Raw genomic sequence first — 55,527 nt, 5'->3', positions numbered from 1 at the left:
CCGCTCTCCACGGCGCGCACCAGGCCGGTGAGCCCGCTGGTGCCGCTGAGCAGGATGTCGTAGGCGACCGGCTCGTCGTTGACGACGATCGTCGACGCCTGCGGCTGGAAACCGTCGGCGGAGGCGATCAGGACGTACGAGCCCGCGCCCGGCGCGTCCACGGCGTAGGAACCGTCGGCCTGGGCGACCGAGCGGCCCAGCTGCCGGCCGCCCAGCGAGATCAGCGTGACCGCGGCCTGCGGGACCGGCGCGGCCTCGGCGCCGCGGACGAAGCCGCGGACCGCGATGCCGCCCGGGACGGGTGCCGGGGTCTCGCCGGCGCCGGCCGCCGCGGTGGCGACGGCGGCGAGCCGCTGGGTGGCCGCGGACTGCGTGCCGGAGTCGGCGACGGACGTGTCCGAGGTGGCCGGGGCGGCGGCCGTGACACCGGCCGGAACCGGCTCGGCGGCGACCCGGGTGGCCTCGGCCGGGGCCGGAGCGGCCGGGGAGGCCGTCTCGGCCGAGGCCTCCGCGGCCTGGGCGAGGGCGCCCGACGTACGCAGCGGGACCTCCTTGATGAACAGGGTCACGAGGAAGCCGAGGGCGGCGACCGGCGCGACGTACAGGAAGATGTCGGCGATGCCGTGCCCGTAGGCGCTCTCCAGCCACTCGCGGATGCCGGGGGGCAGCAGGTCCATGTCGGGGATGCCCCCGCCGGTGGCCTTGGCGGCGCCCGCCTGCTCCTCGGGGCTGAGCTGCCCGATGGTGTCCTGGGCGTAGTGGCTGATCCGGGACGACATGATCGAGCCGAGCACCGAGACGCCCACCGCGCCGCCGAGGGACCGGAAGAAGGTCACGACGGAGGAGGCGGCGCCCAGGTCCTGCGGGGCCACCTGGTTCTGCGTGCAGAGCACCAGGTTCTGCATCATCATGCCGACGCCGAGACCCATCAGCGCCATGAAGATCGCGATGTGCCAGTACGGGGTGTCGTAGCGCATGCCGCTCAGCAGGCCCAGGCCCGCCGTCAGCAGCACGCCGCCGGCCAGCAGCCAGCCCTTCCACTTGCCGGTCTTGGTGATGACCTGACCGGAGACGGTCGACGACACGAACAGGCCGCCGATCATCGGGATGGTCATGACGCCCGACATGGTCGGGGACTCACCGCGGGCCAGCTGGAAGTACTGGCTGAAGTAGACGGTGCCCGCGAACATCGCGATACCGACGAACAGCGAGGCCAGCGAGGCCAGGGTGATGGTGCGGTTGCGGAACAGGCGCAGTGGGATGATCGGCTCGCTGGCCTTGGACTCGACGAGCAGGAAGATCAGCGTGAGCACGATCGAGCCGCCGACCATGACTCCGGTCTGCCAGGACATCCAGGAGTACTTGTCGTCGGCGAAGGTGACCCAGACGAGCAGCAGGCAGACCGCGGCGGTGATGAAGAAGGCGCCGGCCCAGTCGACCTTGACCTTCCGCTTGGTCACCGGCAGGTGCAGGGTCTTCTGCAGCACGATCAGCGCGATGACCGCGAACGGCACGCCGACGTAGAGGCACCAGCGCCAGCCGAGCCAGCTGGTGTCGGTGATGACGCCGCCGAGCAGCGGGCCGCCGACGGTGGCGACGGCGAAGGTGGCGCCGAGGTAGCCGGAGTACCGGCCGCGCTCGCGCGGGGAGATCATCGCGGCCATGATGATCTGGGCCAGGGCGGACAGACCGCCGGCGCCCAGGCCCTGGATGGCACGCGCGGTGATGAGCATGCCCGCGTTCTGCGACAGGCCGGCCACGACGGAGCCGAGGACGAAGACGCAGAGGGCTATCTGGACCAGGGCCTTCTTGCTGACCAGGTCGGCGAGCTTGCCCCACAGCGGGGTGGAGGCGGTCATCGTCAGCAGCGAGGCGGTGACGACCCAGGTGTAGGCGCTCTGGCCGCCACCGAGGTCGCCCACGATCTCGGGCAGGGCGTTGGTGACGATGGTCGAGGACAGGATGGCGCAGAACATGCCGAGCAGGAGCCCGGACAGCGCTTCCATGATCTGCCGGTGCGACATCGGAGCGTCTCCGGCGGAGCCTCCCCCGTGCTTGGCATGAGCCCGCACACCGGCCGGTGTGGTCGTTGCCATGGACTTCCTTTGCTTACTTCGTGGTGGTCGCGGGTGTACGGGTGGTCTGTTCGACCTCGGGTGGTGCGGGGGGCCGGGCCGGCGCGGACCGGCAGTCGTCGAAGCTCGCCCTGAGCCTGGTCATCAGCCGGGTGAGCTGGCCGACCTCGTCGTCGCTCCAGTCGCTCAGGCGGTGGGCCAGCAGCTGGGTCGTCCGCTCCGACAGCTCGTCGAGCTGGGCCTGGCCCGCGGACGTCAGGCGCAGGATGCGCGAGCGCTTGTCCGCGGGGTCGGGGGAGCGTTCGATCCAGCCCCGGTCGGCGATGTGCGCGACGTGGCGGCTGGTCACCGACATGTCCACGGCCAGCAGCTCGGCGAGCTTGCTGATGCGCATGTCCCCGTGGCGGCCCAGCAGGGTCAGTACGGCGGCGGAACCGCCGGGGCAGTCGGCCGGCAGGATGCGGCCCATCTCCCGTTTGACGGCGCCGAAGGCGCTGAACTGTCGGATCAGCTCCTCGTACTGCGCCCTCTCGGCCATGCGCACCTCCCGCATTCGTTGCTTAGGGCAACCATAGAAGCGGTTGGTTGCTACAGGCAAACAAAAACGGTCATGCGGCCACAAAAAGTTGGCAAAGGCAAGTATTGCGAAAGTAAACGTGCAGGTGGCGGGTGGTGAGGTGCCTCAAGAGGGTTCGGCGGCCCCGCACTTGGGGCCCCACCGAGGATTCGCTAGTGTCTCGGCCCATGGCTAACAACCAGGGCACCCAGGGCCCGCAGGGCAACCACGACCCCGCCGGCAGCACCCAGATGTTCCGCGCGTTCGTCGACGACGCCCCCCAGTCCCGGCAGGCGGCCCCCGCCGCCTCCTCCGGCCCGCGCATCGGCCTGATCGTCGGCATCGTGGTCGCCGTGGCGGTCGTCGCGGCCGTGGCCTGGCTGGCGCTGGCGTAGCGCCGGAACGCGACCGGCCTCCGGGCGCGGGCGCGCATATGTGACGGCGACCGCCGCGGACCCCGAGGGAGCCGCGGCGGCCGCCGGAATGCCGAGGACCGGGCGTCAGTCCGAGATGAGCCCCTCGCGCAGCTGCGCCAGGGTGCGGGTCAGCAGCCGTGAGACGTGCATCTGCGAGATGCCGACCTCCTCGCCGATCTGCGACTGGGTCATGTTGGCGAAGAAGCGCAGCATGATGATCCGCCGCTCGCGGGGCGGCAGCTTGGCCAGCAGCGGCTTGAGGGACTCGCGGTACTCCACGCCCTCCAGCGCCGTGTCCTCGTAGCCCAGCCGGTCCGCGAGCGAGCCCTCGCCGCCGTCGTCCTCCGGGGCCGGGGAGTCCAGCGAGGAGGCGGTGTAGGCGTTGCCCACCGCGAGGCCGTCGACGACGTCCTCCTCGGAGACGCCCAGCACGGCGGCCAGCTCGCCCACGGTCGGGGAGCGGTCCAGCTTCTGGGAGAGCTCGTCGCTGGCCTTGGTCAGCGCCAGGCGCAGCTCCTGGAGCCGGCGCGGGACGCGCACCGACCACGAGGTGTCCCGGAAGAACCGCTTGATCTCGCCGACGACGGTCGGCATCGCGAAGGTCGGGAACTCCACCCCCCGCTCGCAGTCGAAGCGGTCGATCGCCTTGATCAGGCCGATGGTGCCGACCTGGACGATGTCCTCCATCGGCTCGTTGCGCGAGCGGAAGCGGGCCGCCGCGTAGCGCACCAGGGGGAGGTTGAGCTCGATCAGGGTGTCCCGGACGTAGGCACGCTCGGGGCTGTCCGTGTCGAGGGCGGCGAGCCGCAGGAACAGGGAGCGGGACAGGGTGCGGGTGTCGATGGCCTCCGGGGCCGCGAGGGCCTGGGCCGGCACGGCGTCGAGGGTCGGTACGGCTTCGGCGGCCTGACCCTCGTCGATGGGACCGACGGAGTCGATGGAGCCGACGGGGCCGAGCGCCTCGAGCGTGTCGGGCGCGGTCTCGCTCTCCGCGAGCGCGAGCACCTTCGAGCTGCCCTGTTCTGCGGACATGCCACCCCCTTTGGGTCGCGGGACGGTCGCGGCACACGCTCCCGGGACGGGAACGCAGCCTTCACCTGAATACCGGAGCCGGAGCTCCGGCAAACGCGTCTCCGGCAGAATGTCACATGTCGGCAACGCGCTGTAGTGACATGTCGACATCCGAGACGCGAATTCCCCCTGGAAACAGGGGGTCTGACGGGCTTTCGGCCCGATTCCGCCCGCAACCGCCCTGGTGAGTGATTCGCTCGCCCCGGTGACCGTTCGCTCGCGCCTTCGAATGCTTCCCGCGCTGTGGTGAGACTACGCCTCGATGCGGTTGGCGGACCTCAGCCGCTGGAAACTGCGCGCCAGCAACCGCGAGACGTGCATCTGCGAGACACCGAGCTCCGCGCTGATCTGCGACTGCGTCAGATTGCTGTAGTAGCGCAGCAGCAGGATCCGCTGCTCCCGCTCCGGGAGCTGGACCAGCAGGTGCCGCACCAGGTCGCGGTGCTCGACCCCGTCGAGGGCGGGGTCCTCGTAGCCGAGCCGGTCGAGCAGGCCGGGCAGCCCGTCGCCCTCCTGCGCGGCCTCCAGCGAGGTGGCGTGGTACGACCGCCCCGCCTCGATGCAGGACAGCACCTCCTCCTCGGTGATACGCAGCCGTTCGGCGATCTCGGCGGTGGTCGGGGAGCGCCCGAAGGCGGTCGTCAGGTCCTCGGTGGCGCTGTTGACCTGCACCCACAGCTCGTGCAGCCGGCGCGGTACGTGCACCGTGCGGACGTTGTCGCGGAAATACCGCTTGATCTCGCCGACGACGGTCGGCATCGCGAACGTCGGGAACTGCACGCCCCGTTCGGGGTCGAAGCGGTCGATGGCGTTGATGAGCCCGATCGTGCCGACCTGGACCACGTCCTCCATCGGCTCGTTGCGGGAGCGGAAACGGGCGGCGGCGTAGCGCACCAGAGGCAGGTTCGCCTCGATGAGCGCCGCGCGCACCCGGTCGTGCTCCGGTGAGCCCGGTGTGAGCCCCTTCAGCTGCCCGAAGAGCACCTGGGTCAGGGCCCGGGTGTCGGCACCCCGGCTGCGCTGCCGCGTGGTCTGCCGCGCGGGCGCCTCGGTGGCCTGGGCGGGCGGCGCGGGCGGTGCTTGAGGCGCAGTACTGGCCGGCACGGTCAACTCCACCTCGTGATCGTCAACTCTTCCGTCACTCATCCGTCAAAAGCGGTCATAGCATCACAAGACATGTGCACTGTGTGCAAGCACCTCATAACGTCGTGTTGAGTGAACGAACGCAGATCGGCCCCGCACCGATCAGGTGCGGGGCCGATCTGCGCGGCGCGGGGCCGGTGGCCCGAATCTCCGGCTCGGGTCGCTAGAACTCGTAGTCGGCGATCACCCAGGTGGCGAACTCCCGCCACAGCGCCACGCAGGCCTGGTGTGCGGGGTGTTCGAGGTACCGCTTGAGGGCGTCGGCGTCCTCGACCGCGGAGTTGATGGCGAAGTCGTAGGCGATGGGCCGGTCGCTGATGTTCCAGGCGCATTCCCAGAAACGCAGTTCCTCGATCCGGTCGCCGAGCGCGCGGAACGCCTCGACGCCCTCCACGACGCGCGGGTCGTCGCGCTCCACGCCGTCGTTGAGCTTGAACAGCACCAGGTGGCGGATCATCAGTTTCCTCCCTTGGCGGCCCAGGTCATGAAGTCGCCCACGGCGCCCGCCGCGTCGGAGATGCCCTGGAAGCCTATGAGAACGTAGTCGGCGGCAGTCTCCGGGTCGGTGATGATCACATACAGCACGAAGACAACGACTGCGTAGACGGCGATCTTCTTCGCGTTCACCGCCACCGCGGCCTCCCCTGTCCCTTGTCGCACGCCTTTCGATCGCACATGATCGCACGAAGGGCCCCGTCTTTCGACGGGGCCCTTCAGAAGCGGTAGCGGAGGGATTTGAACCCTCGGTGACTTGCGCCACACTCGCTTTCGAGGCGAGCTCCTTCGGCCGCTCGGACACGCTACCGAGACAGACCTTACAGCACAGTGCCGCATGGATCGAAATCGGTATGCGGGGCCGGTCAGCGGTCGCGGAAGAACTCGGTCAGCAGCCGCGCGCAGTCGTCCGCGAGAACGCCCTCGATCACCTCGGGACGGTGGTTGAGGCGCCGGTCGCGCACGACGTCCCAAAGGGAGCCGGCCGCGCCCGCCTTGTCGTCGCGGGCGCCGTAGACGACGCGGTCCACCCGGGACTGGACCAGCGCGCCCGCGCACATCGTGCACGGCTCCAGGGTGACGACGAGGGTGCACCCGGCCAGCCGCCACTCGCCGAGCGTCCGAGCCGCCCGGCGGATGGCGAGCACCTCGGCGTGGGCCGTGGGATCGCCGTCGGCCTCGCGCTCGTTGTGCCCGGCGGCCAGCACCGTCTGCCCGTCCGGTGCCAGCACGACGGCACCGACGGGCACGTCACCGCCGAGCGCGGCCCGCCCGGCCTCGGCCAGGGCGAGCCGCATCGCCGCCCGCCACGGGTCGCGCACCGGGTCGGGCGGCGCGGAACGTTCCGCCGGTTGTTCTCCCACGTCCTGTCCGGTCAGCGCACGGTCTCCAGCACCTCGGAGGCGCCCAGCGCCTCGGCGATCTCGCCGACCGCGTCGCCGGCCATCGAGCGCAGCTCCTTCTCGCTCACGCCCAGGTCGTCCAGGACCTCGGCGTCACCGACCGGCCCGTGCGGCACGGCCTCTCCGGCACCGGCGGCCGCGTCACCGCCGTCGGTACCGTCCTCGTCGTCCTCGGACTCACCGTCCTCCGTGCCGTCGAGGTCGAGGGCGTCGAGGTCGTCGCCGTCGTCACCGGGCTCCCGGCCCAGCAGTTCGTCGGTGAGCAGGATCTCGCCGTAGCTGCTGCGGGCCGCGGCGGCGGCGTCCGACACGTAGATACGGGGGTCCTCCTCGCCGTCCACCCGGACGACTCCGAACCACGCGTCCTCCTGCTCGATCAGCACGAGCACCGTGTCCTCGTCGGGAGAGGCCTCCCGGGCCAGGTCGGCCAGATCCGACAGGGTCTCCACATCGTCGAGCTCAGTGTCGCTCGCTACCCATCCCTCTTCGGTGCGCGCGAGCAGTGCGGCGAAGTACACCGTGACTCTCCCACTGGTCATAGGCGTGCCGGTTGGGGGTCCCCCCGGCGGAGGCTGCGGGCGGGGGAGCGGTGCTCCGAGCCCCACCCACTCGGAATCGTGGCAGAAACAAGGCCGTCAGGGGACGCCTTCGGCGCCCTGTCTCCGGCAGTTTCGCCCGGAAACCAGACTCGTCGCCACCACGTGCGGATCGTACGCGGGTTTCCCCCGCCACCCGCGTACTCCCGTCGCGCCAACACCGGCGCGGCGCGCGATCTTCCCCCGCCGGGCGGTGGAACTACCAGCGGAAGGTACGCATGCGCATCGCGTGGCGCAGCCGGGCGGCCTTGGCGCGGCGCGGCTGCACGCGGTCCCGTAGCTCCCGGGCCTCCGCCAGGTCCCGCAGGAACTGGGCCCGCCGCCGTCGCCGGGCCGCCTCCCGGTCCGGTTCCGTGCTCCGCTCAGCCCCGCTCCCGGCCCCCGGCTGCTCGCCGGGGGACGGAGCGTCGTGGAAGTCCCGGTCAGGCACAGTCTCACCACCCAGCGTCAGTCCCTCCCACCTTCCCCCGACCGGGCGGTTTGACTCCAGCGAGCGAGTGAAGCGTCCGCCCGGGAGCCCGGTTACTGTGGTGTTCATGCGTCTCCACGTCGTCGACCACCCCCTGGTCGCCCACAAGCTCACCACGCTGCGCGACCAGCGCACCGACTCCGCGACCTTCCGCCGCCTCGCCGACGAGCTGGTCACCCTGCTCGCCTACGAGGCCACGCGCGACGTGCGCACCGAACAGGTCGACATCCACACGCCGGTCGCGCAGACCACCGGCGTCAAGCTCTCCCACCCGCGCCCGCTGGTGGTGCCGATCCTGCGGGCCGGTCTCGGCATGCTGGACGGCATGGTCCGGCTGCTGCCGACCGCCGAGGTCGGCTTCCTGGGCATGGTGCGCAACGAGGAGACGCTCCAGGCCTCCACCTACGCCACCCGCATGCCGGACGACCTCTCCGGACGCCAGGTGTACGTCCTGGACCCGATGCTGGCCACGGGCGGCACCCTGGTCGCGTCGATCCAGGAGCTGATCAAGCGCGGCGCGGACGACGTGACGGCCGTGGTGCTGCTCGCCGCTCCCGAGGGCGTCGAACTGATGGAGCGCGAGCTGGCGGGCACCCCGGTGACGGTCGTGACGGCCTCGGTCGACGAGCGCCTGAACGAACTGGGCTACATCGTGCCGGGCCTCGGCGACGCGGGCGACCGCATGTACGGCGCGGCCGAATAAGCCGTACGTCCGTCAGCAGCCCTTCTTCTCCGCGGTGGGCGTCGGCTGCGGCGCGGCCAGTGCGGTCAGTGCCGTGTCGGCGTCCGCGGGCTTCGCCAGCCCCTTGAAGCCGTCGCCGATCATCAGGTCGACCTCGGCGCCCTCGCGCGCCGCGTCGGTTTGGCGTTCGGCGCCGGGCAGCTGGGTGCCGAGCACGGCCAGTGAAGTCTTCAGGGAGGCGGGGGGCCCGAGCAGGATCCCCGCACCCTTGATCTTCTTGTCGTACTCCTTGGGCGCGTTGCTCACCTCGCCGACCCGGAAACCGCGCTTCTTCAGCTCGTCGGCGGTCTTCTGGGCGAGGCCGGTGAGGGTCGTGGCGTTGAGTACGTTGACGGTCACCTGAGCCGGCTTCGGCAGCTTCACCGCCGCGGGCGCGGCGCTCGCCTTCGTGCCCGTGGTCGGGCAGTCCGCGGCGGCACCGGCCGCGTTGGCCTTGTCTCCGCCGGTGAAGACGTCGATCAGCTGGAGCGTGCCCCAGCCGAGCACGCCGAGAACGGTGACGCAGGCGACCGCGACGACCGCGAGCCTGCCGCGTCGCCGGGCCGGTCGCATACGCGGGTACCGGTCCCCCGTGATCTTGTACTGGCCGCCCATGCCAGGGGGAGTGAGCATGCTCATGAACGCAGGGTAGTGCGCTCCGGCGGCGATGCCTATTAGATGATCAGTCGACGTTCCGGGACCCGGTGCGATGCAACCCGAACGGATCAAACCCGAACGTCACGGGGCCGGCCGGCCTCATCCGGGCTCAGTCGAGCTCGAGCACCCGCGCGTGCAGCACCTGGCGCTGTTGCAGAGCCGCGCGCACCGCGCGGTGCAGCCCGTCCTCCAGGTACAGGTCGCCCTGCCACTTCACGACGTGCGCGAAGAGGTCGCCGTAGAAGGTGGAGTCCTCGGCGAGGAGGGTCTCCAGGTCGAGCTGGCCCTTGGTCGTCACGAGCTGATCGAGGCGGACCGGGCGCGGCGCGACGTCCGCCCACTGCCGGGTGCTCTCCCGGCCGTGGTCGGGGTACGGCCGGCCGTTTCCGATGCGCTTGAAGATCACACGGAAAGCCTACCGGCCAAGTCGTCGCGGGCGCAGCCATGGCGGCGGAGTGCGGCGCTGGAAATGACGCCGTAAACATGGGCAAACGGGTCCGGGCGCCCCCGGGGCGGAGGTGGCCGGACCGCCTCCGCCCCGCTCGGCCGCCTCGGTCAGTCCCGCCTCCCCTCACGCGCGGACGGCCGGGGTTCGCTCGGGACCTGCGGCTTGCCGGTGCCGGGATGCGGAGTACGGCGGGCACCTTCGGCGCGCAGGAGGGCGCGCAGGACTGCGTAGGGGTCGTTGGGCATGGCTGTTTCCCTCGTTCCTCTTCCTGTTCCTGCCGTGGGACGGACGGACCGGACGAACGCCCGGCACCGGCCCTGTCAGCAGCGCAGGACCACGGAACGAGGGGTGGGCGGCGGCCCGGCAGCCACCGGGGGCGCGGAGGACCGCTGCCGCGGACCGGCCGTCGGCACCGGAGCCGCGCACGTGGGCGCCCCGCGCCGGACGCTCCGGGCCGGTGCGCGCGTGGCGGTGTCGAGATGGTCGTACTCGCCGACGCCCCCGCCGCTCGTGCCCGCCACCGGCGCGGGCGGCGCCGCCTGGCCCGTGACGTGGGCGCAGGGCAGGGCGAGGGCGAGCAGCAGAACGAGGACCCGCAGCCACGCACCACGACGCCCGGCGCGGAGGGTGGCGTACGGTGCGGGGCTCACGTCGGTTCGTGTCCCCGCCGGGCGACCCTCGCCCATCGCGCCGGTTCGAGAACCGCCCGCTCGGCGTAGCGGCGCGCCCCGTTCACAGCGTGCGCGGGACCTGACGGGCGCGCCGGCGCAGGCCCACGGCCGTGACGATCTCCACCACCCCGACGACGACCAGCCACCAGCCGCCGACCAGCATGAGCACCGCGGCCGACTCGACCGGCGAGTCGATCAGCACGATCCCGGCGACGACGGTGACGACGCCGAGGAAGACGTGCCAGCCGCGCGCCGGCATCGCGGGGTCGTGCACGGCGGCCACGATCTGTGTGACGCCGCGGAACAGCCAGCCGATGCCGATCCACAGCGCGAGCAGCAGCACCGACTGCAGGTGCCCGCGGAAGCAGAACAGGCCGAGCAGGATCGACACGGCACCGCTGATGAAGGCGAGGACCCGCAGCGAGGTCGTCCGGTGCGTGCCGAAGGCGGCGGCCAGCTGGAGGACGCCGCTGACGACGAGGTAGAGGCCGAAGAGCACTCCGGCGGCGAGCAGAGACGCGCCCGGCCAGACCAGGACGAGCACGCCCAGGACCAGGGAGGCGGCCCCGGTGAGCAGCACGGTCTGCCATGCGGTGCGGGACAGCAGGTGCAGTGGCCCCTCAAGGGCCGGCTCGGCTTCGTGCGCGCGCTCGCGCTCGCCCCGGCCGGCGGCCCGGGTGTGCACCCCGCGGTCGTCGTACGGCTGGCTACCGGGAGCGCCGCTCGGTGGCTCGGTCATGCTCCATGCTGGGAACGGCGCGCTGGGCCGCGCCACTTGGGCTGGGCCGTCAGGCTGACGGGCCTGGGGTGCGGGGCGGGTGCTTTCCGGGGAGCCGGGCGTGGGGATGGGCGTCGGGGGTGGGTCGCGCGGCCCGGCGCTGCGGGGTGCGGCGCTGCGGGGTGCGGCTGTGCCCGCCCGTGCCGCCCTGGGGGTACCGCCCGGCCGTTCAGGCACTGGGGGAGACACGACTGCCCGCAACTGGGGCAGCTGGGCGGGATGGCGCGGTGCCTGCCTGGCGGCTGCGCGTTCCGTGGGCGGCAGCCGCGCACGTTGGCGCGGTGCCCGCCTGGCGGCTGCGCGCGCCGCGTGGGCGGTTGGCCGCGTGCGGCGGGAAGGGGACGTGTCGGGGTGTCCGCCCGCAGCGGTTGGCGCGTCCGCGCCGTTCAGCCCCGTGGCCGACCGATTCCGCGCCGTTCCGAGGACGACACCCCCCGGCGCGGCCCCGACGCCCCGCCACCGAACCAGCCGGGCTACGCGCACCCCCACCGAACAGCCACAGGCCGCCGTAGGCACCCCACCCGCTACTTGCCGGAGGCCTTCGCCTTCGCCGCAGCCTTCGCCTCCTGCTTGTACGCCCGCACCTTCGTCAGCGACTCCGGCCCGGTGATGTCGGCCACCGACCGGAAGGAATCCGGCTCGCCGTAAGCCCCGGCCGCCTCCCGCCACCCCTCCGGCCGTACGCCGAGCTGCTTGCCCAGCAGGGCCAGGAAGATCTGGGCCTTCTGCTTGCCGAAGCCCGGCAGGTCCTGGAGCCGCTTCAGCAGCTCCTTCCCGCTGCCCACACCCCGCCACACCGCCTCGGCATCACCGTCGTACGTCTCGACGAGGTACCGGCACAGCTGCTGCACCCGGCCCGCCATCGACCCGGGGTACCGGTGCACCGCCGGCTTCTCGGAGAGCAGCGCCGCGAAGGCCTCCGGGTCGTACGCCGCGATGTCGTGCGCGTCCAGATCCTCCGCGCCCATCCGCCGCGCGATGGTCGACGGCCCCTTGAACGCCCACTCCATGGGCACTTGCTGGTCGAGCAGCATGCCCACCAGCGCGGCGAGCGGACTGCGGCCGAGCAGCTCGTCGGCCTCGGGGTCCTGGGCGAGGTGCAGTGTGACGTCCATACCCCCGATGATCGCAAGCCACGGCTCAGGTCGCGCGCCAGTACCCCAGCGCGTTCACCCGCTGCTTGGCCACCCCCAGCTCCTTGCGGACGTACGCCCCCAGCGCCCGCGTCGTCGCCGTGTCGCAGGCGATCCAGACGTACGGCTCGGGAGCGGTCCGCAGCAGCTCCGGCAGCTCCTCCTTCACCCGGGCCACCAGTTGCGCGCCCGCGTCCCGGCGCGGCACCGTACGGACCTCGTGCAGCTCCGGATCGGTACGGAACGGCAGGCCGTCCTCCGCGCCGCCGCCCTCGAACCAGATGGTCGCGGGCACCGCCCCCACCGCGTCGAGCAGCGAGTTCAGCGCGGGCAGCGACGCCGGGTCCGCGACCGCGAAGACCCGGGAGGGAAGGGGCTGCGGCACCTCGAACCCCGTCCCCTGGACCGTCGCCTCGATCGTGTCCCCCGCCTTCGCCGCCCGCGCCCAGTCGCTCGCGCACCCCTCGTGCAGGGCGAACTCCATGCTGAACGTGCCGGCCTCCGGATCGGGGTCGACCAGCGTGTACGCCCGCTGGTGGGGCCTGCCCGCGTTCTCGAACCACAGCCGCACCCACATCGTCGGGTGCACCCCGGTCGCCGCCAGCATGCCGCCGTCGGTCAGCCGCAGCCGCCGGAAGTCCGGCGTCACGTCCTCAGCGTCCGTCACGGTGAACTCGAAGTCCTTGCCCCGCATCAGCTTGAGGACCGCGCCCTCCCAACCCCGCCCCTGCCCCATCGTTTCTTCACCCTTCACGTACTATTCGGCCACGACCAAAGACTTAGGTGAGCCTAACCTAAAGGAAAGTAGAGGCACAGGGGTGAGCGCCGAGACATATCGCGACGCCTGGGGAATCCCCCATCTCCGCGCGCAGGACGCGGACGAACTCGCCCGCGCCCAGGGCCGGGTCACCGCCCGGGACCGCGCTTGGCAACTGGAGGTCGAGCGGCACCGCGCCCAGGGCACCTCCGCGTCCTTCCTCGGCCCCGAGGCCCTGTCCTGGGACCGCCTGGCCCGCCGCGCCCGCCTCGCGGACACCGCCCGCCGCTGCTTCACCGCCCTGGAGGAGAACGACCCGGAGACGGCCACCTGGGTGCGGGCGTACGCCGACGGCGTGAACGAGGGGCTCGCCGCCTGCGACGCCCCCGAGTTCGCCCGGGTGGACCTCACCCCGGGCCACTGGGAACCCTGGACCCCGCTCGTCGTCTGGCTCGCCACGCACATCCTCTTCGCCGGCTTCCCCGCCAAGCTCTGGCGCGAGCACGTCACCGCCCACCTCGGTCCGGACGCCGTGGCCCTCTTCGCCACCGACGGCCCCGGCACCGCCGGCAGCAACGGCTGGCTGGTCTCCGGCGACCGCACCGTCACCGGACACGCGATCGTCGCCGGCGACCCGCACCGCTTCATCGAGGACCCCGGTGTCTACCAGCAGATCCACCTGTCCTGCCCGGAGTTCGACGTCGTCGGCCTCGCCGTGCCCGGCGTCCCCGGCATCGCCCACTTCGGCCACACCGGCACGGTCGCCTGGGCCATCACCAACGCCATGGCCGACTACCAGGACCTCTACCGGGAACGGCTGCGCCGCACCGGCGCCGGCGTCGAGGCGCTCGGCCCCGACGGCACCTGGCACCGCGCCGCCCGGCACACGGAGACCATCCACGTCGCGGGTGAGGACTCCGTGGAGGTCGAGATCATCGAGACCGACCGCGGCCCGGTGATCGCCGGCGGTCCCGAGGGCCTCGACGACGGCACCCCGGCCGCCCTCAGCCTGCGCCACCCGCCCCGCGTCACCGCCGACCTCGGTTTCGGCGCCCTGTTGCCGCTGCTGCGGGCCCGCCGGGTCGGCGACGTGGACCGCGCGCTGGACGCGTGGGCGGAGCCGGTCAACGTCGTGCAGGCGGCGGACACCGAGGGCGGGCTGCTGCACCGGGTGGCGGGTCGCGTACCGGTGCGCCCGGCCGCGAACGGCCTGCGTCCGGTGCCCGCCTGGGAGCCCGGTCACGAGTGGACCGGCTGGCACACCCCGCCCCGCGCCGGCCTCACCGACGGGGTCGCCGTGATGGCCAACCAGCGCGGTCCGGCCACCCCGCTCGGCGTGGAGTTCGCCCCGCCGCACCGGGCCGACCGCATCGCCGCCCTGCTCGCGGGCAGGGAACGCTGGTCGGCGGCCGACATGCCCGCGATCCACACGGACACCCACCTCGCCTCGGCCGGCCCCCTCCTGGACCACATCGCCGCACTCGACGGCCCGCCCGGCGAGGCGACCGTCGTGTCCGGTGAGGCGACTGCTGTGTCCGCCGGGGTGACCGTCGTGTCCGGTGAGGCGACCGTCCTGCCCGCCGAAACGCCCGCTGTGTCCGGTGAGGCGACCGCCGTGTCCGCCGGGGCGACCGTCGTGTCCGGCGGGGGCCCCACCCTTCCCGGCGAGGCCCCCGCCCTTCCCGGCGAGGCCCCCACCTCGCCCACCGGCGCCCGCGCCCCCGCCCTGTCCCCCGAGGCCACCGCCCTGCGCGACCGCCTCCTCGCCTGGGACCGCCACATGGACGCGGACAGCGCCGGCGCGGCGGCGTACGCGGCCGTCCGCGCGGCCGTCGTACGGCGGCTCGCCGCGCACCCGGCGCTGGCCCCGGCCGCCGTCCCGCCCGCCTACCCCGAGGTGCTCCAGCCCTGGCTCGCCCTCGTCCCGCGCGTCGCCTACGCCCTCGAACACCTCCTGCGCGCGGACGACCTCTACGGCATCGACCGCGCCGAGGCCGTCCGCGCCGCGCTGGAGGAGGTGGCCGCCCGGCCCCCCGCCGGCACCTGGGGCGACACCCACCGCCTCGCCCCCTGGCGGGCCCTGCCGGACACCTCGGGCCGCCCGGAGCCCGCCCTGTCCGGCGACCACGACTGCGTGCTCTGCACCTCCGCCGTCCCCGGCCTCACCGACCGCGCCGCACGCGGCCCCGCCGCCCGCTACGTCTGGGACCTGGCCGACCGGCAGCACAGCCGTTGGGTGGTGCCCCTCGGCGCCTCGGGCGTCCCCGGCTCACCCCACCACCGTGATCAGCAGCCCCTGTGGCTCGACGGCGAACTCGCCCCGGTGATCACCGACTTCGACCGGCTCACGAAGGAAACCGATGACTGACCCCGACCCGCACCAGGCCGCTGCCACGCCGCCGTACGCCTCCCGCACCCCCGTCCACGAGCAGGAGCTCGGCGGCTTCGGCACCGTCCGCGTCCTCCCTCTCGACCCCGTCGCGGACGCCGACGCGATCCACCGCTGGGTGAGCGAGGAGCGCGCGGCCTTCTGGGGCATGACCGGCCTCACGCGTGATCAGGTCGCCGAGGTCTACGCCCACATGGACACGCTCGACTCCCATCACGCCTTCCTGGTCGTGAAGGACGGCGAGCCGGTCGCGCTGCTCCAGACCTACGACCCCGAGGCCGACCGGGTGAGCGAGTGCTACGAGCCCGAACCCGGTGATATCGGCGTCCACCTGCTGCTCGCGCCCGCGGGACCGGAGGGCGCGCGTCCCGGCTGGACGGCCGCGCTGGCGTCGGCCCTGATGGCGTACGTCCTCATCGGCCTGGACCGCAAGCGCATCGTGGTCGACCCGGACATCGGCAACGAGAAGGCGATCGCCCGCTTCCTCAAGCAGGGCTTCACCGCCGGACCGGCCGTCGTGCTGCCCGAGGTCGACCTGCCGGACGTGTACCTGCCGGAGAAGAAGGCGCAACTGGCCTTCCTCCGCCGGGAGGTAGCCTTCCCCGCGTGACGCGCACGCCGACCGCCGACGACCTGATCGCGCACTACGGGCTGGAACCCATCCCCCGAGAGGGCGGCCTGTTCCGCCGCACCTGGGCCGGTCCCGGGCGCCCCGACGGACGCCCCGCCGGGACCGCCATCGTGGCGCTGCTGACCGCCCGCCCGGACGACTTCTCGGCACTGCACCGCCTGCCCTCCGACGAGGTGTGGCACTTCTACCTCGGCGATCCCCTGGAGCTGCTGCTCCTCGGCCCGGACGGCGGCACGCGCACCGCCGTGCTGGGGCCGGACGTCCTGGGCGGGCAGCACGTGCAGTTCACCGTCCCCGCCGGGACCTGGATGGGCGGCCGGGTCAGGACCGGCGGCGCGTGGTCGCTCTTCGGCTGCACGATGGCGCCCGGCTTCACCTACGGGGACTACGAGCACGGCGACGCGGCCGAACTCACGGCGCGCTACCCGGACCGGGCGGCGCGGATCGTGGAACTGTGCCGTCCATGACTCTCCTCGACGGACAGGTCGCCCTGGTGACCGGCGCGGGCGGCGGCATCGGCCGGGGCATCGCGCTGCGGTTCGCCGAGGAGGGCGCGGCGGTCGCGGTGCACTGCCGTACGGCGGTGACGGCGGCTCGGGACGTGGCCGCACGGATCCGGGACCACGGCGGCCGGGCGACCGTGCTGCGCGCCGACCTCACCGACGAGGACGCCTGCCGCGCCCTGGCCGAGGACGCCGCCGACTGGGGCGGCGGACGGCTGACCGCGCTGGTCAACAACGCCGGCGTCCAGCCGCTGCGGGAACTGCCCGGCATGACGGCCGCCGAGTGGCGGGAGGTCGTGGACGCCAACCTCACCGGCGTCTTCGCGTGCACGCAGGCCGCCGCCGGGATCATGCGGGGCCAGGACGGCGGCGGCACCGTCACCCACATCGCGTCCATCGAGGCGGGCGCCCCGGCCCCCGCCCACGCGCACTACAGCGCCTCCAAGGCGGCGGTCGTGATGCACGCCCGTTCGGCGGCCCTGGAGTACGGTCCGTGGGGAGTGCGGGTCAACTCCGTCTCGCCCGGCCTCATCGACCGGGACGGGCTCGCCGAGGCCTGGCCGGACGGCGTACGGCGGTGGCGGCGGGCGGCGCCCACGGGGCGGCTGGGCCGGCCGGAGGACGTGGGCGACGCGTGCGTCTTCCTGGCCTCGCGGCTGGCCTCCTGGATCACCGGCCACGACCTCGTGGTGGACGGCGGGGTGACCGCCCGCCCGTCGTGGTGAGACACCCTCCGGACCCCGCCCCGAACCGTCCGGACATCCGCTGAGCGGCGCGGCCCCCGCATCCGTACGTATCCCCGAGGCAGTGGGTCCCGACGACGGAGATGCGACGTGAGGCGTGGTGGCGGTGCGCGTGCCGTGAACCGGCGGGCGCGGGGACCGCGGAGGCGGCGCTGGCCGGTGCTCCTGGGGACCGTGTTCGCCCTGCTGGTCCTCGGCGTCGGCGGTGCCGGACCGGTGTCCGCCCACGCCGCCCTCCGCTCCACCGACCCCGGGGACGGCAGCGTCCTCCGGTCGGCCCCGCGCCACGTCACCCTGACCTTCACCGAGTCCGTCGGCCTGCGCGACGACTCCTTCCGCGTCCTGGACCCCGGGGGCCATCGGGTGCGCACGGGGGAGGCCGGTCGTGCCGGGGGCCGTTCCGACACGGCCCGCGTCACGCTGTCGGGCGAGCTCGGCGAGGGCACGTACACCGTGGCCTGGCGGGTGGTGTCGGCCGACAGCCACCCCGTCTCCGGCGCCTTCACCTTCTCCGTCGGCAAGCCCTCCGCGGCGACGGCGGCGGTGGACCCCGGCCCCACCGAGGACCCCGCGACCGCGGTCCTCCACCACATCGCCCGCTACCTCGCCTACCTGGCCGCCGCCCTGCTCATCGGCGCGGCCGCCTTCGTCGCCCTGTGCCGCCCGCCGGACCCCGCCCCGCTGCGCCGCCTCCTGGTGGCCTCCTGGTGGACCCTGCTGGCGTCCACCGTCGCGCTGCTGCTGCTCAGGGCGCCGTACGAGGCGGGGACGGGACCGTCGGCGGTCCTCGACGTCTCGGCCCTCGGCGACACCGTGTCGACCCGGCCGGGCGCGCTGCTGCTGGCGAGGCTGGCGCTGCTGGTGCCGACGGCGTTCCTCCTCACCCGCGCCGCCCGGCGCCCCGTACCGACCCCTGCCCCCTCCACCGCGGCGGGCGCCGCGCTCGCCGTCGGCCTCGCCCTGACCTGGTCCGCCGCCGAGCACGCCTCCGCCGGCATCCAGGTGCCGGTCGCGATGACGTCGTCCGTGCTGCATCTGCTCGCCACCGCCGTCTGGCTCGGCGGCCTCGTCGCCCTGCTCCTCACCCTGCGCGGCACGACGGACGCCGCCACCGTCGCCCGCTTCTCCCGAGTCGCCTTCGCCTCCGTGACCGTCCTGGTCGTCACCGGCGTCTACCAGTCCTGGCGCGGCCTCGGGTCCTGGCAGGCGCTCACCGAGACGACGTACGGCAGGCTGCTGCTGGCCAAACTGGCGGCGGTCGCCGTGCTGCTGGCCGCGGCGGCGGTCTCGCGACGGTGGACGGCGGCACTGGCGGACTCCGCAACAGCCGTACGGGAACGGAAGCGCGCCCCCGAGAGGGTGCCGGAACGGGTGGGCGGGCCGCCCGGGGGCGGGGAGCCCACCCCGGAGCCGCCCGAACCGGCGCCACCGGCCGGGACCGCCGTGGACGCCCACCGCCGGGGACTGCGGAGGTCGGTCCTGGCCGAGGCCACCGTCGCGGCCGTCGTCCTCGGAGTGACGACCGTGCTCACCGGCACCGTCCCGGGCCGGGCGGCGGCCGAGGCGGCGCGGTCCGCCCCGGCGGGCGGGGTGCTGCCCGCGTCCGTCACCACGATCCCCTTCGAGATCGGCGACTCCGGCAGCGGCACCGTCCAGATCACCCTGGACCCCGGCCGCACCGGCGACAACGCGGTCCAGGCCGTCGTCTTCGGACCCGACGGCAGCCTGGCCGCCGTACCCGAACTGCGCCTCTCCTTCACCCTGCCCGACCGGGACGTGGGCCCGATCGACGCGGAACTCGTCGACCGGGGCGGCTACTGGAGCGCCAACTCCCTCACCCTCCCGCTCCCCGGCACCTGGACGATGAGGACGACGGTCCGGGTGTCGGAGATCGACCAGGTGAGCGAGTCGAGGCGGATCCGCATCGAGAGGTAGGCGACGTCCGGCAAGCCGATGAGTCTCCGTCAGTTCGAGTACGCCCTGGCCGTGGCCGAGCAGGGTTCGGTGACGGCGGCGGCGGCGCTGCTGCGTGTCGCCCAGCCGTCGGTGTCCCAGCAGATCCGGGGCCTGGAGCGGAAGCTGGGCGTGGAACTGTTCGCCCGCACGCCGACCGGACTACTGGTGCCCACCGCGGTCGGCTGCGCCTCCCTGCGCGACGCGGAGGCCGCGGTGAGCGCGGCCCGGCGGGCGCGGGCTACGGCGCGGGCCGGTGTCGAGGAGCTGGTGGGCGAGCTGGTGGTCTCCGCCCAGCTGGGATTGGGCACGCGGCAGCTGCCGGGCGCGCTGGGCGCACTGCGCCGCCGTTCCTATGCAGGACTGAGACCAGAACTGAGACCAGGGTGCTGCTGGGTCATACCTTCACGACAACGATGGTGTCCGGGAGGAGCTTCTCCAAGTCGTCTACGTCCGAGGTGAAGACTGTGACCTGCCCCTTCTGTTGGCGTGCGATGACAGCGAGCACGGCATCGATCGCGTACTTGTGTCCGTGCAGCTTGGCGCCGGCCAGGAGACGCCGGGCCTGGCGGGCCTCGTCTTTTCCGATATCGGCGACCTTGATCCGGGAGAGCACCCAGTCCCAGCGTTGCTCGGTGGTCCTGCCGTCGTACGCCTCGACCAGCGTCATGGGAGACGTCACCACGTCGGCCTCACCCCCGGCCGCGAGGTCCAGCCAGGCGATCATCCTGCGGTCGCCGCGCACGGCCAGGGACAGGGCTTCGCAGTCGAGTACGAAGACGCGCAGTGGCCGCTGCCTGTGCTCACCGGCGCGTTTCTTCACGCGGCCTCTCCGGCATCGTGTCCTCCGGCGGCGTGACGGCGCTCGTGCTCGGCGTCGAGATCGTCCAGTTCCGCGAGGGCTGCCGCGCGCTCGTCCTCGGTAACCGGCCCGTGTTCCGCCTGCAGCCAGTCGACCAGCTCCAGCAGCCGGTCCCGATCGCGCTTGAATCGCAGTGCTTCGGCTACATATGCCGAAAGTCCCCGCTCAGCCGCGTCAGCGCGGATCTCGTCGAGGAGATCTTCGGGGATCGTCACCGTGACTTTTTTCGTTGCCATACTAGGGACCATACTCTTGGTGTACGTATCCATACCAGGCTTGTGGACCAGCCAGGCCAGGATGCGAGTGGATGATCCCGGAGCCTTCCCGGATGCCGATCGCTGGGACACACCGTTTCACTCGGTCACCCCGAGCCGTTCACTCCCGCCAGCGCATACATCGGCTGGTGTGGATAGTCACGCTTCGACGCGGTGAGCCTCCTGCCGTTGGCGGAACCACAAGAGGAGGGGCCGTGTCCCTGCTGCCTTCGGCAGACGTCTTCAGATCGTTCGAGCTAAAGGTCTCGCAGTTGTTCGGTGGGCAGTTGGTGTGTCCACATGCGCCCGGGGAGAGGTGTTCGGTGGGTGAACACCTCACGCTCTCGGAGGCGAAGGATGCTGCGGCGCGAGATGCCACCGACGTTGCTCTTCGGGACGCGTTGTGGCGATGTGTAGGCCGCAATGCCCGTAGTGGTGCCGAGCCTGGCTCAGCGTAGTCAGTTGCTCGCCCTGTATTTCGTCATCCCTACCTACGGAAGTCGGCCGGGAGAGTGTCGAGGAGGCTCTGCGTCGACGTCGCCGAGGTGAGATCGGCCATGGTGTTCGGTGCGCTGTACGGTCTGGCGCTGGCCCTTGAAGGCGACGATGTCCGTGACGAGGTTGTTCGATCCGCCAACGCGGCCGGCTGGGCGGTGGATCGCGCTGATCCGGCCGAGCGCACGATGGATCCGCACAGCCTTGTCGACCGAACGAGCCGATGCGACGAGGGCTACTCGCCCATCCGCAACGAGTCGGACATCCAGGCGGTCGACGAGGCGGACCCCTTGTTGTGGGAGCGCATCAGCAGTGAACGCATGGGCGCTACCTTGCACCGCCTCGGGCTATTGGGCGAGTTCCTCGCCTTGGGTTCAGAGCAGGAGCCCGAGGGTGAGTCCGGCGAACCCGACGGACCGCAGAGGGAAGCCGAATGAGCCCAGGTGCAAGGCGACTGTCGCAGTGGCTGGCCGAGCCAATGCCCCTGCGCAAGGTGGCAGATCTCCTCGGGGTCGACCCGCAGATCTCCTCGGGGTCGACCCGTCGAAGGCATCCGGGCTGGTGAGGGCGAACCGCTTTCCATGTCGTGTCACGAAGCTGAAGGGCAGATACGTGGCCCTTCCCGCCGATGTGATGGTGGCTCTGGGGATCGACGATTTGATCGTGCGGACGGGCGACCTGCTGGCCGGTGCTGAGTTCGCGAGGCGATGGGACTGAGGAACGGTCGCCGGAGGCTGAGTGCAACGTCAGAGGGTCGGGCCGCGCAAACGGCTCGACCTTCTGGGGTGCCGAGCGACATGGAAGGCGCTGGTACGGCGGACTTGGATCCAGCGTGCAAGTCGGCGGACGAGCGCTTGGACCTAGCGAGGGGTTGCCCCCCCAACGTGCTGTCAGCTGTCCGCGCGGTCGTACGGCGGCGTTCATAGGGGTTCGCGGTGCAGGTCACACGGGGGGCGCGTGCGGCGGTGAACGGTGGCGGCCGCCGGTGCGCTGGACAAAGACCAGGACAACGACGAAGGGCCCCCTGTTTCCAGGGGGCCCTTCGACATCGTGCCCGGTGAGGCACTGGCGGAGGATACGAGATTCGAACTCGTGAGGGGTTGCCCCCAACACGCTTTCCAAGCGTGCGCCCTAGGCCTCTAGGCGAATCCTCCGCAGAGAACATTACATGACGCTGGAGAGTGCTCGCGAACTCGTTCCCGGGGCCCCGGATCGGGTAACGTGTGCCCCAGCCCCTCACGCGGCGCTATCTGACTGAACTCCCCCAGGGCCGGAAGGCAGCAAGGGTAGGTTGGCTCTGGCGGGTGCGTGGGGGGCGCCTGCGTTCCCGGGGCGGACCGGTTGTCGGTGGTCGCCTATAACCTCGTATGCGTGTCGTCTCTCGCGCTCTACCGCCGTTACCGCCCGGAGTCCTTCGCCGAGGTCATCGGTCAGGGGCATGTCACCGACCCGTTGCAGCAGGCGCTGCGGAACAACCGGGTCAATCACGCGTACCTGTTCAGCGGGCCGCGCGGCTGCGGCAAGACGACCAGCGCCCGCATCCTGGCGCGCTGTCTGAACTGCGAGCAGGGCCCCACGCCGACCCCGTGCGGCGAGTGTCAGTCCTGCCGCGACCTCGCCAGGAACGGCCCGGGCTCCATCGACGTCATCGAGATCGACGCCGCCTCCCACGGAGGCGTGGACGACGCGCGTGACCTGCGGGAGAAGGCGTTCTTCGGGCCCGCCTCCAGCCGGTACAAGATCTACATCATCGACGAGGCCCACATGGTCTCGCCGCAGGGCTTCAACGCCCTGCTGAAGGTCGTCGAGGAGCCCCCGGAGCACCTCAAGTTCATCTTCGCCACCACCGAGCCCGAGAAGGTCATCGGCACCATCCGGTCGCGGACCCACCACTACCCCTTCCGTCTCGTGCCGCCCGGCACCCTGCGCGACTACCTCGGCGAGGTCTGCGGCAGGGAGGAGATCCCGGTCGAGGACGGTGTGCTGCCCCTGGTGGTGCGGGCCGGCGCGGGGTCGGTCCGGGACTCCATGTCCGTCATGGACCAGCTGCTCGCGGGTGCCGGTGCCGACGGTGTGACGTACGACATGACGACCGCCCTGCTCGGCTACACGGACGGCTCGCTGCTCGACTCCGTCGTCGAGGCGTTCGTCACAGGGGACGGCTCGGCCGCCTTCGAGGTCGTCGACCGGGTGATCGAGAGCGGCAACGACCCGCGGCGCTTCGTCACCGACCTGCTGGAGCGCCTGCGTGACCTGGTGATCCTCGCCGCCGTGCCCGACGCCGCGGAGAAGGGGCTCATCGACGCCCCCGCCGACGTCCTGGAGCGGATGCAGGCCCAGGCGGGTTCCTTCGGCGCCGCCGAGTTGAGCCGCGCCGCCGACATCGTCAACGAGGGGCTCACCGAGATGCGGGGCGCCCACTCGCCCCGTCTCCAGCTGGAGCTGATCTGCGCGCGCGTGCTGCTGCCCGCCGCGTACGGCGACGAGCGTTCGGTGATGGCGCGGCTGGACCGCATCGAGCGTGGCGTGCAGTTCTCGGCGGGTGCGGGCGCGCCCGCCATGGGGTACGTACCCGGGCCCGAGGCGCACGGAGGCGCCGCGGCACCCACTGCTTCCGCTCCTTCCGCTCCCGTCGCTCCGGTTCCGCCGGGCGGCGGGCCCGCCGCCGCGCGGGCGGCGGTGCGTGGGGCCGGGGGCGGGCCGGCCCCAGAGCCGACCGCCGGTGGCGGCGGTGCCGGCCACTCCCTCGGGGGCGGCGGCTCGCCGCAGACCGCTCCCACTCCTGCTCCCGCTCCTGCTCCCGCTCCTGCCCCTGCCTCCCCTCCCGCGCCGGCTCCCGAGCCCGACGCCGCTCCGCCCGCCTCGTCGCCCGCGCCCGGTGCGTGGCCGACCGCGACGCCCGCGGGTGGCGGACGGCGGCCCGGAGGGTGGCCCACCGCGGCACCCGCGGGCGGCGGACAGCCCCGTACCTCGGACGCACCCGGCCCCGCCGCGCCTCCGGCCGCTGCTCCGGCACCCGCGCCGGCCGCCGCCGCACCCGCCGCCCCGCCCCCGGGCTCCGGCGTGGACCCCCGCCAGCTCTGGCCCAACATCCTGGAGGCGGTGAAGAACCGTCGCCGGTTCACCTGGATCCTGCTCAGCCAGAACGCCCAGGTGACCGGTTTCGACGGCACCACCCTCCAGGTCGGCTTCGTCAACGCGGGGGCCCGCGACAACTTCCTGAGCAGCGGCAGCGAGGACGTACTGCGGCAGGCTCTGGCCGAGCAGTTCAACGTGCAGTGGAAGATCGAGGCGGTCGTCGATCCGTCGGGCGGCTCGGCACCGGCGGCCCCGTCCGGACCCGCCGGTGGACACGGCGGTCCCGGCGGTGGATACGGCGGTCCCGGCGGTGGCACCGGCGGCTTCGGGAACACCGGCGGCGGAGGTGGTGGCGGCTTCGGTGGCGGTGCGTCCGCGCCGCGCCCGTCGGAGCCCTCGCCCGCCGCCCGGCCTCCGGGCCCCGCGCCGTCCGCCCAGGCCCCCTCGTCCACCCCGCCCGCCGCACCCGCTCCCGCGCCCAGACCCCCGGCGCCCGAGCCGCGACCGATCTCCCCCGAGGACGACATTCCCGAGGACGACGACCCCGACCTGGACGAGTCGGCCCTCTCCGGCAAGGAACTGCTGGTACGGGAGCTGGGGGCGACCGTGGTCGAGGAGATCGCGAACGAGTAGGGGCGGAGTGGCGCTGGAGGAAGGTACAACCCTCCGCGTCCCGCCCCTTCGGAAGCCCGCACAAAGCACATCGGCCCGTTCCCATTAGGCTGACCCCCGTGAAGGTCCTTGTCATCGGCGGCGGCGCCCGCGAACACGCCCTGTGCCGTTCCCTGTCCCTCGACCCCGACGTCACCGCGCTGCACTGCGCACCCGGCAACGCCGGTATCGCCGAGGTCGCCGAACTGCACCAGGTCGACGCCCTCGACGGTGCGGCCGTCACCGCGCTCGCCACCCGGCTCGGTGCCGAACTGGTTGTCGTCGGGCCCGAGGCGCCCCTCGTCGCCGGGGTCGCCGACGCCGTGCGCGAGGCGGGCATCCCGGTCTTCGGCCCCTCCGGACAGGCCGCGCGGCTCGAGGGCTCCAAGGCCTTCGCCAAGGACGTCATGGCCGCCGCCGGCGTGCCCACGGCCCGCTCGTACGTCTGCACGAACGCCGACGAGGTCGACGCGGCCCTGGACGCCTTCGGCGCCCCCTACGTGGTGAAGGACGACGGGCTCGCCGCCGGCAAGGGCGTCGTCGTCACCGACGACGTCGAGGCCGCCCGCGCGCACGCGCAGGCCTGCGACCGCGTCGTCATCGAGGAGTACCTGGACGGCCCCGAGGTCTCCCTCTTCGCCATCACCGACGGCGAGAACGTCCGCCCGCTCCAGCCCGCCCAGGACTTCAAGCGCGCCCTCGACGGCGACGAGGGCCCCAACACCGGCGGCATGGGCGCGTACTCGCCGCTGCCGTGGGCCGACCCCAAGCTGGTCGACGAGGTCGTCGAGAGCGTCCTCCAGCCGACCGTCGACGAGATGCGCCGACGCGGCACCCCGTTCTCCGGGCTGCTGTACGCCGGTCTGGCGATCACCTCGCGCGGCGTCCGCGTGATCGAGTTCAACGCCCGCTTCGGCGACCCCGAGACCCAGGTCGTGCTGGCCCGGCTGCGGACCCCGCTCGCCGGTCTGCTGATGGCCGCCGCCACCGGCAACCTCGCCGACCTGGAGCCGCTGCGCTGGAGCGACGACGCGGCCGTCACCGTTGTCGTCGCCTCCCACAACTACCCCGGCACCCCGCGCACCGGTGACCCCATCACCGGCCTCGACGAGGTCGCCGCCCAGGACGCCCCGCACGCCTACGTCCTGCACGCCGGCACCCGGCGCGAGGGCGACGCGGTCGTCAGCGCCGGCGGCCGCGTCCTGTCCGTCACCGCCACCGGGACCGACCTCACCGAGGCCCGCGACCGCGCGTACCGGGCCGTCGCCCGCATCGGCCTCGACGGCTCCCAGCACCGCACGGACATCGCGGCGAAGGCGGCGGGCGCGTAACCCGCACCGCGAACCGCGAACCGCGAACCGCGAACCGCGAACCGCGAACCCGACAGGCCCCGGCTCCGTCTCAGGAGCCGGGGCCTGACCCTTGCCGTCTGTCACCCACCTTTCCCCAAAGCCATTCCATCGAGTGACCGATGGGCTATACGGCTGACGGGTGCACGACCCCCAACTAGGGTGCCGCGCAAGCGTCCGGCACTTGGCCCACCGGCATTGCGATGTCAGTGGCGGGTGCCACAGTGGGGTGAGTGAGCAAGAGCGGGAGAGCAGCAGGACAGCCCTGGACGGACAGGACAGCGAGGAGGGGGTGAGGTCCGGTCGTGACCGGTATCGGTGGTGGAGTGGAGCTGGGAGCGCAGGCCGCGCGTTCCCGGGCGTTGGCCGTGCTGCGCATCCGCGGCCGGGCGCTCGCCGTCGCCCTGTTGCCCGCTGCCGCCGCCGTGATCCTGCTGGCGGGCGGCTGGACCGGGCACCTGGTGGGCGGGGGCTGGGACGCCGTCCGCTGGGCCGTGTCCGTGCTCGCGCTCCTCGTCCTGGCGGCCGCCGCCGCGGTCGCCCTGGTCGTCACTCGCTCCCGGCCCGCCGTCACGCCGACGGTCGCGGTCGCCGAGGAGTCGGCCCCCGACCTCTACCGGATGGTCCGCGACCTGGCCGACCGGCTCGACGTCCCCGCCCCCTCCGCGATAGCCCTCACCCCGGACTGCGACAGCTGGCTGGAGGACCGCAACCACCCGGCCCACGGTCCGCCGTCCGCCCAGGAGCACGACGACGTGCCCGGACCGGGCGGACCCGCCCGGCGCCGGAGTGCCTCCGCGCCCGTCCTCGTCATCGGCTCGCCCTTCCTGTGGTGGATGCGGGTGGGAGAGCTGCGCGCCGTCCTCGCCCCGGTCGTCGCCGGCACGGGGCCCTCCGCCCACCCCGACATAGCCGCGGCCCGCCGTTTCATACGGGGCCTGGACGCGGCGGTGGCGGCGGCGTCGGACGTCGGGCGGGGGCCGCTGTCCCGTGCGGTCGGCGCGGGCCTCGGCTGGGTGTCCCGGCTCCTGCTGCGCAGCTGCCGGGTGCACGTGGCCGAGATGGAGCGCGGGGTCGCCGCGGCCGCCGCGGAGCGTGCACAGGCTGTGGACTACGGTCTGCGGATCGTCGCGCAGGAGCAGGTCGGGCTCGCCTACGCGGGCTGGGACCGGCTGCTGACCCGGGTCGCGCTGCCCGCCTGGCGGATGGGCCGCTGGCCCTCCCGGCTGGACGTGGGCGTCGTCGCCGCGCTCACGGAGCTGTCCCGCCGGGACCGGCTGGCCGAGGGCTTCGCCTCCCGCCTCGGCGAGCGTCCCGCCTGCGATCTGCTGGAGGAGCCCGGGGCGGTGGACGAGGCGGTCTCGCTCCTGGCCGCGCGCCTCTTCCACGGTGGACCCGCCGAGACCGGCCCGGACTGGGCGCCGGTCGGGTGGGAGGAGTATTCCGAGGAGGTCGTCGACCGGACCTGGCGCACGGACGCCGCCCGCCTGCACCGCGTCCTCGACACCCTGGGTGTCCGCCGCGCCGCTGAGGGAGCCGCAGCACCGGGCACGGACGGCCCGACCCTGTCCCGCGTCCTGGACCACCTCACGACCACGTCCCCGGACGGCCCCGCCCGTACGGGAGACCCGGCGACCGAGTCCGGCACCGACATCGACACCGGCGACACCGGCATCACCCTCACCCCCGACGACGATGACGACCTCGCCGGCACCACCTCCCGCGGTGCCGCCCTCGCCGCCGGGCTCAGTGCCGAGCTGGCCCGCGAGGAGGCACGGGCACAGCCCTCCGGAGCCCAGGTACCGACCGCTTCCTCCGGGGCGGACGCCGGACCGGTGGCCCCGGACACCGCTCTCTGGGACGACCGCGCACTCCCCCTCCTCCCCTTGCAGCCCCCGCGAACCGGACGCGAGATCCTCACCGCCCACATCACCGCGATGGTGTGCTGTTCGGCGATGGACACCGCCGGCGCGGCCCCCGGCCTCGACTGGCTCGACGGACCGTCCCTCCTGGTCGACGGCGCCCGGGCCACCGACCTGGCCCCCCACGTCCGCAGCCTCGTGGAGACCGGCGACCCGGACCCGCTGCGCACCTGGCTGGCCGAACTCGGCGTGCGCCCCGAGAAGCCGGTACGCCTCGTCTGACCCGGACCCGGACCCGGACCCGGACCCGGGACCGGGCCCGGACCCGGACCCGGCCCGGACCCCACCTGACCTGGACCGGACCCTGCCCCGGATCCCAGACATCGCCCTCGCGCACCGGCGACACCTCGTCACCGCCCCGCCCCGCCCTCGTCTGACCCGGACCGGACCCGGACCGGACCCGGACCCCGACCCGGACCGGGCCCGGACCCCACCCTGACCCGGCCGGACCTCGCCCCGAACCCCAGACATCGCCCTCGCGCACCGGCGACACCTCGTCGCCGCCCCGCCCCGTCCCGTCCCATTCAAAGCGGACCTCTGAATTCCACTTTCGGCCACTTCGCGACGAACAGTGACAGCGCGCGCGCGAAATGTGATGTGCTGGGACCGATCGCGCACATGGCAAAGGCGTTCGTCATACGCACGACCACGGGGGCACGAGGGAGGGGGCTGTCCCATGGGGCCCGAGCAGATCCGCCGCTGGGAGTCCGGCGCACTCGCGCACGCCGTCACGGACCCCTTCGGACAGGGGCCCGTCCCCTGGCTGCGCGGCGGCGAGACGTACTTCGGCGACACCGGCCAGGTCGTCGCCTGGTACGCGGACCCGGACGCCGCACCGGACACGGACGGCACACCGGGCCCGCCCGGCACCAGGTACCGCGAGTGGCGCACCGACGGCGGCGGCCCGCGCGCCGCCGACGACGTCCGCCGCCAGATCAAGGGCTTCACCGCCACCGGAGCCGCCGCCCCCGGCGAGGCCATCGACTTCCACATCACGGTCGACCCGCCGCAGGAGTTCAGCGTCGACGTCTACCGCATCGGCCACTACGGCGGTGACGGCGCCGCCAAGATCACCACCAGCCCCCGGCTGTCCGGCATCGTCCAGCCCTCGCCGCTCACCGCCGACCGCACGGTCTCCTGCCACCACTGGTGGCTGTCCTGGCGGCTGCAGATCCCGTCGTACTGGAACATCGGCGCGTACGTCGCCGTCCTGACCACCGCCGACGGCCACCGTTCCCACGTGCCGTTCACGGTCCGCGACAGCCACCCCGCCGACCTGCTGCTCCTCCTGCCGGACGTCACCTGGCAGGCGTACAACCTCTACCCGGAGGACGGCCGCACCGGCGCCAGCCTGTACCACGCCTGGGACGAGGAGGGCCGCCTGCTGGGCGAGGCGGACGCCGCGACGACCGTCTCCTTCGACCGTCCGTACGCGGGCGCCGGGCTCCCCCTGCACGTCGGCCACGCCTACGATTTCATCCGCTTCGCCGAGCGCTACGGCTACGACCTCGCCTACGCCGACGCCCGCGACCTGCACTCCGGCCGCATCGACCCCTCCCGCTACCGGGGCCTGGTCTTCCCCGGGCACGACGAGTACTGGTCCGTCCCGATGCGCCGGACCACGGAACTCGCCCGCGAGCACGGCACCTCCCTGGTCTTCCTCTCCGCCAACACCATGTACTGGCAGGTGGAGCTCGGCCCGTCCCCGTCCGGCGCCCCCGACCGCCTGCTGACCTGCCGCAAGCGCAAGGGGCCGGGCAAGCCGGTGCTGTGGCGGGAGATCGACCGGCCCGAGCAGCAGCTCCTCGGCATCCAGTACGCCGGCCGCGTCCCCGAGCCCCACCCGATGATCGTCCGCAACGCCGGGCACTGGCTGTGGGAGGCGACCGGCGCCCACGAGGGCGACGAGATCGAGGACCTGGTCGCCGGCGAGGCCGACCGCTACTTCCCGCGCGCCCCGCTCCCCGAGCACGACGAGCGGGTCCTGCTGGCGCACAGCCCCTACACCGACGCGGACGGCGCCCGCCGCCACCAGGAGACATCGCTGTACCGGGCGCCGTCGGGCGCCTGGGTCTTCGCGTCCGGGACGTTCGCCTGGTCCCCGGCCCTGGACCGCCCGGGCCACGTCGACCCGCGCGTCCAGCGGGCCACCGCCAACCTCCTGGACCGCATCTGCAAACGGGACTGACCGACCCCGGCCCCCACCGCCCCGCCGTCCCCCTTCCCCGCGACGTACGGGACAATCAGAGCATTGGACAGAACCACGGGGAGGAACCGTGTCCGGATTCGTCGAAAAGCCCGAGCCGCTCCAGGTTCCGGGTCTGGTGCATCTGCACACCGGCAAGGTGCGCGAGCTGTACCAGAACGAGGCGGGCGACCTCGTGATGGTCGCCAGCGACCGCATCTCCGCCTACGACTGGGTGCTGCCGACCGAGATCCCCGACAAGGGCCGGGTCCTCACCCAGCTCTCCCTGTGGTGGTTCGAGCAACTCGCCGACCTGGTCCCGAACCACGTCCTGAGCACCGAGCTGCCCCCGGGCGCCCCCGCCGACTGGGAGGGCCGCGCCCTGGTCTGCAAGTCGCTGCGGATGGTCCCCGTGGAGTGCGTGGCCCGCGGCTACCTCACCGGCTCCGGGCTGGCCGAGTACGACGAGACCCGTACCGTCTGCGGCCTCGCGCTGCCCGAGGGCCTCGTCGACGGCTCGGAGCTGCCCGCCCCGATCTTCACCCCGGCCACCAAGGCGGAGGTCGGCGAGCACGACGAGAACGTCTCCTACGAGCAGGTCGCCCATCAGGTCGGCGCGGACACCGCGGCCCGCCTGCGCCAGGCCACCCTCGCCGTCTACTCCCGCGCCCGGGACGTCGCCCGCGAACGCGGCATCGTGCTGGCCGACACCAAGTTCGAGTTCGGCCTCGACGGCGACGACCTGATCCTCGCCGACGAGGTGCTCACCCCGGACTCCTCCCGCTTCTGGCCGGCCGACCAGTGGCGGCCGGGCCGCGCGCAGCCGTCGTACGACAAGCAGTTCGTCCGGGACTGGCTGACCTCGGCGGAGTCCGGCTGGGACCGGAAGAGCGAGCGGCCCCCGCCGCCGCTGCCCCGGCAGGTCGTGGACGCCACCCGCGCCAAGTACGTGGAGGCCTACGAGCGCCTGACCGGCCTCAGCTGGTCGTAGAACGGACCGCAGACACGAAGAAGCCCCCGGCCGGACCGGGGGCTTCCTCACATGGAGCGAACGACGAGGTTCGAACTCGCGACCTCAACCTTGGCAAGGTTGCGCTCTACCAACTGAGCTACGTTCGCACTCCGCGCCGTGGGTTTCCCCGTGGCGCGACAGCCACTATACCCAACCCCGCTCCCTCGCGAGCCGCACCGCCGCGTGCCGGTTCTCCGCGCCGAGCTTGCTCGCGGCCGACGACAGGTAGTTCCGCACGGTGCCCTCGGCGAGCGCGGCCCGCTCGGCGATCTCCGCGACGGGCGCCCCGTCGGCGGCGTGCTCCAGCACCTCGGCCTCCCGCGCGGTCAGCGGCGAGTCCCCGGCGGAGATCGCGTCGGCCGCCAACTCGGGGTCGACGTAACGGTTTCCGGCGTGCACGGTGCGGATCAGCTCGGCGAGCCGCTGGGCGCTGACCGTCTTGGGCACGAAGCCGCGCACCCCCGCCGCGAGCGCCCGTTTCAGATGGCCGGGCCGCCCGTGGCTGGTCACGATCAGCACCCGGCAGGCGGGCAGCTCGGCCCGCAGCGATGTGGCGACCTTCACACCGTCCGCGCCGGGCATCTGGAGATCCAGTACGGCGACGTCCGGTTCGTGGGCCCGCGCCATCGCCAGCGCCTCCGGCCCGGTGGCCGCCTCGGCGACCACGGTGAGGTCCTCCTCCAGGGAGAGCAGGGCGGCCAGCGCCCCGCGGATGAGGTGCTCGTCGTCGGCGAGCAGCACGCGTACGGGCATCGTCACGACGCGGCCTCCAGCACGCCCGCCCCGGCGGACGCGGGCAGCGGGACCTCGGCCCTCAGCCGGAACACGCCCTTGCCCGCGCTCCCGGCCTCCAGCGTGCCGTCCACGGCGGCCAGCCGCTCCCGCAGTCCCGCGAGCCCGGAGCCGCCCGGCCGCGCGGCACCGCCGTCGTCGGTCACCTCCGCCACGCCGTCGTTCTCCACCGTCAGCACCGCACGTCCCTCCGAAACTCGTACCGCGACGGCACACTTCTGCGCGTTCCCGTGCCGCAGCACGTTGGTCGTCGCCTCCCGCACCACCCAGCCGAGCGCCGACTGGACCTCGGGGGGCAGCCCGGCCGTCTCGCCGGTGACCACCGCGTCGATGCCGGCCGCCGAGAGCACGCCCCGGGCACCGGCGAGCTCGACCTCCAGGGCGGCCTCCCGGTAGCCGCGCACGACGTCCCGGACCTCCCGCTGCGACTCCTGGGCGATGCGCTGCACCTCGATCATCTGCTCCACCGCCTCGGACCGGCCGCGCCGGGACAGCTGGACGGCCAGTTCGCTCTTGAGGGCGATCACCGCCAGGTTCCGTCCCATCACGTCGTGCAGGTCGCGGCCGAACCGCAGCCGCTCCTCGGCGACGGCGAGCCGGGCGCGGGTCTCCCGCGCCTCGTCGAGCTGGTATACCGCGTTGAGCAGCCACACGGAGAACACGCAGGTGAAGGAGATGAAGCCGCCGCCCACGAGCACCACGCCCGCGGTGAACAGAGCGGCGGGGACCGGAGCGCCCAGCACGAGCGACAGGGCTCCGGTTCCGGTCGCGACACCGAGCACGAGCGCGGCGGTGTGCCGGTGGCTGCGCACCCCGAGGGCGAGGACACCGGATCCGATGGTCACGACACACCCGAAGACGCCACCCGCCGCCGCGGCGGCGGCGTCGTTGTCCGGCCCGCGCTTGGCGAAGGTCAGTGCGGCGGCTGCGATCACCATGGTGAGGACGGCGAGGACCCACAGCGGTCGCACGGGCTTCTTCCGCAGGCCGAGCTCCCAGTCCAGGGTCCGGGACGCGACCACCATGAGGACGACGGCGTGTGCGGTGACCGCCAGGAAGAGCACGGCCGCGAGCCGCGCGTCGACCTGACTGAACGCGGACACCCCTGCGGCGGCGATCTCCGCGAGCCCGAAGAAGTGGAACGACCACCGGGTGTACGTCTCCACCTTCGCCGGCGTGCTCTTCCGCCCCCACCAGCGCCTCGGCCTGCGCATGCCCTCGCTCATCCCGTTCGCCCCGCTCGTCAGTGCCGCGGCTCCCACCGGAACCGCCGCCGTACAGCAAACACCGCGACCACGGTCCAGGCCACCGCCGTCGCCACGGCGCCCAGCGCCTCGGCGGCCGAGAGGTCGCCGGCCCAGCCGCCGCGGACCAGGGTGACGACGGGCGTCAGCGGCAGCAGCTCGCAGACGGAGGCCACCTGGTCGGGGAAGAGGTCCAGCGGTACGAACATGCCGGAGCCGATCATCGAGACGAACGTGAACGGCAGCGGTGTGACCTGCGCGCTCTCCCCGGTACGGGTGAAACTCGCGGTGACGGCGGCGAGCGCGGCGCACATCACGAGGCCCAGCAGCAGACCGAGCACGGCGAGGTGGGGCGCGGACGGCGTGGACAGGTCCAGCAGGACGGCACAGCCCACGGCGAGCAGCAGGCTCTGCACGAGTCCGGCGAGCACGGCCGGCATCGCGGAGCCGCTGAGGATCTCGACGTCCCGGAGTTCGCCGGTGCGCAGCCGCTTGAGGACGAGCTCCTCGCGCCGGACGACGAAGACGCCGACGAGGGAGGAGTAGACGGCGAACAGCAGGGAGAAGCCGACCGCGGCGGGCAGCACCAGCATGCCGGGGGTCAGCCCGACCTCGGCGAGGTCCATCTCCTGGGACGCCGAGTACACGCTGAGCGGCAGCACCAGCGGCACGAACAGCGAGGCGAAGACGGTGCCCTTGTTCCGTCCCAGCAGGGTCATTTCGGCGCGGGCGAGCGCCGTCATCCGGCTCATCGGTGTGGTGGCCGGGCCCTTGGCGGCGCGCGCCGCGGGGGTCTTGGTCTCCGTGGCGCTCATGCCGCGTACTCCTTCTTCGTCGTGGCGTCGGAGGCGTCGGCGGCCTGCGCGGAAGCGCTCCGCGCGGAGGCGTCCTTCCCGGAGGCCTCCTTCGCGATCCGCAGGAACGCCTCCTCCAGGGACGCCGACCGCACGTCCAGCCGGCGCAGCTCGACGCCGGCCCGTTCGGCCCAGGTCAGCAGCCCGGTGGCCGCGCGCTGGAGCTCGCAGGTGCGGAGCCGGATCAGCCGGCCGTCCACCTCGTGGTCGCTCACGCCCAGTTCGCCCAGGGGCGGCAGGTCGCCCACGAAGTAGCCGTCGGGCAGTTCGAAGGTGATCCGGGACGGCTGCGAGGCGGTCACCTCCGCCGGGGTGCCGGTGGCGGCGATCCGGCCCTCGTGCATGATCGCGAGCCGGTCGGCGAGGTTCTCGGCCTCCTCCAGGTAGTGCGTGGTCAGCAGCACCGTCGTACCGGCGTCGCGCAGCGCGCTCACCAACTCCCAGGTCGCCCGGCGGCCTTCGGCGTCCAGTCCGGTGCTGGGCTCGTCGAGGAAGAGCACCTCGGGGTCGCCGAGCAGCGCGAGCGCCAGGTCCAGGCGGCGCCGCTGGCCCCCGGAGAGCTGCTTCACGCGGACGTCCGCCTTCGTCTCCAGCCCGACCAGGGAAAGCACCTCGGCCGGCGGACGGGCCCCGCTCACGCACCCAGCCCACATCCGCGCGGTCTCCGCGACGGTCAGCTCGGACGGGAAGCCGCCCTCCTGGAGCATCACCCCGGTGCGGGGGCGTACGGCGGCCCGCTCGGTGTACGGGTCGTGCCCGAGGACGCGCACCCGCCCGCCCGCCGGAGGGGCGAGGCCCTCCAGCAGCTCGACCGTGGACGTCTTGCCGGCGCCGTTGGTGCCGAGCAGTGCGAAGACCTCACCGCGGCGCACGGAGAAGTCGACCCCCCGCACGGCCTCGAACCCGCCCCCGTACACACGCCGCAGGTCGGTGACCTCAATCACGTGTTCGTGTCCGTTTGATCGCATGCCTCAAGCATCCCGGGGGCCCGGGGGCGGGAACAGTGCGGGCCGTCATCACCGGGCATGACAAATGTCAGACGGCGGCCGCCCGAGGGAGTCGCGCGGACGCACGAAAAGACCCCGGTCCACGGAGGACCGGGGTCTGATTCCCGAGCGGACGACGAGGCTCGAACTCGCGACCTCAACCTTGGCAAGGTTGCGCTCTACCAACTGAGCTACGTCCGCATTGCCCCCGACCGGCCTTCACCGATCGGTGCGAGCACCAGCCTACCTGATCCAATCGAGTGGTCGGTACGGCGGTGCAGAGCGGGTGACAGGAATTGCACACTGCGCCTTCCCCCTGGAAGGGGGATGTTCTACTACTGAACTACACCCGCGTGTTCCGTGAGCTGGGCCCTTCGGCCTCGCCCCTCGGCGTGCTCCAGACTTTAGCTGATCACCCGGGGTGTCGCGCAAGTCGGTTGCCGCGAGGGGCGGCTGAGCGCCCGTCGGCCCCTCCTGGCCGGGGCGGCCCCTGGCCCGGGCGGCTCACTGCGCCGCGGCGAACGCCTCGTACACCCGCTTCGGGATCCGGCCCCGCGCGGGCACGTCCATCTTGTTCGCCTGCGCCCACGCGCGGACCGCCGCCGGGTCGGGGGCGACCTCCGTCTGCCGGTACGTCTTGCCGGACCGGGACCGCTTGCGGCCGGCCGACACGTACGGCTCGAGGGCCGTGCGGAGTTTCCGGGCATTGGCTTCGTTCAGGTCGATCTCGTACATCCGGCCGTCGACTCCGAAGGCGATCGTCTCCGCCGCTTCCGAGCCGTCGATGTCGTCAAAGAGAGTGACCACGACACGCTGCGCCACGAATATCGGTCCCTTCGTGCGGCATCTCCGCGATGACGTGCCCGAACGTGCCAAGACGCCGCGATGATGCCGACTGTTCGCCTGTAATTGGGCAAAGTATCGGCTAATGACATTTCATTTGTACAGTGCCCGGCATTGCAATGGGAAGCCCGACTAAATCTCTCAGCGTGTCTGTGCGCAATAGGTGTCGGGGGTTGATCCGGGATCTTTCCCGAAGCTTTTCGTGGCGACCCCCTTCCGATACCCGATCGTGACTGGGCTCACGTAGATTCCTCCAAGGCTACGCGCGTAGAAATTTTGTACGGGTAGTCTGAAGGAACCTGCTCAGCACCACACACCGGGAGTGCCAGTGGCACGCGTCGTAGTCGACGTCATGCTCAAGCCGGAGATCCTCGACCCCCAGGGCCAGGCGGTGCAGCGCGCACTGCCGCGACTGGGTTTCGAAGGGATCTCGGACGTCCGTCAGGGAAAGCGATTCGAACTGGAAGTGGACGGGCCGGTCGACGACGCCGCCCTCGCCCGCATCCATGATCTTGCGGAATCCTTCCTCGCGAACACCGTGATCGAGGACTTCACCGTCAAGGTCGAGTCCGAGGACGTAGTCGCGGAGGCCGCGAAGTGACCGCTCGTATTGGCGTCGTCACTTTCCCCGGCTCTCTCGACGACCGCGACACGCAGCGCGCGATCCGCGTCGCCGGCGCGGAACCCGTCGCCCTCTGGCACAAGGACAAGGACCTCAAGCAGGTCGACGCCGTGGTGCTCTGCGGTGGTTTCTCGTACGGCGACTATCTGCGCGCCGGTGCCATCGCGCGCTTCTCGCCGGTGATGGACACCGTCATCGACCAGGCCAGGGCCGGGCTCCCCGTCCTCGGCATCTGCAACGGCTTCCAGATCCTCACCGAGGCGCACCTGCTCCCCGGCGGCATGCTGGGCAACGATCACCTGCACTTCATCTGCCGCGACCAGAAGCTGCGGGTGGAGAACGCGGGCACCGCCTGGACCAGCGACTACACCGCGGGCCAGGAGATCCACATCCCGCTGAAGAACATGGACGGGCGCTACGTCGCCGACCGGCGGACGCTGGACGAGCTGGAGGCCGAGGGCCGGGTCGCCTTCCGTTACCTGGACATGAACCCCAACGGCTCGCTCAACGACATCGCCGGCATCACCAACGCCGCCGGGAACGTCGTCGGCCTCATGCCGCACCCCGAGCACGCCGTCGAGCCGCTGATCGGCACCGGCCGCACCGACGGTCTCCCGTTCTTCACCTCGATCCTCAAGAAGCTGGTCAACGCATGAGCCGGACGCCTCTGGACACGGTCGAGCACGCGGCCGAGACCCCCGACGTCGAGCTGCCCTGGGCCGAGCTGGGCCTGAAGAAGGACGAGTACGAGAGGGTCGTGGAGATCCTCGGCCGCCGCCCCACCGGCGCTGAGCTGGCCATGTACTCCGTGATGTGGTCCGAGCACTGCTCGTACAAGAGCAGCAAGGTCCACCTGCGCCAGTTCGGCGAGAAGGCCCCCGAGTCCGACGCGATGCTCGTCGGCATCGGCGAGAACGCCGGTGTCGTCGACGTCGGCCAGGGCTACGCGGTCACCTTCAAGGTCGAGTCGCACAACCACCCGTCGTACGTGGAGCCCTACCAGGGCGCCGCGACCGGCGTCGGCGGCATCGTCCGCGACATCATCGCGATGGGCGCGCGCCCGGTCGCGGTCGTGGACCCGCTCCGCTTCGGCGCCGCCGACCACCCCGACACCAAGCGCGTCCTCCCGGGCGTCGTCGCCGGCATCGGCGGCTACGGCAACTGCCTGGGCCTGCCCAACATCGGCGGCGAGGTCGTCTTCGACGCCTGCTACCAGGGCAACCCGCTGGTCAACGCCGGTGCCATCGGCGTGATGCGGCACGAGGACATCCACCTCGCCAAGGCGTCCGGCGCGGGCAACAAGGTCATCCTGTACGGCGCCCGCACCGGCGGCGACGGCATCGGCGGCGCGTCGATCCTGGCGAGTGAGACCTTCGACGACGCGAAGCCGTCGAAGCGCCCCGCCGTCCAGGTCGGCGACCCCTTCCAGGAGAAGCTCCTCATCGAGTGCACCCTGGAGGCGTTCCAGGAGAAGCTGGTCGTCGGCATCCAGGACCTGGGCGCGGCGGGCCTGTCCTGCGCCACGTCCGAGCTGGCGTCGAACGGTTCCGGCGGCATGCGCGTCACCCTGGACGACGTTCCGCTGCGCGACTCCACCCTCTCGCCCGAGGAAATCCTCATGAGCGAGTCGCAGGAGCGCATGTGCGCGGTGGTCGAGCCCGGCAAGGTCGACCGTTTCCTGGAGATCTGCGAGAAGTGGGACGTCATCGCCACCGTCATCGGTGAGGTGACCGACGGCGACCGCCTGGAGATCTACTGGCACGGCGGCAAGATCGTCGACGTCGACCCGCGCACGGTCGCGCACGAGGGCCCGGTCTACGAGCGCCCCTTCGCCCGCCCGTCCTGGCAGGACGAGCTCCAGGCCGACGACGCGAACAAGCTGCCCCGGCCGGAGACGAGCGAGCAGCTCAAGGACCAGGTCCTGAAGCTGGTCGGCTCGCCCAACCAGGCGTCCAAGCAGTGGATCACCCAGCAGTACGACCACTTCGTGCAGGGCAACACCGTCCTCGCCCAGCCCGAGGACTCGGGCATGATCCGCGTGGACGAGGAGAGCGGCCTCGGCGTCGCCATCGCCACCGACGGCAACGGCCGCTACGCCAAGCTCGACCCGTACACGGGCGCGCAGCTCGCCCTGGCGGAGGCGTACCGCAACGTCGCCACGACCGGCGCGAAGCCGCTGGCGGTCTCCGACTGCCTGAACTTCGGTTCGCCGGAGGACCCGGCGGTCATGTGGCAGTTCGCGGAGGCCGTGCGCGGCCTGGCCGACGGCTGCCGGCAGCTCGGCACCCCGGTCACCGGCGGCAACGTCTCCCTCTACAACCAGACCGGCGAGGCCGCCATCCACCCCACCCCGGTGGTCGCGGTCCTCGGCGTCATCGACGACGTGGCCCGCCGCACGCCGGTCGCCTTCCAGGAGGAGGGCCAGCTGCTGTACCTCCTCGGCGACACCCGTGAGGAGTTCGGCGGCTCGGCCTGGTCCCAGGTGATCCACGACCACCTCGGCGGCCTGCCGCCGAAGGTCGACCTGGAGCGCGAACGCCTCCTCGGCGAGATCCTGATCTCCGCCTCCCGCGACGGCATGATCGACTCCGCGCACGACCTGTCCGACGGCGGTCTGGTCCAGGCGGTCGTCGAGTCGGCGCTGCTCGGCGGCAAGGGCGCGCGGCTGGTCGTACCGGACGGGCTGGACGCCTTCACCTTCCTCTTCTCGGAGTCGGCGGGCCGCGCGGTCGTCGCCGTCCCGCGCTCGGAGGAGGTCCGCTTCAACGACATGTGCGGCGCGCGGGGCCTGCCGACCACCCGCATCGGCGTCGTGGACGGGGACGCGGTGGAGGTTCAGGGCGAGTTCACTCTCTCCCTGACCGAGCTGCGCGAGGTCCACGAGCGCACGATCCCGGCGCTGCTCGCGTAGCGGGTCTGTGCGGTCGAGGTCCCGTCCGGCTGTCCGGGCGGGACCTCGTCGCCTCAGCGGACGTAGTTCTTGAGGACCTCCGTGTCGAGTTCGATGCCGACCGGGTCGGGGAGGACCACTGTCTCGCCGAAATCCGTGAGACGGATGTCGCGATAGCCACCGACTCGTCGGTTCGGGCGGCTGTGTACCGTCACCGTGCAGGTGTCCCGGTCGATCAGCAGGTACACGGGAATCCCCGCCTGCCCGTACGCGGCAGGCTTCTCGTGCCGGTCCCGCCGGTCCGTGTCCGAGTCGTACGACGTGACCTCGACGACCATGAGGGCGCCGTCCGGTTCGGCCCATTCGCCGTGTCCCGCGAAGTGGGCCTCGGGAGCGAGAACGGCGTCCGGCCGCGCCCTGCTCTGCCGGTACGCATCGACCCGTAGCCCCTGCGTTTGGTACAGGTCCAGGTCCGGCCGCGACTGCATACAGCGCTTGGCCAGCCAGGACACGATGCTGTTGTGGTCCCCGTCCGTCACCGGCTTGACCTCGATCCGTCCGTCGATGAACTCCAACGTGACGGTCTCGGGAGCGGCGGACGCGATCGTTTCGAACTCGTCCACCGACATCTGAGACGTGTGCTCGGCCATAACCGTCATGTTGCACCTCCTTCCAGGCGCGGACCAGTGTTTCCGGGCTGCGCGGGGCGCCGGTCCGGGCTTTCACGGTCAGACACACATACGAGTGACGGTCGTGTCGTCGCCCCGGTCCCCGGGCGTACGGCACGGACCCCGGGCTCGCCTAGGCTCACCGTCATGCCGCCCGCCAGGAAACGCCCCCGCGCCTACGACCCCGCACGCACCCGCGCTGCCGTACTGGCCCAGTTCGGCAACGTACGGGCCGCCGTACGCACCCTCACGCCCGAGCAGCTCGCCCTGCCGACCCGGCTCGGGGGCTGGACCGTGCGGGAGCTGGTGGCGCACGTCGGGATGGCGCTGACCGCCGTGAACCGGCTGCTGGACGAGCCCGAGCCCGCGCGGCAGGACGGGCGGCTGCTCGACTGGCCGTTCGCGATCGCCGCCGACGCGGACGCCATCGCCGCCACCGCCCGGCGCCTGGCGGCCGAGCACCCCGACCTCGACGCCCACCTCGCCGACGTCGAGCGCCGCTTCACCGACCGCCTCGACACCCACCCCGGCACCCGGCTGCTGCCCACCGGCGCCGGCGCCCTCCCGCTGGCCGACTACGTCGTCACCCGCACCGTCGAGCTGGTCGTCCACACCGACGACCTGAACGCCGCCGTGCCCGGCCTCGACATCCCGTACGACCGGCAGGCGCTGGCCGCCGCGACCCGGCTGCTCGCGGACGCGCTCGCCGCGACGGCGCCCGGCGGCTCGACAGAGGTGCGCGTCCCGCCGTACGCCGTCGTGCAGTGCGTCGAGGGGCTGCGGCACACCCGGGGCACCCCGCCGAACGTCGTCGAGACCGACCCGCTGACCTGGATGCGGCTGGCGGCCGGGCGGCTGGCCTGGGAGGACGCCGTGGCCGAGGCGAAGGTGAGCGCGAGCGGAGAGCGGGCCGACCTGGGGGGCCTGCTGCCGTTGCTCAGGTGAGCGGAAGAGGGGAACCAGATCCTCCGCGCCTCCGTCGAATCGGCATGTACAGGCAGAAGCAGCAGCGCAGCGTCCTCCTGACCGGCCGCGCCAAGCCCCTGACCGTGGCCGCCGCAGCCGTGCTCGTGCCGCTCGCCGCGGCCTGCGGCACCGAGAAGGCCGACGGCGGCAGCGGCTCCGTCGGCGCCGGCACACCCGTCACCGGCGTGCGGTGGAGCATCGACTCCCTCACCGTGGACGGCGCCACCCACCAGGCACCCGACTCCGCGCGGGTCCGGATCGACGACGGCGGTGAGGCGTCCGGCAGCACCGGCTGCAACACCTTCAGCGCCCGCGCCCACATCGACGGCGAGCGCATCCGGTTCAGCGACGCCATGTTCACCGAGAAGGGCTGTACGGACACGCCCCCGGACTTCGAGAAGTCCCTGGGACGGGCCCTCACCACCGACCTGACCGCCAGGACCGAGGGCGACCGCCTGACCCTCACCACCGCCGACGGCGACACCGTCCGCCTCAGCAAACCGAAGGACGCGCCCCTGTACGGCACGAAGTGGACCGTCACGACCCCCGGTCACGAGGGCAGCGCCCACCTCACCTTCGACAAGGACGCGAAGACCGTCGCGGGCCGCCTCCCCTGCAACCACGTCAACGCGAAGGCCACGGTCGGCGACGGCCACATCACCCTGGGCGCCCCGGCGACGACCCGAATGATGTGCGAAGGCTCACTCATGGACGCCGAGAAGCGGATCCTGGGCTTCTTCGAGGGCCGGGTCGAATACCGCATCGATCATGGAAGCCTGACGCTGACCAGGGAAGACGGAAAGAGCCTCAAGGCCTGGGCCGATCAGTGATCCCCGCGTGAGCCGTTGTCCCCAATTCGGACCAGTGGTCGACCTCGCCTACACTCGGAGGCGTGCCACGTGGTGACGGTCGACTCAATCACGATCTGCTTCCCGGCGAGAAGGGCCCCCAGGACGCTTGCGGCGTCTTCGGTGTCTGGGCTCCGGGTGAAGAGGTCGCAAAGCTCACGTACTTCGGGCTCTACGCCCTCCAGCATCGGGGTCAGGAATCCGCGGGAATCGCGGTCAGCAACGGCTCCCAGATCCTCGTCTTCAAGGACATGGGCCTGGTGTCCCAGGTCTTCGACGAGACCTCGCTCGGTTCGCTCCAGGGTCACATCGCGGTCGGTCACGCCCGCTACTCGACCACCGGTGCCTCCGTGTGGGAGAACGCCCAGCCGACGTTCCGCGCCACCGCGCAGGGCTCCATCGCGCTCGGGCACAACGGCAACCTCGTCAACACCGCCCAGCTCGCCGAGCTGGTCGCCGACCTGCCCAAGCAGGACGGCCGCTCCACGCGGGTCGCGGCGACCAACGACACCGACCTGCTGACCGCGCTGCTCGCGGCCCAGGTCGACGACGACGGCAAGCCGCTGACCATCGAGGAGGCCGCCCACCGGGTGCTTCCCCAGGTCATGGGCGCCTTCTCCCTCGTCTTCATGGACGAGCACACCCTCTACGCCGCCCGCGACCCGCAGGGCATCCGCCCGCTGGTCCTCGGCCGGCTGGAGCGCGGCTGGGTGGTCGCCTCCGAGTCCGCCGCCCTGGACATCTGCGGTGCCGCGTACGTCCGCGAGATCGAGCCGGGCGAGTTCGTCGCCATCGACGAGAACGGCCTGCGCACTTCGCGATTCGCGGAAGCGAAGCCCAAGGGCTGCGTCTTCGAGTACGTGTACCTGGCCCGCCCAGACACCGACATCGCCGGCCGGAACGTGTACCTCTCCCGCGTCGAGATGGGCCGCAAGCTGGCCAAGGAGGCCCCCGCAGACGCCGACCTGGTCATAGCGACCCCGGAGTCCGGCACGCCCGCCGCGATCGGGTACGCCGAGGCCTCCGGCATCCCCTTCGGCAACGGCCTGGTGAAGAACGCCTACGTCGGCCGCACCTTCATCCAGCCCTCGCAGACCATCCGCCAGCTCGGCATCCGTCTGAAGCTGAACCCGCTGAAGGAAGTCATCAAGGGCAAGCGGCTGGTCGTCGTCGACGACTCCATCGTCCGCGGCAACACCCAGCGGGCCCTGGTCCGCATGCTCCGCGAGGCCGGCGCCGCCGAGGTCCACATCCGGATCTCCTCCCCGCCGGTGAAGTGGCCCTGCTTCTTCGGCATCGACTTCGCCACCCGCGCCGAGCTCATCGCCAACGGCATGAGCATCGACGAGATCGGCACCTCGCTCGGCGCCGACTCCCTGGCGTACATCTCCATCGACGGCATGATCGAGGCGACCACCATCGCCAAGCCGAACCTGTGCCGCGCCTGCTTCGACGGCGAGTACCCGATGGAGCTTCCCGACCCCGAGCTGCTCGGCAAGCAGCTCCTGGAGACCGAGCTGGCCGCCGGGCCCGCCGCGACGGCCGCCGCCGACGCCATCCGTCGCCCGTAGCGCCGCCCGCACCACCTGCCGTACGACACAAAGGTTCTCATCGTCATGTCTGACACAACTGGTGCCAGCTACGCAGCCGCGGGCGTCGACATCGAGGCGGGCGACCGCGCCGTCGAGCTCATGAAGGAATGGGTGAAGAAGACGCAGCGCCCCGAGCTCCTCGGCGGCCTCGGCGGCTTCGCCGGCCTCTTCGACGCCTCCGCCCTCAAGAACTACGAGCGTCCCCTGCTCGCCTCCGCCACCGACGGCGTCGGCACCAAGGTCGACATCGCGCGCCGGCTGGGCGTCTACGACACCATCGGCCACGACCTGGTCGCCATGGTCATGGACGACATCGTGGTCTGCGGCGCCGAGCCGCTGTTCATGACCGACTACATCTGCGTCGGCAAGGTCCACCCCGAGCGCGTCGCCGCGATCGTGAAGGGCATCGCCGAGGGCTGCGTCCTGGCCGGGTGCGCCCTGGTCGGCGGCGAGACCGCCGAGCACCCGGGCCTGCTCGGCGCGGACGACTTCGACGTCGCCGGCGCCGGTACGGGCGCCGTGGAGGCCGACCGGCTGCTGGGCCCCGACCGCATCCGCAAGGGTGACGCGGTCGTCGCCATGGCCGCCTCCGGTCTTCACTCGAACGGGTACTCGCTCGTCCGCCACGTCCTGCTGAACGAGGCGGGCCTGTCGCTCGACGCCCACCTGGACGGCCTCGGCCGCACCCTCGGCGAGGAGCTGCTGGAGCCCACCAAGATCTACTCCCTGGACTGCCTGGCCCTCACCCGCACCACCGAGGTCCACGCCTTCAGCCACGTCACCGGCGGCGGACTCGCCGCCAACCTGGCCCGGGTGATCCCGGACGGCCTGCACGCGACCGTCGACCGCTCCACCTGGACCCCGGGCGCGATCTTCGACCTGGTCGGGACGACCGGCAAGGTCGAGCGCCTGGAGCTGGAGAAGACCCTGAACATGGGTGTGGGCATGATCGCGATCGTGCCCGAGGAGTCGACGGACGTGGCACTGGCGACCCTGGCCGACCGCGGCGTGGACGCCTGGGTGGCCGGCGAGATCACCGACCGCGGCGACCACGGGACCGGCGCGGCCCTCGTCGGCGACTACGCCGCCTGAGCCGCTGCGGTACCCGCGGGTAGCACAACACCCGGTCGGTGACCTGAGTCACCGACCGGGCGGGTGTTCAGTGCGAGGTCAAGCGCCGCGACGTTGCTGCGGGGACTGGCCGTCCTCGTCCTCGTCGTCGTCCTCGTAGAGGTCGGCGTACTTCGCGTACACGTCATCCTCTTGCTCATCGTCCTCGAATGGCCCGCCATTCGGCGGTTGGGCATTCGACGGCGATGCGCCCAGCTCCTCGGCCAGGCGGGAGAGATCAGTCCCACCGCTGTTGTACTTCAGCTGGCGGGCGACCTTCGTCTGCTTGGCCTTGGCCCGGCCGCGCCCCATGGCTCGACCCCCTCAACGACGGGGCTCGACGGCCCCAGAGTCTTGACACGCGTTCATGGTCCGGAACGGGCTCTCCGTGGAGAGACCGGTCCGTAGGGCTTCCACGGTACCTGAGCCCACGCCCATACGGTACGTCGCCCGCAGGACGTGACCACGTCCAGGACCGTCGAGGCGCCCCGTCCTCGCTGGTCAAGGGCGATTTTAACCACCTTTCGACGGTCGACCCGCCGGGATAAGTGAGAGTTCTCTCCAACCGCCTCCCGGCGGGTACCGCTCACACATTCGAATACCGGCCGCCCGGATCACCGTCGAGGTGCCCCGCGGTCACCGCCCGGTCACCGACGGGTCCGGGCCTCCGCCATCCGCTGCTCGGCGATCCGGTCGGCCGCGGCGGCCGGCGGAATTCCGTCTTCCTTCGCACGTGCGAATATGGCCAGCGTGGTGTCGTAGATCTTCGCGGCCTGCGCCTTGCACCGGTCGAAGTCGAAGCCGTGCAGCTCGTCGGCGACCTGGATGACCCCGCCGGCGTTCACCACGTAGTCCGGCGCGTAGAGGATGCCGCGATCGGCGAGGTCCTTCTCCACACCCGGGTGGGCGAGCTGGTTGTTGGCGGCGCCGCACACCACCTTGGCGGTCAGGACCGGCACGGTGTCGTCGTCGAGCGCGCCGCCGAGCGCGCACGGGGCGTAGATGTCCAGGTTCTCCACCCGGATCAGCGCGTCCGTGTCGGCGACGGCCACGACCGACGGGTGCCGCTCGGTGATGGAGCGCACGACGTCCTTGCGTACGTCGGTGACGACGACGTGCGCCCCCTCGGCGAGCAGGTGCTCGACCAGGTGGTGGCCGACCTTGCCGACGCCCGCGATGCCGACGGTGCGGTCGCGCAGCGTCGGGTCGCCCCACAGGTGCTGGGCGGCGGCCCGCATGCCCTGGTAGACGCCGAAGGAGGTGAGGACGGAGGAGTCGCCGGCGCCGCCGTTCTCCGGGGAGCGGCCGGTCGTCCAGCGGCACTCGCGGGCCACGACGTCCATGTCGGCGACGTAGGTGCCGACGTCGCAGGCGGTGACGTAGCGGCCGCCGAGCGAGGCGACGAAGCGGCCGTAGGCGAGCAGCAGTTCCTCGCTCTTGACCTGCTCCGGGTCGCCGATGATCACGGCCTTGCCGCCGCCGTGCTCGAGGCCGGCCATGGCGTTCTTGTACGACATCCCGCGCGCGAGGTTCAGCGCGTCGGCGACGGCGTCCGCCTCGTTCGCGTACGGGTAGAAGCGCGTACCGCCCAGCGCGGGGCCCAGGGCGGTGGAGTGGATGGCGATGACGGCCTTGAGGCCGCTGGCGCGGTCCTGGCAGAGCACGACCTGCTCATGTCCCCCCTGGTCCGAGTGGAACAGGGTGTGCAGTACATCAGCAGGTGCGCCGGTTACGTCGGTCACGGTGGTGACTCCTGTGTAGTTGCGGCGGGTGGAGACCTGTCCCCAAGGGGTGGCGGGGACTGTGGCATGAGATTAGAGCCTGGAGGCGTCCCCCCGCCGTACAGTGCTCAGGATCACCTCCGCACGGAGTACGGGCGTGCGACGATTTGCCGAGGTTCCCGCGCGTTTGTGATCGGTTCCGGCAGGTTTTCGGGGCGGTGCGCGGGGGAGGGAGCAGGCGTGCGCAAGGTGTCCTCGGTGATCGTCCCCTACGCGGCGTATCTGCGCGTGTACGAGCCGCTGGCCGCGTTCCCCGACGACGAGCGCGCCCACTGGACCCGTTACGCCCGCCGCACCGACCTGCCCTCCTACCAGGACGAGTTGCGCCGCTCCCTGTCCGACCTGCTGCCCACCCCGCCCGTCGCGGTGCCGGTGCACGAGAGCGCCGACGCCTTCGTGACCGAGGTCGACGGCGTGGTCTGCGTCTGCCCCTGGCGGACCCGGCTGCGCGGCTGGCAGGCCCTGGGCGAGCTGGCCGAGGACTTCCCGGAGCCGGTGCTGGACGCCCTGCTCCCCCCGGTCGTACGCCGCCAGAGCGCCCAGGACTACGAACGGTGGCTGGAGCGCAACCCGGACGCCCGCCCCTGGATCCGCACCGCCACCTGGCAGGTGCCGATCAACTGGTTCGTGCTGGTCTCCGACGCCGAGCGGGAGTACGACAGGGGCGGTGACGGGGACGGCGGTGCCGCGCCGGTGCTGCGCTACCGGACGCCGATGGTGCAGGCCCGCCGACGGGTGGCGCGGGGGCTGCGGGCGCTCAAGGAGGCCGTGGACGAGGGGCCGCTCATCGACGGCCTGGTGGACGTGGGGCGCTGGCTGGAGGAGTTCCACCCGCGCTCCCTGGTCGAGCTGGACTACGGAGGGCTCGTGCACGCCGTGCCCGCCGGTGAGTTGGAGGACGACCACTCCGCGGCGGACGTGGCCGAGGGCATCGATGCGCTGCGGCACGGCGACGGGGCCGCGGCGGGGGCGGCGTACGGGCGGCTGGTGGAGCGCTGGCGCGCGGTCCGGGACCGCCGGTCGGCGAACTGACGTTTGACGTACCGCCCGATGTGAGGTTTCGTCTTCCGATCCGACACTCGCCCGGTGTGGGCTGATCTTTTGTCGACAAGGGACGTAGGTCCCGATCCGGGCGTATGAGTCAAGCGTGACGGACCGCACGTACATCACTCTTGCGCCCGTTCCCCCTCCTCATGCCAAAATAGGACAAGGAGCCCGGGGAGGGCTCGATCCGTCCCATTGTGATGCACTGTGGGCGGAATCCTGGGTTTGCACGCTTTGGGGGGTCTGGTGACGCCTGATCGTCATGTGACTGATCGTCACAGTGGCGTGACTGTCCGCTATGGCATGGTCCATCGGCTTCCGTCGCTGATGAACACCTGGGAGGGCAATTCCATCGGTTTGGCCGACGCGGCTGGACAGATGGTGTAGTTGTAGTGCCGAGGACAAGCCGTTCGTCCTATAACCGACTCGACTCGCGTCTCTCATTCCGGGCAACGCGGGTCAAGGTGCAGAATTTAGAGGAAAGAACCGAGAAGGTTCGGTTCTCCCGAGGAGGCCGCTCATGACCGCTCGCACCCCTGATGCCGAGCCGCTGCTGACCCCGGCTGAGGTCGCCACCATGTTCCGCGTCGACCCGAAGACGGTCACGCGCTGGGCGAAGGCCGGCAAGCTCACGTCGATCCGCACGCTCGGCGGGCATCGCCGCTACCGCGAGGCCGAGGTCCGCGCCCTGCTCGCGGGCATCCCGCAGCAGCGCAGCGAGGCCTGAACAACTGAATAACCGGGCAAAACGGCAGGTCCCCCAACCCGCCGAGGAGCTCGGAACCACAGCTCCACACGACGCCGTTCCTGCCCCAACAGGGGTGCGTCGTCGATCGCGCTGGACTCCGCCGGGTCCAGCGCGATCTCTTTTTTGTGCGGTCCTGTGCCTGGTGAGGGGTCGTGTGCCGCCCTCTGTGAGCGCCCTTGTCGGAGTCTGGGGAGAGGTGTCGGAACGGCTGTGCGGGGGCTGCGGGGGGACTGCGGGGAGACTGGGGGGAGCGGTGCAATTGCACATATTAAATTGACCAGTTGTAGGGGAGCCGTAAGTGCCGCGGTTTCAAAAACTCATGCGGTGACACCCGTCACAGCGCGCGGTGCTTGTTGGGTGCGGCACGGGTGCGTTAATGGAGGCCCGCGCTCCAGAAGGCCGGTGTGGCAAGGGCGTTGGGGCCGGCGGACCTCACGCCGGGGACGCGGTCTCGCTCTCGGCGCCCTCTTGACGGCTCGTCGGGGACTGGGGGGCGGGTGAGTCCAGTGCCAGCCGCAGCAGCCGGTGGCAGATCGGACAGTGGCGCGTCAGATGACGGTAGGACGTCGCGGCCGACAAGTGCGCGCGGAGCAGGGCCCGCGTCTCGTGCCTGACCGATGCCGCCATACGCCACCTCCGGGGCCGTGCGGGGACGTTCCCTGTCTTTGGAGTACCGAGCGAATGTGACGCCGTCAAGGCCGGGAGAGGGGCGCTGGGAGCCTTTTGGTGAGCGTGGGGCGGAACGCGTCGGGGGAGCACGAGAAGAGGCCCGCACGAGAATGGGGCCCGTACTGGTTCGTCACCGGCTTGGAGGGCGAGCTGTCCCGTCCGCTGTTCTGACGGCGCGGCGCGCACTCGTACTTGCGGGCGGGGAGACGAGGAAAGACCCGCACCGATGGGTGCGGGTCTTTCTGCTGCGGTCCTGACGGGATTTGAACCCGCGGCCTCCACCTTGACAGGGTGGCGAGCACTCCAAACTGCTCCACAGGACCAGGTTTCGCGGCGCTTTTCTTGCGTTGCGCTGCGAGAAGAGACTGTACAGGAGGGGGAGCCCCGGGTCGAACTCACCCTCCGTACACGCCTCGTCACGTGCGTCGGCTACGGCGCCAGCGCGTCGATCGCCTTCACGATCCGCTTGTCGGAGACGGGGTACGCCGTGCCCAGCGCGTGCGCGAAGTAGCTGACCCGCAGCTCCTCGATCATCCAGCGCACCTCCAGGACCTGCTGCGGCACCGGCCGGCCCCGCGGCATCTGCTCCAGCAGCCAGGCGTACTCGTCCCGCATCTCGTGGACCTTCTCCATCCGGGACGTGTCCCGCTGGACGCCGGTCGGCATCTGCTGCAGCCTCCGGTCCGCGGCGACCAGGTAGCGCATCAGGTCCGGCAGCCGCCTGATCCCGGCCTCCGTCACGAAACCGGGCTTCACCAGCGCGTCCAGCTGCCCCCGCACGTCCTGGAGGTTCGCCAGCAGCGCGGGGCTCCGGACGGCCTTCAGGCGCCGCTCGCACGCCTGCCAGGCCGCCAGCACCTGCCGCACCTGCCCCACCGTGCGAACGGTCGTGTCGACGATCTCCGCGCGGACCTTGTCGTAGAGCTTCCGGTACGACTCCTCGTCCCACGCCGGGCCGCCGAAGTCGGCGATCAGCTTGTCCGCCGCCGCCATGGCACAGTCGTCGAACAGCGCCTGGATGGAACCGTGCGGATTCGCGGACAGGTTCAGCTTCTGCTGGTTGGTCAGCTTCTCGGACGCGAACTTCGCCGGGTTGACCGGGATGTTGCGCAGGATCAGCCGGCGCGTGCCCTTCCACATCGCCTGCGCCTGCTCGGCCTCGGTGTCGAAGAGCCGCACGGAGACGGTGTCGCCGTCGTCGACCAGCGCCGGGTACGCCTTCACCGGCTGGCCCGCCCGGCGCGTCTCGAAGACCCGCGACAGGGTGCCGATCGTCCAGTCGGTCAGACCGGAGCGCTCCAGCGACTCGCCGCCACTGCGCACGGCGGTGGCCGCCGCGGCCTGCGACAGCGCCTTGCGCGCCTTCGGCCTCAACCGGAGCTTCAGCGCCTCGAGGTCCTTGTCCTCGGCCAGCTTGCGCCGCCGCTCGTCGACGATCCGGAACGTGATCCTGAGGTGGTCGGGGACCTTCGCCCAGTCGAAGTCCTCCGCGTCGAAGGGCACCCCCACCATGCGCTTCAGCTCCCGCGCCATGGTCACCGTCAGCGGCTCCTGGAGCGGTACCGCCCGCTGCAGGAACTTCTGCGCGTAGTTCGGGGCCGGGACGTAGTTGCGGCGGATCGGCTTCGGCAGCGACCGGATCAGCTCCGTGACCACCTGCTCCCGCAGCCCCGGGATCTGCCAGTCGAAGCCCTCGTCCGTCACCTGGTTCAGCACCTGGAGCGGCACGTGGACGGTCACGCCGTCCGCGTCCGCGCCCGGCTCGAACTGGTACGTCACCCGGAGCTTCAGCGGCCCCTGCCGCCAGGAGTCCGGGTAGTCGTCCTTGGTGACCGCGCCCGCCTTCTCGTTGATGAGCATCTCGCGCTCGAAGTCGAGGAAGTCGGGCTGCTCGTGCCGCTTGTGCTTCCACCACGAGTCGAAGTGGGCGCCCGAGACGACGTGTTCGGGCACCCGCTGGTCGTAGAAGTCGTACAGCGTCTCGTCGTCGACCAGGATGTCCCGGCGCCGGGCGCGGTGCTCCAGCTCCTCGACCTCGGTCAGCAGCTTGCGGTTGTCCGAGAAGAACTTGTGGTGCGTACGCCAGTCGCCCTCGACCAGGGCGTTGCGGATGAACAGCTCACGGCTGACCTCCGGATCGATCCGCCCGTAGTTCACCTTGCGCTGCGCCACGATCGGCACGCCGTACAGCGTCACCTTCTCGTACGCCATCACGGCCGCCTGGTCCTTCTCCCAGTGCGGCTCGCTGTAGGTGCGCTTGAGGAGGTGCCCGGCCAGCGGCTCCACCCACTCCGGTTCGATCTTCGCGTTGACGCGGGCCCAGAGCCGGGAGGTCTCGACCAGCTCGGCGGACATCACGAACCGCGGCGGCTTCTTGAAGAGCGCCGAGCCCGGGAAGATCGCGAACTTGGCGTTCCGCGCCCCCAGGTACTCGTTCTTCGCGCCCTCCTTCACGTCCTTCATTCCGACGTGGGAGAGGAGGCCCGCCAGCAGCGACACGTGGATGCGGTCCTCGGGGGCGTCCTGGTCGTCGAGGTGGATGCCCATCTGCTTGGCGACCGTGCGCAGCTGGGTGTAGATGTCCTGCCACTCGCGGATGCGCAGGAAGTTCAGGTACTCCTGCTTGCACATCCGGCGGAAGGACGACGAGCCGCGCTCCTTCTGCTGCTCGCGCACGTACCGCCACAGGTTCAGGAACGCCAGGAAGTCGCTGGTCTCGTCCTTGAAGCGGGCGTGCTGCTGGTCCGCCTGCGCCTGCTTCTCCGCCGGCCGCTCCCGGGGGTCCTGGATGGACAGCGCCGCCGCTATGACCATGACCTCGCGGACACAGCCGTTCTTGTCGGCCTCCAGCACCATCCGGGCCAGCCGCGGGTCCACGGGCAGCTGCGCCAGCTTGCGGCCGGTGTCGGTGAGCCGCTTGCGTACGTCCTTCTGCGCGGGGTCGAGCGCGCCCAGCTCCTGGAGGAGCTGCACGCCGTCGCGGATGTTGCGGTGGTCCGGCGGGTCGATGAACGGGAACTTCTCGATGTCGCCGAGGCCGGCCGCGGTCATCTGGAGGATGACGGAGGCCAGGTTGGTCCGGAGGATCTCCGCGTCCGTGAACTCCGGCCGGGCGTCGAAGTCGTCCTCGGAGTAAAGCCGGATGCAGATGCCGTCGGACGTACGGCCGCAGCGGCCCTTGCGCTGGTTGGCGCTGGCCTGTGAGATCGGCTCGATCGGCAGCCGCTGGACCTTGGTGCGGTGGCTGTAGCGGGAGATCCGGGCGAACCCCGGGTCGATGACGTACTTGATGCCGGGGACGGTGAGGGAGGTCTCGGCGACGTTGGTCGCCAGAACGATCCTGCGCCCGGTGTGCTGCTGGAAGACACGGTGCTGCTCGGCGTGCGACAGCCGCGCGTACAGCGGCAGCACTTCCGTGAACCGGTACTTCTTCTTCTCCAGCGCGTCCGCCGTGTCCCGGATCTCGCGCTCACCGGAGAGGAAGACGAGGATGTCGCCCTTCCCCTCGCCCATCAGCTCCTCGACGGCATCGGTGATCGCGGTGATCTGGTCCCGGTCGGCGTCGTCCCCGTCCTCTTCGAGGAGCGGCCGGTACCGCACCTCCACGGGGTACGTCCGCCCGCTGACCTCGATGATCGGCGCGTCGCCGAAGTGCCGGGAGAACCGCTCGGGGTCGATGGTCGCCGAGGTGATGACGACCTTCAGGTCCGGGCGCTTCGGCAGCAGCTGGGCCAGGTACCCGAGCAGGAAGTCGATGTTGAGGGACCGCTCGTGCGCCTCGTCGATGATGATCGTGTCGTAGGCGCGCAGCTCGCGGTCGGTCTGGATCTCGGCGAGCAGGATGCCGTCCGTCATCAGCTTGATGAAGGTGGCGTCCGGGTTCACCTGGTCGGTGAACCGTACCTTCCAGCCCACGGCCTCACCGAGCGGCGTGTCCAGCTCGTCCGCCACCCGCTCGGCGACGGTGCGGGCGGCGATCCGCCGGGGCTGGGTGTGCCCGATCATGCCGCGGACGCCACGCCCCAGCTCCACGCAGATCTTCGGGATCTGCGTAGTCTTGCCGGACCCGGTCTCACCGGCGACGATGACGACCTGATGATCGCGGATGGCGGCCGCGATCTCGTCCTTCTTCTGACTGACGGGCAGCTGCTCGGGATAGCTGACGGCGGGCACCCGCGCCCGACGCTCACTGACGCGCTGCTCGGCCTTGGCCACCTCCGCCTCGATCTCGGCGAGAACGGCGGCCCGGGCCTCCGGCTTACGGATCTTCCGCGCACCCTCCAGCCTCCGGCCGAGCCGGTGCGCGTCGCGCAGCGACAGCTCGGTCAGCCGAGGGGCGAGAGTGCCGAGAGTGGGGGCGGGATGCGTAGACATACGGGTTCCAGGATCTCATCCGACGGAAAAACCTGGCGAACGCTTTTGTCCACCGGACAGCGGCCGACACAACAAGGCCCCGATCCGAAGATCGGGGCCTTTGCTGTGGCTGGGGCCGGGGTCGAACCGGCGACCTATCGCTTTTCAGGCGATCGCTCGTACCAACTGAGCTACCCAGCCGCGAGGTTTCACGTGAAACCTCAGCGGTCCTGACGGGATTTGAACCCGCGGCCTCCACCTTGACAGGGTGGCGAGCACTCCAAACTGCTCCACAGGACCAAGCTTCGTACGACAGTGTCGCACATGTACTGCGTGCCCCCAACGGGATTCGAACCCGTGCTACCGCCTTGAAAGGGCGGCGTCCTAGGCCGCTAGACGATGAGGGCTATCGGCCCGCCTGGGCGCTTCTCAGCGCGTCGGGGACGTGAGAAGCATATGGGATGGCGGGAGGTATCGCCAAAACGGTTTACGGAGGGGTCGGGGAAGGGGCGGTGGGCGCGGGCGTGCTCCCCGTGGGTGAGGGGCCGGAACCGGTCGGGGACGGGGTCGCGCCGGGCTGGTTCTCCTTGGGGAGGTGGCGGCTGACCTCGGCCGTCGTCAGACCCAGGCCGCCGAGCTCGATCTCGTCCCACGCCTGGAGGCGCCGGCTGTCGCGGTCGAAGTAGAGGATCGACGCCTGGATCGGGTCGGGGTACTCGCCCTCGACCGCGCGCAGGCCGCTGCCGCCGGTGGAGCCCTCGATGCGCAGCCGGGTGCCGTACTCCATGACCTCCATGTCCTCGCGGTGCAGATGGCCGGCGAGCACCAGCGGTACCTCGCCGTCGACCTCGCGGGCGGCGGACGGCTCGTGGGCGATGGCGATGTCGACCGGCGTGCCCGCCGCGCGCTGGTCGCGCAGGGCGGAGGCGAGGCGGGCGCCGGCCAGTTCCTGGGACGCCTCGGCGCCGTCCGGCTTGGAGCGGTCGGGGGTGTACTGCGGGTCGCCGATGCCGGCGAAGCGCAGGCCCGCGACGGTCCGGGCGCGGCCGTCGTCGAGGACGTGCACGTTCTTCAGGCCCTGGAGGTACTTCTGGGTGACGCGGGAGTCGTGGTTGCCGCGGACCCAGACGTAGGGGGCGCCGAGGTCCTCGATGGGGTCCAGGAAGCCGTTCTCCGCGGCCGTGCCGTGGTCCATGGTGTCGCCGGAGTCGACGATCACGTTCACCTGGTACTGCTCCACCAGCGAGGCGATGATCTTCCAGCTCGCCGGGTTCAGGTGGATGTCGGACACGTGCAGGACGCGGATCGTGGTCGGGTCGGGCTGGTAGGCGGGGAGCGTGGAGGTGGCGTCGTAGAGCTTGGTCACGTTCGTGACCAGGCGGGCCAGCTCCTTCTGGTAGACGTCGAACTCGGTGACGATGCTGCGTGCGTCGCCGACCAGGGAGGGCGCGGAGGAGAGCAGGCCGGAGAACTTCGGCTCCAGGACGGAGTCGGGGTTCCAGGTGGCGTAGGCGGTGCCGCCGGAGGCGACCAGGAGGGTGAGGGCGAGTCCGCCGGCGGCGAGGGCGCGCCGGGGGCGGCGGTAGACGGCGAGGCCGAGGGCGGTGGCGCCGGTGACGACGGCGACGCAGGAGCGGACGGCGAGGTCGAGGGTGCCGCGTCCGACGTCCCGGGCAACCTCGTCCTGGAGGCCGGAGAGGCGTTCGGGGTGGTCGACCAGTGCGGCGGCGCGGTCGGGGTCGAGCTGGTCGACGTTGACGTCGAGGCGGACGGGGGCGACGTGGCTGTCGAGCCGGAGGGCGCCCAGCGGGGAGACGTTGATCTTCGTGCCGCCGCTGACGGACGGGCGCAGGGTCATCGTGGTGTCCATGGGGCCGACGGGCACGCGGACGTCGCCCACGACCAGCAGGCCGAGCCAGGCCCCGAGCAGCACGACGGAGACGAGTCCGGCGGCGCGGGTCCAGGGGCCCGACCGGGGCCGTGGCCGGAGGGCGAACTGGACCGCCGCGGGCGTCCGGCGGGTGCGGTGGGTGCGGTGGCGGTGGATGAGGGCGCGCGGCGCGTTGCGGATGGGGTTCATCACCTCGGCCAGGACGTGCTGGACTGCGGCGGGGACGCGGGCCATTGGTCCCGTATGCCCAAGGCCCGGGGCGGGTATGCGGCGGGCTTCGGTGCGGTCTGTGTCGTACCCCACGGTCGTACCCGACAATGGGCCCTGTGCTGGAGATGACGCGCGAGGAGTTCGAGGAACTGGTCGCAGAGGCCCTGGACCGGATTCCGCCGGAGCTGACGCGGCTGATGGACAACGTCGCGGTGTTCGTCGAGGACGAGCCGCCGGCCGACGATCCCGAGCTGCTCGGGCTGTACGAGGGGACGCCGCTGACGGAGCGCGGGGAGTGGTACGCGGGGGTGCTGCCGGACCGGATCACCATCTACCGGGGGCCGACGCTGCGGTTCTGCGAGACACGCGAGGACGTGGTCGCGGAGACCGAGGTGACGGTGGTGCACGAGATCGCGCACCACTTCGGCATCGACGACGCGCGTCTGCACGCCCTCGGGTACGGGTGAGCGCCGTCGCCCGGCTCGGGTACGGCTGACGCGC

52 protein-coding genes, 9 tRNA genes, 1 other RNA gene and 1 pseudogene (1 of these 63 running past the window's edge) are annotated in these 55,527 nt (G+C 71.8%); 25 read left to right on the top strand and 38 right to left on the bottom strand.

The window, feature by feature from the left end; all coding sequences use genetic code 11:
* Together M6G08_RS07215 and M6G08_RS07210 are read right to left on the bottom strand one after the other, a co-directional pair.
* On the bottom strand, positions 1-2,024 hold the 5' portion of the coding sequence (locus M6G08_RS07215) for an MFS transporter (protein WP_524540351.1). Its footprint begins 469 nt before the window's first position; the window shows 2,024 of its 2,493 coding nt (coding positions 1-2,024); the start codon lies at positions 2,022-2,024; its stop codon lies beyond the left edge, outside the window.
* A gap of 85 nt (positions 2,025-2,109) precedes the next feature.
* Positions 2,110-2,613 (bottom strand): MarR family winged helix-turn-helix transcriptional regulator, encoded by a 504-nt coding sequence (locus M6G08_RS07210; protein ID WP_272586343.1) that lies wholly within the window; start codon positions 2,611-2,613, stop codon positions 2,110-2,112.
* Between the two features lie 206 nt (positions 2,614-2,819).
* Between M6G08_RS07210 and M6G08_RS07205 the strand changes: the two genes are divergently transcribed.
* Positions 2,820-3,026 carry a hypothetical protein gene (locus tag M6G08_RS07205; RefSeq protein WP_272586342.1) on the top strand — a complete coding sequence of 69 codons (207 nt, stop codon included), beginning with the start codon at positions 2,820-2,822 and terminating at the stop codon, positions 3,024-3,026.
* Positions 3,027-3,131: 105 nt separating this feature from the next.
* On the opposite strand, the gene M6G08_RS07200 is transcribed toward M6G08_RS07205, so the two are convergent.
* The 8 genes from M6G08_RS07200 to M6G08_RS07165 form a co-directional block, all read right to left on the bottom strand.
* On the bottom strand, positions 3,132-4,079 hold the full coding sequence (locus tag M6G08_RS07200; protein ID WP_272586341.1) for an RNA polymerase sigma factor SigF: 948 nt from the start codon (positions 4,077-4,079) through the stop codon (positions 3,132-3,134).
* 291 nt (positions 4,080-4,370) lie between these two features.
* On the bottom strand, positions 4,371-5,264 hold the full coding sequence (locus tag M6G08_RS07195) for an RNA polymerase sigma factor SigF (RefSeq protein ID WP_272586340.1): 894 nt from the start codon (positions 5,262-5,264) through the stop codon (positions 4,371-4,373).
* A 160-nt stretch (positions 5,265-5,424) separates the two neighbouring features.
* A complete protein-coding gene (locus M6G08_RS07190; protein ID WP_272586339.1) occupies positions 5,425-5,718 on the bottom strand; it encodes a Dabb family protein in 294 nt (97 codons plus the stop codon).
* Positions 5,718-5,894, bottom strand: a complete 177-nt coding sequence (locus tag M6G08_RS07185; RefSeq protein ID WP_272586338.1) for a hypothetical protein — start codon at positions 5,892-5,894, stop codon at positions 5,718-5,720. Before M6G08_RS07185 ends, M6G08_RS07190 begins: the two co-directional genes overlap by 1 nt.
* 87 nt (positions 5,895-5,981) lie before the next feature.
* A tRNA-Ser gene (locus tag M6G08_RS07180) sits at positions 5,982-6,066 on the bottom strand.
* 55 nt (positions 6,067-6,121) lie between these two features.
* Positions 6,122-6,553: a tRNA adenosine(34) deaminase TadA gene (gene tadA / locus M6G08_RS07175; protein ID WP_272591275.1), complete on the bottom strand. Its 432-nt coding sequence runs from the start codon at positions 6,551-6,553 to the stop codon at positions 6,122-6,124.
* 77 nt (positions 6,554-6,630) lie between these two features.
* Positions 6,631-7,176 carry a tRNA adenosine deaminase-associated protein gene (locus tag M6G08_RS07170; protein ID WP_073725898.1) on the bottom strand — a complete coding sequence of 182 codons (546 nt, stop codon included), beginning with the start codon at positions 7,174-7,176 and terminating at the stop codon, positions 6,631-6,633.
* Between the two features lie 277 nt (positions 7,177-7,453).
* Positions 7,454-7,684 (bottom strand): hypothetical protein, encoded by a 231-nt coding sequence (locus M6G08_RS07165; protein WP_272586337.1) that lies wholly within the window; start codon positions 7,682-7,684, stop codon positions 7,454-7,456.
* 106 nt (positions 7,685-7,790) lie between these two features.
* Between M6G08_RS07165 and upp the strand changes: the two genes are divergently transcribed.
* Positions 7,791-8,426, top strand: a complete 636-nt coding sequence (gene upp, locus M6G08_RS07160) for a uracil phosphoribosyltransferase (RefSeq protein WP_029393037.1) — start codon at positions 7,791-7,793, stop codon at positions 8,424-8,426.
* A 12-nt stretch (positions 8,427-8,438) separates the two neighbouring features.
* Here upp and M6G08_RS07155 read toward each other — a convergent pair whose 3' ends face one another.
* From M6G08_RS07155 to M6G08_RS07125, 7 genes are all read right to left on the bottom strand, one after another.
* Positions 8,439-9,059, bottom strand: a complete 621-nt coding sequence (locus tag M6G08_RS07155) for a LytR C-terminal domain-containing protein (protein ID WP_272591274.1) — start codon at positions 9,057-9,059, stop codon at positions 8,439-8,441.
* A 151-nt stretch (positions 9,060-9,210) separates the two neighbouring features.
* On the bottom strand, positions 9,211-9,507 hold the full coding sequence (locus M6G08_RS07150; protein ID WP_003999914.1) for a type II toxin-antitoxin system VapB family antitoxin: 297 nt from the start codon (positions 9,505-9,507) through the stop codon (positions 9,211-9,213).
* A 149-nt stretch (positions 9,508-9,656) separates the two neighbouring features.
* Entirely contained in the window at positions 9,657-9,794 is a 138-nt protein-coding gene (locus M6G08_RS07145) for a hypothetical protein (protein WP_272586336.1), read from the bottom strand.
* A 75-nt stretch (positions 9,795-9,869) separates the two neighbouring features.
* Complete coding sequence (locus M6G08_RS07140) at positions 9,870-10,199, bottom strand: hypothetical protein (protein ID WP_272586335.1); 330 nt, start codon at positions 10,197-10,199, stop codon at positions 9,870-9,872.
* An 82-nt stretch (positions 10,200-10,281) separates the two neighbouring features.
* Positions 10,282-10,959, bottom strand: a complete 678-nt coding sequence (locus tag M6G08_RS07135) for an HdeD family acid-resistance protein (RefSeq protein WP_272586334.1) — start codon at positions 10,957-10,959, stop codon at positions 10,282-10,284.
* Between the two features lie 563 nt (positions 10,960-11,522).
* On the bottom strand, positions 11,523-12,113 hold the full coding sequence (locus M6G08_RS07130; protein ID WP_272586333.1) for an HhH-GPD-type base excision DNA repair protein: 591 nt from the start codon (positions 12,111-12,113) through the stop codon (positions 11,523-11,525).
* 25 nt (positions 12,114-12,138) lie between these two features.
* On the bottom strand, positions 12,139-12,867 hold the full coding sequence (locus tag M6G08_RS07125; RefSeq protein WP_272586332.1) for a siderophore-interacting protein: 729 nt from the start codon (positions 12,865-12,867) through the stop codon (positions 12,139-12,141).
* An 82-nt stretch (positions 12,868-12,949) separates the two neighbouring features.
* On the opposite strand from M6G08_RS07125, the gene M6G08_RS07120 reads away from it, so the two are divergent.
* The 6 genes and pseudogenes from M6G08_RS07120 to M6G08_RS07095 all read left to right on the top strand — a co-directional run.
* Positions 12,950-15,256 (top strand): penicillin acylase family protein, encoded by a 2,307-nt coding sequence (locus tag M6G08_RS07120; protein ID WP_272586331.1) that lies wholly within the window; start codon positions 12,950-12,952, stop codon positions 15,254-15,256.
* Entirely contained in the window at positions 15,249-15,887 is a 639-nt protein-coding gene (locus tag M6G08_RS07115) for a GNAT family N-acetyltransferase (RefSeq protein WP_272586330.1), read from the top strand. The genes M6G08_RS07120 and M6G08_RS07115 overlap by 8 nt, the downstream gene beginning before the upstream one ends.
* The gene (locus M6G08_RS07110) at positions 15,884-16,375 is read left to right on the top strand and encodes a cupin domain-containing protein (protein ID WP_272586329.1); all 492 of its coding nucleotides are present in this window, start codon (positions 15,884-15,886) and stop codon (positions 16,373-16,375) included. The genes M6G08_RS07115 and M6G08_RS07110 overlap by 4 nt, the downstream gene beginning before the upstream one ends.
* Positions 16,372-17,136 carry an SDR family NAD(P)-dependent oxidoreductase gene (locus M6G08_RS07105; RefSeq protein ID WP_272586328.1) on the top strand — a complete coding sequence of 255 codons (765 nt, stop codon included), beginning with the start codon at positions 16,372-16,374 and terminating at the stop codon, positions 17,134-17,136. Before M6G08_RS07110 ends, M6G08_RS07105 begins: the two co-directional genes overlap by 4 nt.
* 177 nt (positions 17,137-17,313) lie before the next feature.
* Positions 17,314-19,089, top strand: a complete 1,776-nt coding sequence (locus tag M6G08_RS07100) for a copper resistance CopC/CopD family protein (RefSeq protein ID WP_272586327.1) — start codon at positions 17,314-17,316, stop codon at positions 19,087-19,089.
* A gap of 18 nt (positions 19,090-19,107) precedes the next feature.
* Positions 19,108-19,458: pseudogene (locus M6G08_RS07095) on the top strand (LysR family transcriptional regulator); the annotation flags it as partial.
* 46 nt (positions 19,459-19,504) lie between these two features.
* Here the strand turns inward: M6G08_RS07095 and M6G08_RS07090 are convergent.
* Complete coding sequence (locus M6G08_RS07090; RefSeq protein WP_272586326.1) at positions 19,505-19,930, bottom strand: PIN domain-containing protein; 426 nt, start codon at positions 19,928-19,930, stop codon at positions 19,505-19,507.
* On the bottom strand, positions 19,927-20,205 hold the full coding sequence (locus M6G08_RS07085; protein ID WP_217248682.1) for a ribbon-helix-helix domain-containing protein: 279 nt from the start codon (positions 20,203-20,205) through the stop codon (positions 19,927-19,929). Before M6G08_RS07085 ends, M6G08_RS07090 begins: the two co-directional genes overlap by 4 nt.
* A 575-nt stretch (positions 20,206-20,780) precedes the next feature.
* Here M6G08_RS07085 and M6G08_RS07080 point away from each other — a divergent pair.
* A complete protein-coding gene (locus M6G08_RS07080) occupies positions 20,781-21,155 on the top strand; it encodes a hypothetical protein (protein WP_272586325.1) in 375 nt (124 codons plus the stop codon).
* Between the two features lie 629 nt (positions 21,156-21,784).
* On the opposite strand, the gene M6G08_RS07075 is transcribed toward M6G08_RS07080, so the two are convergent.
* Positions 21,785-21,872, bottom strand: a tRNA-Ser gene (locus M6G08_RS07075).
* A 74-nt stretch (positions 21,873-21,946) separates the two neighbouring features.
* On the opposite strand from M6G08_RS07075, the gene ffs reads away from it, so the two are divergent.
* The 6 genes from ffs to M6G08_RS07045 all read left to right on the top strand — a co-directional run bounded on the left by ffs (position 21,947) and on the right by M6G08_RS07045 (position 30,894).
* Positions 21,947-22,041, top strand: an RNA gene (gene ffs, locus M6G08_RS07070) — signal recognition particle sRNA small type.
* A gap of 48 nt (positions 22,042-22,089) precedes the next feature.
* Positions 22,090-24,429: a DNA polymerase III subunit gamma and tau gene (locus M6G08_RS07065; protein ID WP_272586324.1), complete on the top strand. Its 2,340-nt coding sequence runs from the start codon at positions 22,090-22,092 to the stop codon at positions 24,427-24,429.
* 98 nt (positions 24,430-24,527) lie between these two features.
* Positions 24,528-25,778, top strand: a complete 1,251-nt coding sequence (gene purD, locus M6G08_RS07060; protein ID WP_272586323.1) for a phosphoribosylamine--glycine ligase — start codon at positions 24,528-24,530, stop codon at positions 25,776-25,778.
* Positions 25,779-26,101: 323 nt separating this feature from the next.
* Complete coding sequence (locus tag M6G08_RS07055; protein ID WP_272586322.1) at positions 26,102-27,940, top strand: M48 family metalloprotease; 1,839 nt, start codon at positions 26,102-26,104, stop codon at positions 27,938-27,940.
* Positions 27,941-28,394: 454 nt separating this feature from the next.
* Positions 28,395-29,906, top strand: a complete 1,512-nt coding sequence (locus M6G08_RS07050; protein WP_272586321.1) for a N,N-dimethylformamidase beta subunit family domain-containing protein — start codon at positions 28,395-28,397, stop codon at positions 29,904-29,906.
* Between the two features lie 88 nt (positions 29,907-29,994).
* Positions 29,995-30,894, top strand: a complete 900-nt coding sequence (locus tag M6G08_RS07045; protein ID WP_272586320.1) for a phosphoribosylaminoimidazolesuccinocarboxamide synthase — start codon at positions 29,995-29,997, stop codon at positions 30,892-30,894.
* 52 nt (positions 30,895-30,946) lie between these two features.
* Here M6G08_RS07045 and M6G08_RS07040 read toward each other — a convergent pair.
* The 8 genes from M6G08_RS07040 to M6G08_RS07005 all read right to left on the bottom strand — a co-directional run bounded on the left by M6G08_RS07040 (position 30,947) and on the right by M6G08_RS07005 (position 35,613).
* Positions 30,947-31,022 (bottom strand) — tRNA-Gly (locus M6G08_RS07040).
* Between the two features lie 37 nt (positions 31,023-31,059).
* The gene (locus M6G08_RS07035; RefSeq protein ID WP_217248849.1) at positions 31,060-31,668 is read right to left on the bottom strand and encodes a response regulator transcription factor; all 609 of its coding nucleotides are present in this window, start codon (positions 31,666-31,668) and stop codon (positions 31,060-31,062) included.
* Positions 31,669-31,670: 2 nt separating this feature from the next.
* Positions 31,671-32,921, bottom strand: coding sequence for a sensor histidine kinase (locus tag M6G08_RS07030; protein WP_272586319.1), 1,251 nt, complete (start codon positions 32,919-32,921; stop codon positions 31,671-31,673).
* A gap of 29 nt (positions 32,922-32,950) precedes the next feature.
* A complete protein-coding gene (locus M6G08_RS07025) occupies positions 32,951-33,766 on the bottom strand; it encodes an ABC transporter permease (RefSeq protein WP_272586318.1) in 816 nt (271 codons plus the stop codon).
* Positions 33,763-34,773 carry an ABC transporter ATP-binding protein gene (locus M6G08_RS07020; RefSeq protein ID WP_272586317.1) on the bottom strand — a complete coding sequence of 337 codons (1,011 nt, stop codon included), beginning with the start codon at positions 34,771-34,773 and terminating at the stop codon, positions 33,763-33,765. Before M6G08_RS07020 ends, M6G08_RS07025 begins: the two co-directional genes overlap by 4 nt.
* A 146-nt stretch (positions 34,774-34,919) precedes the next feature.
* Positions 34,920-34,992 (bottom strand) — tRNA-Gly (locus M6G08_RS07015).
* 80 nt (positions 34,993-35,072) lie between these two features.
* Positions 35,073-35,144: transfer RNA gene (locus tag M6G08_RS07010), tRNA-Gly, on the bottom strand.
* Between the two features lie 151 nt (positions 35,145-35,295).
* Entirely contained in the window at positions 35,296-35,613 is a 318-nt protein-coding gene (locus M6G08_RS07005) for a histone-like nucleoid-structuring protein Lsr2 (protein WP_272586316.1), read from the bottom strand.
* A gap of 349 nt (positions 35,614-35,962) precedes the next feature.
* Between M6G08_RS07005 and purS the strand changes: the two genes are divergently transcribed.
* From purS to purL, 3 genes are read left to right on the top strand one after another with little or no spacing between them, the layout of a single operon-like run.
* On the top strand, positions 35,963-36,235 hold the full coding sequence (gene purS / locus M6G08_RS07000) for a phosphoribosylformylglycinamidine synthase subunit PurS (RefSeq protein ID WP_073725854.1): 273 nt from the start codon (positions 35,963-35,965) through the stop codon (positions 36,233-36,235).
* Positions 36,232-36,912, top strand: a complete 681-nt coding sequence (purQ, locus tag M6G08_RS06995) for a phosphoribosylformylglycinamidine synthase subunit PurQ (RefSeq protein WP_272586315.1) — start codon at positions 36,232-36,234, stop codon at positions 36,910-36,912. The genes purS and purQ overlap by 4 nt, the downstream gene beginning before the upstream one ends.
* Positions 36,909-39,167, top strand: a complete 2,259-nt coding sequence (purL, locus tag M6G08_RS06990; protein WP_272586314.1) for a phosphoribosylformylglycinamidine synthase subunit PurL — start codon at positions 36,909-36,911, stop codon at positions 39,165-39,167. The genes purQ and purL overlap by 4 nt, the downstream gene beginning before the upstream one ends.
* 53 nt (positions 39,168-39,220) lie before the next feature.
* On the opposite strand, the gene M6G08_RS06985 is transcribed toward purL, so the two are convergent.
* Positions 39,221-39,805 carry a Uma2 family endonuclease gene (locus M6G08_RS06985; RefSeq protein WP_272586313.1) on the bottom strand — a complete coding sequence of 195 codons (585 nt, stop codon included), beginning with the start codon at positions 39,803-39,805 and terminating at the stop codon, positions 39,221-39,223.
* A gap of 156 nt (positions 39,806-39,961) precedes the next feature.
* Between M6G08_RS06985 and M6G08_RS06980 the strand changes: the two genes are divergently transcribed.
* From M6G08_RS06980 to purM, 4 genes are all read left to right on the top strand, one after another.
* Positions 39,962-40,759: a maleylpyruvate isomerase family mycothiol-dependent enzyme gene (locus tag M6G08_RS06980; protein ID WP_272586312.1), complete on the top strand. Its 798-nt coding sequence runs from the start codon at positions 39,962-39,964 to the stop codon at positions 40,757-40,759.
* A gap of 44 nt (positions 40,760-40,803) precedes the next feature.
* Entirely contained in the window at positions 40,804-41,610 is an 807-nt protein-coding gene (locus M6G08_RS06975) for an META domain-containing protein (RefSeq protein WP_272586311.1), read from the top strand.
* A 62-nt stretch (positions 41,611-41,672) separates the two neighbouring features.
* Positions 41,673-43,199: an amidophosphoribosyltransferase gene (gene purF, locus M6G08_RS06970; protein ID WP_272586310.1), complete on the top strand. Its 1,527-nt coding sequence runs from the start codon at positions 41,673-41,675 to the stop codon at positions 43,197-43,199.
* 45 nt (positions 43,200-43,244) lie between these two features.
* Positions 43,245-44,312, top strand: a complete 1,068-nt coding sequence (gene purM / locus M6G08_RS06965) for a phosphoribosylformylglycinamidine cyclo-ligase (RefSeq protein ID WP_272586309.1) — start codon at positions 43,245-43,247, stop codon at positions 44,310-44,312.
* A gap of 78 nt (positions 44,313-44,390) precedes the next feature.
* Here purM and M6G08_RS06960 read toward each other — a convergent pair whose 3' ends face one another.
* Complete coding sequence (locus tag M6G08_RS06960; protein WP_272586308.1) at positions 44,391-44,642, bottom strand: DUF3073 domain-containing protein; 252 nt, start codon at positions 44,640-44,642, stop codon at positions 44,391-44,393.
* Positions 44,643-44,977: 335 nt separating this feature from the next.
* Positions 44,978-46,072, bottom strand: coding sequence for a Leu/Phe/Val dehydrogenase (locus M6G08_RS06955; RefSeq protein WP_272586307.1), 1,095 nt, complete (start codon positions 46,070-46,072; stop codon positions 44,978-44,980).
* 219 nt (positions 46,073-46,291) lie between these two features.
* Between M6G08_RS06955 and M6G08_RS06950 the strand changes: the two genes are divergently transcribed.
* Together M6G08_RS06950 and bldC are read left to right on the top strand one after the other, a co-directional pair.
* Positions 46,292-47,143 (top strand): DUF8083 family protein, encoded by an 852-nt coding sequence (locus M6G08_RS06950; RefSeq protein ID WP_272586306.1) that lies wholly within the window; start codon positions 46,292-46,294, stop codon positions 47,141-47,143.
* 532 nt (positions 47,144-47,675) lie between these two features.
* Positions 47,676-47,882, top strand: coding sequence for a developmental transcriptional regulator BldC (gene bldC, locus M6G08_RS06945; protein WP_003949541.1), 207 nt, complete (start codon positions 47,676-47,678; stop codon positions 47,880-47,882).
* A 453-nt stretch (positions 47,883-48,335) separates the two neighbouring features.
* Here the strand turns inward: bldC and M6G08_RS06940 are convergent, their stop codons facing one another.
* From M6G08_RS06940 to M6G08_RS06910, 7 genes are all read right to left on the bottom strand, one after another.
* A complete protein-coding gene (locus M6G08_RS06940) occupies positions 48,336-48,530 on the bottom strand; it encodes a DUF6274 family protein (protein ID WP_272586305.1) in 195 nt (64 codons plus the stop codon).
* A gap of 290 nt (positions 48,531-48,820) precedes the next feature.
* Positions 48,821-48,895: transfer RNA gene (locus tag M6G08_RS06935), tRNA-Asp, on the bottom strand.
* A gap of 106 nt (positions 48,896-49,001) precedes the next feature.
* Positions 49,002-52,946 (bottom strand): ATP-dependent RNA helicase HrpA, encoded by a 3,945-nt coding sequence (gene hrpA / locus M6G08_RS06930; RefSeq protein WP_272586304.1) that lies wholly within the window; start codon positions 52,944-52,946, stop codon positions 49,002-49,004.
* A 106-nt stretch (positions 52,947-53,052) separates the two neighbouring features.
* A tRNA-Phe gene (locus M6G08_RS06925) sits at positions 53,053-53,126 on the bottom strand.
* 24 nt (positions 53,127-53,150) lie between these two features.
* Positions 53,151-53,225 (bottom strand) — tRNA-Asp (locus tag M6G08_RS06920).
* A gap of 34 nt (positions 53,226-53,259) precedes the next feature.
* Positions 53,260-53,332 (bottom strand) — tRNA-Glu (locus tag M6G08_RS06915).
* Between the two features lie 80 nt (positions 53,333-53,412).
* The gene (locus M6G08_RS06910; protein WP_272586303.1) at positions 53,413-55,050 is read right to left on the bottom strand and encodes a metallophosphoesterase family protein; all 1,638 of its coding nucleotides are present in this window, start codon (positions 55,048-55,050) and stop codon (positions 53,413-53,415) included.
* 92 nt (positions 55,051-55,142) lie between these two features.
* On the opposite strand from M6G08_RS06910, the gene M6G08_RS06905 reads away from it, so the two are divergent.
* On the top strand, positions 55,143-55,493 hold the full coding sequence (locus M6G08_RS06905; protein WP_043383624.1) for a metallopeptidase family protein: 351 nt from the start codon (positions 55,143-55,145) through the stop codon (positions 55,491-55,493).
* Positions 55,494-55,527: the final 34 nt, after the last annotated feature.

It is taken from the genome of Streptomyces sp. M92, assembly GCF_028473745.1.
In the GTDB taxonomy this organism is placed as follows: domain Bacteria; phylum Actinomycetota; class Actinomycetes; order Streptomycetales; family Streptomycetaceae; genus Streptomyces.
Note: the sequence above shows the minus strand (reverse complement) of the source record. Positions and strands in the feature narration are given on the sequence as shown.

Bases quoted from the DNA above. Each gene is read 5' to 3' on its own strand.
- M6G08_RS07135 (WP_272586334.1), bottom strand. From the start codon at position 10,959: ATGACCGAGCCACCGAGCGGCGCTCCCGGTAGCCAGCCGTACGACGAC.
- M6G08_RS07050 (WP_272586321.1), top strand. From the start codon at position 28,395: ATGGGGCCCGAGCAGATCCGCCGCTGGGAGTCCGGCGCACTCGCGCAC.
- M6G08_RS06980 (WP_272586312.1), top strand. From the start codon at position 39,962: ATGCCGCCCGCCAGGAAACGCCCCCGCGCCTACGACCCCGCACGCACC.
- M6G08_RS07210 (WP_272586343.1), bottom strand. From the start codon at position 2,613: ATGGCCGAGAGGGCGCAGTACGAGGAGCTGATCCGACAGTTCAGCGCC.
- M6G08_RS07080 (WP_272586325.1), top strand. From the start codon at position 20,781: ATGGTGTTCGGTGCGCTGTACGGTCTGGCGCTGGCCCTTGAAGGCGAC.
- M6G08_RS07195 (WP_272586340.1), bottom strand. From the start codon at position 5,264: ATGAGTGACGGAAGAGTTGACGATCACGAGGTGGAGTTGACCGTGCCG.
- M6G08_RS07145 (WP_272586336.1), bottom strand. From the start codon at position 9,794: ATGCCCAACGACCCCTACGCAGTCCTGCGCGCCCTCCTGCGCGCCGAA.
- M6G08_RS06985 (WP_272586313.1), bottom strand. From the start codon at position 39,805: ATGACGGTTATGGCCGAGCACACGTCTCAGATGTCGGTGGACGAGTTC.
- bldC (WP_003949541.1), top strand. From the start codon at position 47,676: ATGACCGCTCGCACCCCTGATGCCGAGCCGCTGCTGACCCCGGCTGAG.
- M6G08_RS07190 (WP_272586339.1), bottom strand. From the start codon at position 5,718: ATGATCCGCCACCTGGTGCTGTTCAAGCTCAACGACGGCGTGGAGCGC.
- M6G08_RS07025 (WP_272586318.1), bottom strand. From the start codon at position 33,766: ATGAGCGCCACGGAGACCAAGACCCCCGCGGCGCGCGCCGCCAAGGGC.
- M6G08_RS07205 (WP_272586342.1), top strand. From the start codon at position 2,820: ATGGCTAACAACCAGGGCACCCAGGGCCCGCAGGGCAACCACGACCCC.
- M6G08_RS07155 (WP_272591274.1), bottom strand. From the start codon at position 9,059: ATGGGCGGCCAGTACAAGATCACGGGGGACCGGTACCCGCGTATGCGA.
- purL (WP_272586314.1), top strand. From the start codon at position 36,909: ATGAGCCGGACGCCTCTGGACACGGTCGAGCACGCGGCCGAGACCCCC.
- upp (WP_029393037.1), top strand. From the start codon at position 7,791: ATGCGTCTCCACGTCGTCGACCACCCCCTGGTCGCCCACAAGCTCACC.
- purM (WP_272586309.1), top strand. From the start codon at position 43,245: ATGTCTGACACAACTGGTGCCAGCTACGCAGCCGCGGGCGTCGACATC.
- M6G08_RS07200 (WP_272586341.1), bottom strand. From the start codon at position 4,079: ATGTCCGCAGAACAGGGCAGCTCGAAGGTGCTCGCGCTCGCGGAGAGC.
- M6G08_RS07115 (WP_272586330.1), top strand. From the start codon at position 15,249: ATGACTGACCCCGACCCGCACCAGGCCGCTGCCACGCCGCCGTACGCC.
- M6G08_RS06940 (WP_272586305.1), bottom strand. From the start codon at position 48,530: ATGGCGGCATCGGTCAGGCACGAGACGCGGGCCCTGCTCCGCGCGCAC.
- M6G08_RS06910 (WP_272586303.1), bottom strand. From the start codon at position 55,050: ATGGCCCGCGTCCCCGCCGCAGTCCAGCACGTCCTGGCCGAGGTGATG.
- M6G08_RS07130 (WP_272586333.1), bottom strand. From the start codon at position 12,113: ATGGACGTCACACTGCACCTCGCCCAGGACCCCGAGGCCGACGAGCTG.
- M6G08_RS07035 (WP_217248849.1), bottom strand. From the start codon at position 31,668: ATGCCCGTACGCGTGCTGCTCGCCGACGACGAGCACCTCATCCGCGGG.
- M6G08_RS07030 (WP_272586319.1), bottom strand. From the start codon at position 32,921: ATGCGCAGGCCGAGGCGCTGGTGGGGGCGGAAGAGCACGCCGGCGAAG.
- M6G08_RS06975 (WP_272586311.1), top strand. From the start codon at position 40,804: ATGTACAGGCAGAAGCAGCAGCGCAGCGTCCTCCTGACCGGCCGCGCC.
- tadA (WP_272591275.1), bottom strand. From the start codon at position 6,553: ATGCGGCTCGCCCTGGCCGAGGCCGGGCGGGCCGCGCTCGGCGGTGAC.
- M6G08_RS07085 (WP_217248682.1), bottom strand. From the start codon at position 20,205: ATGGCAACGAAAAAAGTCACGGTGACGATCCCCGAAGATCTCCTCGAC.
- M6G08_RS07125 (WP_272586332.1), bottom strand. From the start codon at position 12,867: ATGGGGCAGGGGCGGGGTTGGGAGGGCGCGGTCCTCAAGCTGATGCGG.
- M6G08_RS07020 (WP_272586317.1), bottom strand. From the start codon at position 34,773: ATGCGATCAAACGGACACGAACACGTGATTGAGGTCACCGACCTGCGG.
- M6G08_RS06960 (WP_272586308.1), bottom strand. From the start codon at position 44,642: ATGGGGCGCGGCCGGGCCAAGGCCAAGCAGACGAAGGTCGCCCGCCAG.
- M6G08_RS07105 (WP_272586328.1), top strand. From the start codon at position 16,372: ATGACTCTCCTCGACGGACAGGTCGCCCTGGTGACCGGCGCGGGCGGC.
- hrpA (WP_272586304.1), bottom strand. From the start codon at position 52,946: ATGTCTACGCATCCCGCCCCCACTCTCGGCACTCTCGCCCCTCGGCTG.